The sequence below is a fragment of the Planifilum fulgidum genome (genome assembly GCF_900113175.1).
Lineage (GTDB): Bacteria > Bacillota > Bacilli > Thermoactinomycetales > DSM-44946 > Planifilum > Planifilum fulgidum.
Genome location: NZ_FOOK01000020.1, coordinates 1 through 55,954 on the forward strand (window position 1 = coordinate 1; position 55,954 = coordinate 55,954).

At 60.4% G+C, this 55,954-nt stretch carries 57 protein-coding genes, 4 tRNA genes and 2 rRNA genes (1 of these 63 cut by a window edge); 56 read left to right on the forward strand and 7 right to left on the reverse strand.

Annotated elements, in window-relative coordinates:
- Together BM063_RS11220 and rrf are read left to right on the forward strand one after the other, a co-directional pair.
- Window positions 1-169, forward strand: a 23S ribosomal RNA gene (locus BM063_RS11220); the annotation flags it as partial.
- Between the two features lie 66 nt (window positions 170-235).
- Window positions 236-352 (forward strand): 5S ribosomal RNA (rrf, locus tag BM063_RS11225).
- Window positions 353-546: 194 nt separating this feature from the next.
- On the opposite strand, the gene BM063_RS11230 is transcribed toward rrf, so the two are convergent.
- Window positions 547-604: transfer RNA gene (locus BM063_RS11230), tRNA-Glu, on the reverse strand.
- Between the two features lie 15 nt (window positions 605-619).
- A tRNA-Thr gene (locus tag BM063_RS11235) sits at window positions 620-692 on the reverse strand.
- Between the two features lie 199 nt (window positions 693-891).
- On the opposite strand from BM063_RS11235, the gene BM063_RS11240 reads away from it, so the two are divergent.
- The 9 genes from BM063_RS11240 to rsmI all read left to right on the forward strand — a co-directional run bounded on the left by BM063_RS11240 (window position 892) and on the right by rsmI (window position 7,874).
- Window positions 892-1,779, forward strand: a complete 888-nt coding sequence (locus BM063_RS11240; protein ID WP_092039032.1) for a CPBP family intramembrane glutamic endopeptidase — start codon at window positions 892-894, stop codon at window positions 1,777-1,779.
- A gap of 243 nt (window positions 1,780-2,022) precedes the next feature.
- Entirely contained in the window at window positions 2,023-2,247 is a 225-nt protein-coding gene (locus BM063_RS11245) for a sigma factor G inhibitor Gin (RefSeq protein WP_092039141.1), read from the forward strand.
- A gap of 35 nt (window positions 2,248-2,282) precedes the next feature.
- Entirely contained in the window at window positions 2,283-3,713 is a 1,431-nt protein-coding gene (locus BM063_RS11250; RefSeq protein WP_092039034.1) for an aminotransferase class I/II-fold pyridoxal phosphate-dependent enzyme, read from the forward strand.
- A gap of 51 nt (window positions 3,714-3,764) precedes the next feature.
- Window positions 3,765-4,409 (forward strand): dTMP kinase, encoded by a 645-nt coding sequence (gene tmk, locus BM063_RS11255; protein ID WP_143085329.1) that lies wholly within the window; start codon window positions 3,765-3,767, stop codon window positions 4,407-4,409.
- Complete coding sequence (locus tag BM063_RS11260; RefSeq protein WP_143085330.1) at window positions 4,406-4,729, forward strand: cyclic-di-AMP receptor; 324 nt, start codon at window positions 4,406-4,408, stop codon at window positions 4,727-4,729. Before tmk ends, BM063_RS11260 begins: the two co-directional genes overlap by 4 nt.
- A gap of 14 nt (window positions 4,730-4,743) precedes the next feature.
- A complete protein-coding gene (gene holB / locus BM063_RS11265) occupies window positions 4,744-5,769 on the forward strand; it encodes a DNA polymerase III subunit delta' (protein ID WP_092039038.1) in 1,026 nt (341 codons plus the stop codon).
- Entirely contained in the window at window positions 5,729-6,532 is an 804-nt protein-coding gene (locus BM063_RS11270) for a PSP1 domain-containing protein (RefSeq protein ID WP_092039143.1), read from the forward strand. Before holB ends, BM063_RS11270 begins: the two co-directional genes overlap by 41 nt.
- Window positions 6,533-6,557: 25 nt before the next feature.
- Window positions 6,558-6,923: a DNA replication initiation control protein YabA gene (gene yabA / locus BM063_RS11275; protein WP_143085331.1), complete on the forward strand. Its 366-nt coding sequence runs from the start codon at window positions 6,558-6,560 to the stop codon at window positions 6,921-6,923.
- Between the two features lie 54 nt (window positions 6,924-6,977).
- A complete protein-coding gene (gene rsmI / locus BM063_RS11280; RefSeq protein WP_092039040.1) occupies window positions 6,978-7,874 on the forward strand; it encodes a 16S rRNA (cytidine(1402)-2'-O)-methyltransferase in 897 nt (298 codons plus the stop codon).
- A gap of 110 nt (window positions 7,875-7,984) precedes the next feature.
- On the opposite strand, the gene BM063_RS11285 is transcribed toward rsmI, so the two are convergent.
- Window positions 7,985-8,263, reverse strand: coding sequence for an AbrB/MazE/SpoVT family DNA-binding domain-containing protein (locus BM063_RS11285; protein ID WP_092039042.1), 279 nt, complete (start codon window positions 8,261-8,263; stop codon window positions 7,985-7,987).
- A gap of 275 nt (window positions 8,264-8,538) precedes the next feature.
- Between BM063_RS11285 and BM063_RS11290 the strand changes: the two genes are divergently transcribed.
- From BM063_RS11290 to spoVT, 23 genes are all read left to right on the forward strand, one after another.
- Window positions 8,539-9,492, forward strand: a complete 954-nt coding sequence (locus BM063_RS11290; protein ID WP_092039044.1) for a DNA double-strand break repair nuclease NurA — start codon at window positions 8,539-8,541, stop codon at window positions 9,490-9,492.
- 108 nt (window positions 9,493-9,600) lie between these two features.
- Window positions 9,601-11,439 carry an ATP-binding protein gene (locus BM063_RS11295; protein WP_092039046.1) on the forward strand — a complete coding sequence of 613 codons (1,839 nt, stop codon included), beginning with the start codon at window positions 9,601-9,603 and terminating at the stop codon, window positions 11,437-11,439.
- A 14-nt stretch (window positions 11,440-11,453) separates the two neighbouring features.
- Window positions 11,454-11,966 (forward strand): HIT family protein, encoded by a 513-nt coding sequence (locus tag BM063_RS11300; RefSeq protein ID WP_245752240.1) that lies wholly within the window; start codon window positions 11,454-11,456, stop codon window positions 11,964-11,966.
- Between the two features lie 545 nt (window positions 11,967-12,511).
- Complete coding sequence (metG, locus tag BM063_RS11305) at window positions 12,512-14,518, forward strand: methionine--tRNA ligase (protein ID WP_245752241.1); 2,007 nt, start codon at window positions 12,512-12,514, stop codon at window positions 14,516-14,518.
- Between the two features lie 521 nt (window positions 14,519-15,039).
- Window positions 15,040-15,549 (forward strand): signal peptidase I, encoded by a 510-nt coding sequence (lepB, locus tag BM063_RS11315; protein WP_092039052.1) that lies wholly within the window; start codon window positions 15,040-15,042, stop codon window positions 15,547-15,549.
- Window positions 15,550-15,571: 22 nt separating this feature from the next.
- Complete coding sequence (locus tag BM063_RS11320) at window positions 15,572-16,348, forward strand: TatD family hydrolase (RefSeq protein ID WP_092039054.1); 777 nt, start codon at window positions 15,572-15,574, stop codon at window positions 16,346-16,348.
- 65 nt (window positions 16,349-16,413) lie between these two features.
- A complete protein-coding gene (gene rnmV, locus BM063_RS11325) occupies window positions 16,414-16,980 on the forward strand; it encodes a ribonuclease M5 (protein WP_092039056.1) in 567 nt (188 codons plus the stop codon).
- Window positions 16,977-17,855, forward strand: coding sequence for a 16S rRNA (adenine(1518)-N(6)/adenine(1519)-N(6))-dimethyltransferase RsmA (rsmA, locus tag BM063_RS11330; RefSeq protein WP_092039058.1), 879 nt, complete (start codon window positions 16,977-16,979; stop codon window positions 17,853-17,855). Before rnmV ends, rsmA begins: the two co-directional genes overlap by 4 nt.
- A 28-nt stretch (window positions 17,856-17,883) precedes the next feature.
- Window positions 17,884-18,381, forward strand: a complete 498-nt coding sequence (locus tag BM063_RS11335; RefSeq protein WP_245752242.1) for a ribonuclease H-like YkuK family protein — start codon at window positions 17,884-17,886, stop codon at window positions 18,379-18,381.
- Window positions 18,382-18,513: 132 nt separating this feature from the next.
- Complete coding sequence (gene veg / locus BM063_RS11340) at window positions 18,514-18,792, forward strand: biofilm formation stimulator Veg (protein ID WP_092039060.1); 279 nt, start codon at window positions 18,514-18,516, stop codon at window positions 18,790-18,792.
- A gap of 146 nt (window positions 18,793-18,938) precedes the next feature.
- Window positions 18,939-19,112, forward strand: coding sequence for a small, acid-soluble spore protein, alpha/beta type (locus BM063_RS11345; protein ID WP_092039062.1), 174 nt, complete (start codon window positions 18,939-18,941; stop codon window positions 19,110-19,112).
- Window positions 19,113-19,265: 153 nt separating this feature from the next.
- The gene (ispE, locus tag BM063_RS11350; protein ID WP_092039151.1) at window positions 19,266-20,150 is read left to right on the forward strand and encodes a 4-(cytidine 5'-diphospho)-2-C-methyl-D-erythritol kinase; all 885 of its coding nucleotides are present in this window, start codon (window positions 19,266-19,268) and stop codon (window positions 20,148-20,150) included.
- Between the two features lie 110 nt (window positions 20,151-20,260).
- Window positions 20,261-21,094: a pur operon repressor gene (gene purR / locus BM063_RS11355; protein ID WP_092039064.1), complete on the forward strand. Its 834-nt coding sequence runs from the start codon at window positions 20,261-20,263 to the stop codon at window positions 21,092-21,094.
- Window positions 21,091-21,465 carry a RidA family protein gene (locus BM063_RS11360; RefSeq protein WP_092039066.1) on the forward strand — a complete coding sequence of 125 codons (375 nt, stop codon included), beginning with the start codon at window positions 21,091-21,093 and terminating at the stop codon, window positions 21,463-21,465. The genes purR and BM063_RS11360 overlap by 4 nt, the downstream gene beginning before the upstream one ends.
- A gap of 93 nt (window positions 21,466-21,558) precedes the next feature.
- Entirely contained in the window at window positions 21,559-21,849 is a 291-nt protein-coding gene (spoVG, locus tag BM063_RS11365; protein ID WP_092039068.1) for a septation regulator SpoVG, read from the forward strand.
- 199 nt (window positions 21,850-22,048) lie between these two features.
- Entirely contained in the window at window positions 22,049-23,452 is a 1,404-nt protein-coding gene (glmU, locus tag BM063_RS11370) for a bifunctional UDP-N-acetylglucosamine diphosphorylase/glucosamine-1-phosphate N-acetyltransferase GlmU (RefSeq protein ID WP_092039070.1), read from the forward strand.
- A 224-nt stretch (window positions 23,453-23,676) separates the two neighbouring features.
- Entirely contained in the window at window positions 23,677-24,627 is a 951-nt protein-coding gene (locus BM063_RS11375; protein ID WP_092039072.1) for a ribose-phosphate diphosphokinase, read from the forward strand.
- Between the two features lie 76 nt (window positions 24,628-24,703).
- The gene (locus tag BM063_RS11380; RefSeq protein WP_092039074.1) at window positions 24,704-25,312 is read left to right on the forward strand and encodes a 50S ribosomal protein L25/general stress protein Ctc; all 609 of its coding nucleotides are present in this window, start codon (window positions 24,704-24,706) and stop codon (window positions 25,310-25,312) included.
- 195 nt (window positions 25,313-25,507) lie between these two features.
- On the forward strand, window positions 25,508-26,080 hold the full coding sequence (pth, locus tag BM063_RS11390) for an aminoacyl-tRNA hydrolase (RefSeq protein ID WP_092039079.1): 573 nt from the start codon (window positions 25,508-25,510) through the stop codon (window positions 26,078-26,080).
- Between the two features lie 64 nt (window positions 26,081-26,144).
- Window positions 26,145-26,375 (forward strand): anti-sigma-F factor Fin family protein, encoded by a 231-nt coding sequence (locus BM063_RS11395; RefSeq protein ID WP_092039080.1) that lies wholly within the window; start codon window positions 26,145-26,147, stop codon window positions 26,373-26,375.
- Between the two features lie 257 nt (window positions 26,376-26,632).
- On the forward strand, window positions 26,633-30,178 hold the full coding sequence (gene mfd / locus BM063_RS11400; RefSeq protein WP_092039082.1) for a transcription-repair coupling factor: 3,546 nt from the start codon (window positions 26,633-26,635) through the stop codon (window positions 30,176-30,178).
- Window positions 30,165-31,148 carry a peptidylprolyl isomerase gene (locus BM063_RS11405; RefSeq protein ID WP_092039084.1) on the forward strand — a complete coding sequence of 328 codons (984 nt, stop codon included), beginning with the start codon at window positions 30,165-30,167 and terminating at the stop codon, window positions 31,146-31,148. Before mfd ends, BM063_RS11405 begins: the two co-directional genes overlap by 14 nt.
- A gap of 434 nt (window positions 31,149-31,582) precedes the next feature.
- Window positions 31,583-32,125: a stage V sporulation protein T gene (gene spoVT, locus BM063_RS11415; RefSeq protein WP_092039089.1), complete on the forward strand. Its 543-nt coding sequence runs from the start codon at window positions 31,583-31,585 to the stop codon at window positions 32,123-32,125.
- 83 nt (window positions 32,126-32,208) lie between these two features.
- Here spoVT and BM063_RS11420 read toward each other — a convergent pair whose 3' ends face one another.
- A complete protein-coding gene (locus BM063_RS11420; RefSeq protein ID WP_092039091.1) occupies window positions 32,209-32,844 on the reverse strand; it encodes a hypothetical protein in 636 nt (211 codons plus the stop codon).
- A 171-nt stretch (window positions 32,845-33,015) separates the two neighbouring features.
- Here BM063_RS11420 and BM063_RS11425 point away from each other — a divergent pair, with 171 nt between their 5' ends.
- The 18 genes from BM063_RS11425 (at window position 33,016) to cysK (ending at window position 50,904) form a co-directional block, all read left to right on the forward strand.
- Entirely contained in the window at window positions 33,016-33,615 is a 600-nt protein-coding gene (locus BM063_RS11425; protein WP_177199119.1) for a TetR/AcrR family transcriptional regulator C-terminal domain-containing protein, read from the forward strand.
- A gap of 192 nt (window positions 33,616-33,807) precedes the next feature.
- Window positions 33,808-35,433: a putative polysaccharide biosynthesis protein gene (locus tag BM063_RS11430; protein WP_092039152.1), complete on the forward strand. Its 1,626-nt coding sequence runs from the start codon at window positions 33,808-33,810 to the stop codon at window positions 35,431-35,433.
- Between the two features lie 57 nt (window positions 35,434-35,490).
- Window positions 35,491-36,957 carry a bifunctional methyltransferase/pyrophosphohydrolase YabN gene (yabN, locus tag BM063_RS11435; protein ID WP_092039095.1) on the forward strand — a complete coding sequence of 489 codons (1,467 nt, stop codon included), beginning with the start codon at window positions 35,491-35,493 and terminating at the stop codon, window positions 36,955-36,957.
- Window positions 36,958-37,101: 144 nt separating this feature from the next.
- On the forward strand, window positions 37,102-37,374 hold the full coding sequence (locus tag BM063_RS11440; RefSeq protein ID WP_092039097.1) for an HU family DNA-binding protein: 273 nt from the start codon (window positions 37,102-37,104) through the stop codon (window positions 37,372-37,374).
- Window positions 37,374-37,658, forward strand: a complete 285-nt coding sequence (locus tag BM063_RS11445; RefSeq protein ID WP_092039099.1) for an RNA-binding S4 domain-containing protein — start codon at window positions 37,374-37,376, stop codon at window positions 37,656-37,658. Before BM063_RS11440 ends, BM063_RS11445 begins: the two co-directional genes overlap by 1 nt.
- 113 nt (window positions 37,659-37,771) lie before the next feature.
- On the forward strand, window positions 37,772-38,059 hold the full coding sequence (gene yabP, locus BM063_RS11450) for a sporulation protein YabP (protein WP_092039101.1): 288 nt from the start codon (window positions 37,772-37,774) through the stop codon (window positions 38,057-38,059).
- Complete coding sequence (yabQ, locus tag BM063_RS11455) at window positions 38,056-38,598, forward strand: spore cortex biosynthesis protein YabQ (RefSeq protein ID WP_092039103.1); 543 nt, start codon at window positions 38,056-38,058, stop codon at window positions 38,596-38,598. Before yabP ends, yabQ begins: the two co-directional genes overlap by 4 nt.
- A gap of 28 nt (window positions 38,599-38,626) precedes the next feature.
- Window positions 38,627-38,995 carry an FtsB family cell division protein gene (locus BM063_RS11460; protein ID WP_177199120.1) on the forward strand — a complete coding sequence of 123 codons (369 nt, stop codon included), beginning with the start codon at window positions 38,627-38,629 and terminating at the stop codon, window positions 38,993-38,995.
- A gap of 288 nt (window positions 38,996-39,283) precedes the next feature.
- Window positions 39,284-39,359: transfer RNA gene (locus tag BM063_RS11470), tRNA-Met, on the forward strand.
- Between the two features lie 59 nt (window positions 39,360-39,418).
- A tRNA-Met gene (locus BM063_RS11475) sits at window positions 39,419-39,495 on the forward strand.
- An 85-nt stretch (window positions 39,496-39,580) separates the two neighbouring features.
- The gene (locus BM063_RS11480) at window positions 39,581-40,081 is read left to right on the forward strand and encodes a ribonuclease FAU-1 family protein (protein WP_177199121.1); all 501 of its coding nucleotides are present in this window, start codon (window positions 39,581-39,583) and stop codon (window positions 40,079-40,081) included.
- 448 nt (window positions 40,082-40,529) lie between these two features.
- The gene (gene spoIIE, locus BM063_RS11485) at window positions 40,530-43,001 is read left to right on the forward strand and encodes a stage II sporulation protein E (protein ID WP_177199122.1); all 2,472 of its coding nucleotides are present in this window, start codon (window positions 40,530-40,532) and stop codon (window positions 42,999-43,001) included.
- Window positions 43,002-43,397: 396 nt separating this feature from the next.
- Window positions 43,398-44,810: a tRNA lysidine(34) synthetase TilS gene (gene tilS / locus BM063_RS11490; protein WP_177199123.1), complete on the forward strand. Its 1,413-nt coding sequence runs from the start codon at window positions 43,398-43,400 to the stop codon at window positions 44,808-44,810.
- Between the two features lie 240 nt (window positions 44,811-45,050).
- Window positions 45,051-45,587 (forward strand): hypoxanthine phosphoribosyltransferase, encoded by a 537-nt coding sequence (gene hpt / locus BM063_RS11495; RefSeq protein ID WP_092039154.1) that lies wholly within the window; start codon window positions 45,051-45,053, stop codon window positions 45,585-45,587.
- A gap of 297 nt (window positions 45,588-45,884) precedes the next feature.
- The gene (ftsH, locus tag BM063_RS11500; protein WP_092039118.1) at window positions 45,885-47,879 is read left to right on the forward strand and encodes an ATP-dependent zinc metalloprotease FtsH; all 1,995 of its coding nucleotides are present in this window, start codon (window positions 45,885-45,887) and stop codon (window positions 47,877-47,879) included.
- Window positions 47,880-48,012: 133 nt separating this feature from the next.
- Entirely contained in the window at window positions 48,013-48,777 is a 765-nt protein-coding gene (locus BM063_RS11505) for a type III pantothenate kinase (RefSeq protein WP_092039120.1), read from the forward strand.
- 209 nt (window positions 48,778-48,986) lie between these two features.
- The gene (hslO, locus tag BM063_RS11510; RefSeq protein ID WP_092039122.1) at window positions 48,987-49,865 is read left to right on the forward strand and encodes an Hsp33 family molecular chaperone HslO; all 879 of its coding nucleotides are present in this window, start codon (window positions 48,987-48,989) and stop codon (window positions 49,863-49,865) included.
- 94 nt (window positions 49,866-49,959) lie between these two features.
- The gene (gene cysK, locus BM063_RS11515; RefSeq protein WP_092039124.1) at window positions 49,960-50,904 is read left to right on the forward strand and encodes a cysteine synthase A; all 945 of its coding nucleotides are present in this window, start codon (window positions 49,960-49,962) and stop codon (window positions 50,902-50,904) included.
- Between the two features lie 87 nt (window positions 50,905-50,991).
- Here the strand turns inward: cysK and BM063_RS11520 are convergent, their stop codons facing one another.
- The 3 genes from BM063_RS11520 to BM063_RS11530 all read right to left on the reverse strand — a co-directional run bounded on the left by BM063_RS11520 (window position 50,992) and on the right by BM063_RS11530 (window position 53,398).
- Window positions 50,992-51,948, reverse strand: a complete 957-nt coding sequence (locus BM063_RS11520; protein ID WP_092039127.1) for an OmpA family protein — start codon at window positions 51,946-51,948, stop codon at window positions 50,992-50,994.
- Window positions 51,949-51,963: 15 nt separating this feature from the next.
- The gene (locus BM063_RS17675) at window positions 51,964-52,155 is read right to left on the reverse strand and encodes a hypothetical protein (RefSeq protein WP_177199124.1); all 192 of its coding nucleotides are present in this window, start codon (window positions 52,153-52,155) and stop codon (window positions 51,964-51,966) included.
- A gap of 634 nt (window positions 52,156-52,789) precedes the next feature.
- Window positions 52,790-53,398 carry a GrpB family protein gene (locus BM063_RS11530; RefSeq protein WP_245752243.1) on the reverse strand — a complete coding sequence of 203 codons (609 nt, stop codon included), beginning with the start codon at window positions 53,396-53,398 and terminating at the stop codon, window positions 52,790-52,792.
- 185 nt (window positions 53,399-53,583) lie between these two features.
- On the opposite strand from BM063_RS11530, the gene BM063_RS11535 reads away from it, so the two are divergent.
- The 4 genes in view from BM063_RS11535 to folK are tightly spaced (at most 40 nt apart) and all read left to right on the forward strand, a layout consistent with a single transcriptional unit that may run on beyond the window.
- Window positions 53,584-54,177 carry an anthranilate synthase component II gene (locus BM063_RS11535; protein ID WP_092039131.1) on the forward strand — a complete coding sequence of 198 codons (594 nt, stop codon included), beginning with the start codon at window positions 53,584-53,586 and terminating at the stop codon, window positions 54,175-54,177.
- A 23-nt stretch (window positions 54,178-54,200) separates the two neighbouring features.
- Window positions 54,201-55,070, forward strand: coding sequence for a dihydropteroate synthase (gene folP / locus BM063_RS11540; RefSeq protein ID WP_092039133.1), 870 nt, complete (start codon window positions 54,201-54,203; stop codon window positions 55,068-55,070).
- A gap of 40 nt (window positions 55,071-55,110) precedes the next feature.
- Window positions 55,111-55,476: a dihydroneopterin aldolase gene (folB, locus tag BM063_RS11545; protein WP_092039135.1), complete on the forward strand. Its 366-nt coding sequence runs from the start codon at window positions 55,111-55,113 to the stop codon at window positions 55,474-55,476.
- Window positions 55,473-55,954, forward strand: partial view of a 2-amino-4-hydroxy-6-hydroxymethyldihydropteridine diphosphokinase gene (gene folK, locus BM063_RS11550; RefSeq protein WP_092039137.1) — the 5' portion only. The gene runs 46 nt beyond the window's last position; only the first 482 of its 528 coding nucleotides appear in the window; it begins with the start codon at window positions 55,473-55,475; the stop codon falls past the right edge of the window. The genes folB and folK overlap by 4 nt, the downstream gene beginning before the upstream one ends.

Genomic DNA, 55,954 nt, shown 5'->3' on the forward strand with positions numbered 1-55,954 from the left:
TAAGCGCTGAAAGCATCTAAGCGCGAAGCCCCCCTCAAGATGAGATTTCCCACTCGCAGGCTTGCCTGCGAGGTAAGACCCCTCGGAGAAGACGAGGTGGATCGGTCCGAGGTGTAAGCGCAGCAATGCGTTCAGCTGACGGATCCGAATCGGTCGAGGGCTTCTCCTTGCACCTCCACGCACTTGATCCCGTAGCCAATTTTGAGGGTGCGGAGCATCCTCAGCCACAATGCCGTCTGGTGGCAATAGCGGAGGGGACCCACCCGTTCCCATTCCGAACACGGAAGTTAAGCCCTCCAGCGCCGATGGTACTGGGGGCGGGAGCCCCCGGGAGAGTAGGTCGCTGCCAGGCGGCCAAAAAAAGACCCGGTCTTAGTGACCGGGTCTTTGATTTTTTCGCACATCACGGAGCCTTTTGGAATGGTTCGGAAAGTGTTGGTGGTTGCCAATATCCTCTTTTGTTTTTCCTTCCCGCTGCGGATCAGGATGGCGTTTTCCGTGAAAGTGCAGAGGAAGACTGCAGAACCGAAGTCCGAAACCTCGGGATAGGGGATTCGGACCCCTGCATGCCGGCGTGAAAGGCTGGCGTGTTCACCACTTCACCGGCGGGACACGCCGGAGCTCCCAACCAGACGCGAACTGGTGACCTCTTCCTTACCATGGAAGTGCTCTACCTGCTGAGCTGTGGGAGCATGGCTCCTCCGGGTTGATGAATTTGGACGCCTTCCATGGTCGGGATGAAAGGAAAGGGGAATTGGATTCAATTCACCCACATAGTGTGGATTTTTATGCGGGAATATTTTTTCTTTTTGGTACACTATTGTCAGAGTCTTTCCATTCCCCGCATGGCTGTGCGGGTCACCTTCTCGTCGGAAGGAGGGCGTGGGATGGATGAGCCATCAAGACCCAAAGAATCAAATAGGCCCAAAGCAGATGAAAGAGCTTAAAAAAAGGGCCCTTCAAAGGGGAATCATGATCACGTTCATTTCGGTCAGTCTGCTCAGTCTGTGGTTGTTCATCGCTTATCAATTCGGCTGGTTGACCGGGGCTGTGACACGAACCGCGGCAGCGTGGATCGGCCAATTGACGCCGGCCATCTCCGCTTGGCTGATGCATCACATCGGTCAGGGGGAGGGATCGTTTTACGGTTTTCGGCGCCCAACGCTGAAGTGGATGTTTCGGGGATGGATTCTGGGAATCGGACTTCCATCTGCGGCGTTTGGGGTTACGGGGATTTTTGGATGGGGCTCATTTGCTTCTTCATGGTCTGATGTGATGGAAAACATTCGGGAACAAGGGTTTGTAAGCCTGCCGTCCGATGTGTCCGTTTTACTCCTCTATGTGCTGTTTTCTTTGTTTGTTGTTCCATTGTTGTTGACCTTTTTTGCTTTGGGAGAGGAGATCGGTTGGAGGGGGTATCTTTTATCGCAGCTGCTCGTTTTCGGCCGCCGAAAAGCATTGCTCCTCTCCGGCCTTTTCTGGTCCGTGTGGCACATTCCACTGGTTATGGTCGGTCAAGTCTATCCCGGACATCCGGCGGCCGGGTCGCTTCTCATCGTTCCATTTATCACAGGAGTGGGTGTGATCCTGGGCCATCTTCGCATGTCATCCCGAAGTATATGGATTCCCTCTCTTGCACACGGCACGTTTAACGCTCAGATGGCGGGTCCCGCAGCCGTGTTGGTTTCCGCATTCTCGCCGGTTTCCGGAGGATTTATGGGTGTGGCTGGAATCCTGGTGATCTGGTCCATCGCTTTGTGGCTGTTGTGGAAACGATAATCTTTTGAAATGAGTCCCGGGAAGGTTGCGGATTCACGCATCTGCCGAGGGATGAACTGGAGTTTTGTGCATAAAAAATGGTATACTTATACCTAACAAACCGTATTCGTATAAAAAGCGAAAAACGCCGACGGAAAGGCTTGGATTCGGGTTCTGACGCCTTTTTCCTCTTTCTGACGGTCGGAAGGACGGGAAAATCGGGTATGATCCACCGCCGACGAGGAAACAATGGTTGAAAAAACTATGAAAAGGTGGGTCGACGGATTGATAGAAAAGAGTTCCCCCGTCTGTTGCATCGTATGCGAACAGCCGCGTCACGAGGGGATATCGGTTTTGGATGAGTTCATCTGCGACGATTGTGAGCGGAGCATCGTCCGCACTCCGGTGGAGGATAAAAAATATTCCTTTTTTGTGACGCAACTAAGCCGAATCTGGCTGAACTGGCAGGGCTCAGCCCCGGGGACGTGAAAGGTTCCCTTTTTCATTTTCCGAGGTGTTGCGGCATGAAGGCGGATCGACAACGAAGGGCGCCCCTGTATGAGGCGCTTGTGCGGCATATGAAGCGAAATCCCGGCAACTTCCACGTGCCCGGCCACAAGCAGGGCCGGGTGTTCGATGAAGAAGGACTCAAGCTGTTCGGTTCGGTTTTGTCCATCGATCTGACGGAGCTTTCCCCCTTGGACGATCTGCACGATCCCGCCGGGGTGATCGCCGAGGCCCAGGCGTTGGCGGCGGAGGCCTTCGGGGCTGATGAGACCTTTTTTCTGGTCGGCGGGAGCACGGCGGGCAATCTGGCGGCGATCCTCAGCTGCTGCAATCCGGGAGACGTGCTGCTGGTGCAGCGCAGTTCCCATCAATCGGTGTTTCACGCCTGCATGTTGGCCGGGGTGCGTCCGGTGTATCTGGGAACCCGGGTGGATGAAAAGAGCGGCTTGGATCAGGGGATCGATCCGGAGATTCTGGCGGAGGCTTTGGAACGTTTTCCCGAGGCCAAGGCCGTGGTGGTGACCAGCCCCTCCTACCACGGGGTGGTTCAACCCATCGACCGGTTTGCCGACCTCTGCCACGCTCGCGGCACCCCCTTGATCGTGGACGAAGCCCATGGAGCGCATTTCGGCTTTCACCCTTCTCTTCCTCCCCCGGCAATCCGATCCGGCGCCGATCTGGCGGTCCAGTCCACCCACAAAATGCTGCCGGCGATGACCATGGCCTCCATGCTGCACCTGCGGGGAAAGCGGATACGTCGGGAGCGGTTGACCCGCTGGCTCCGGATTCTCCAGTCCAGCAGCCCCTCCTACCCCCTCATGGCTTCCCTCGACTTGGCGAGGAAGCTGGCGGCGACGGAAGGGCGAAAGCGATTGGAGGACGTCTTGTCCGGCCTTGCAGCCATCCGGGAGCGGATCGGCGGCCTCCGCCGCCTCTCGGAAGCGGTCGGCCCCCTTCCCCAGGATCCCCTCAAACTGTCCCTGCAATCCGAGACGGGAACGTCCGGTTTTCGGATGGCCGAATGGCTGGAAAGCCGGGATTGTTTCCCCGAGATGGCCGACCATCGCCGGGTGCTGTTCACCTTTTCCCTGGCGCGACCGGGACGGGCGGAGGAGCGCCTGCTGTCCCTTTTGAGCGAATTGGACGAGCATCTGGCCGAAATGCCGAAGTCCCCCCCGCTTCCCCTTCCCCCCTTTCAGCGGTGGCGGGTGGGGGAAGGGCTGACCCGCTGGATGGATGCCTCAGGCATTCCCGTTCCCCTCGAAGAAGCGGTGGGAAGGCTTTCTGCCGACATGGTGCTCCCTTATCCTCCGGGAATCCCGCTCATCCTGCCCGGCGAGCGCTGGACGGAAGAGCAGGCCCTTTTTTTGCGGCAAGTGGTGGAAGCGGGGGGCCGGGTGCGGGGACTTTCCTCGGTTTCTCCGCTCTGCGTTTCCGTGTTAGAATAAGTTGACGGTTTCATTGGTCAATCGGCCGGAAGGCCAATGGAGGATCGGAGAATGAACGGTTGGTTGATCACATTGGAAGGCCCGGAAGGCGGGGGGAAATCGACGCAGATCGCCCTGCTCCGGGATTTTTTGGAGCGGGCCGGCGTGCCTTGCACCGTGGTGAGGGAGCCGGGAGGAACGGAGATCGGCGACCGGATCCGGGGAATCCTGCTGGATCCCCGGGCCGCGGACATGACGGTGAGGACGGAGATTCTGCTGTATGCGGCCTCCCGGGCCCAGCTGGTGGAACGGGTGATTCTCCCGGCCCTGCGCCGCGGAGAGGTGGTTCTGTGCGACCGATTTGTGGATTCCAGCATGGCATATCAGGGGTTCGGAGCGTTTTGGGACCGGGAGGAGATCCGCTTGGTGAACCGGGTGGCCACGGGCGGTCTCCGGCCGGATCGGACGTACCTTTTGGACGTCCCGGTGGAAGAGAGTATCCGCCGCCTCCAAAGTCGGGGGCGGGGGGTTGACCGCATCGAACGGAAGGGAAAGGAGTATCATGAACGGGTTCGCCAGGGCTTTTTGCACCTTGCTTCAGCCGAGCCGGACCGCTTTTTGGTGGTGGATGCGAGTCGTCCCGCCGACGAGGTGTTCCGCATTCTTAGGCGGGATTTGGAAAAGCTGATTCCCATATCCCGGGAGGGAGAAGCGTGAAACTGATCATCGCGGTGGTGCAGGATCGGGACAGCAATCGCCTGTCACAGGCGCTGGTAAGGGAAAACATCCCGGTGACCAAACTGGCCAGTACCGGAGGGTTTCTGCGGGCGGGAAACACCACCTTTCTGATCGGGGTGGGCGATGACCAGGTGGAAAAGGTCCTGGATATCATCCGGGAAAACAGTCAGGTTCGAAAGGAATTTATCACCCCCCACATGGGCGGGGACACCCAGGAAGGCGGTTCCTGTCCGGTGGAAGTCCGGATCGGGGGAGCGACCGTCTTCGTCCTGGCGGTGGAGCGGTTTGAGCATTTTTGAGCGGAGGGTTGGACATGTCTTTCGATGCGGTTCTGGGGCAGGAGAAGGCGATTCGCCGGATACGTGCGGGAATTCTGCGGAATCGGGTGGCCCACGCCTACCTTTTTACCGGTCCCCCGGGCGCGGGAAAGCGCCGGGCGGCGCTGGAGCTTTCGAAGGCCCTCAACTGCCCTGCCGCTCCTCCCGATGATTCCTGCGACCGCTGCGAAACTTGCCGTCGGATCGAACACGGAAATCACCCCGACGTGGTGCGGATTGTACCGGAGGGGGCCTCGATCAAGATCGAGCAGGTGCGGCGCCTGCAGCGGGAATTCGCTTATGCCGCCGCGGAAGCGGAGCGCCGCGTGGTGATCATCGAAGAGGCGGAGACGATGACTGCGGAAGCGGCCAACAGCATGCTCAAATTTCTGGAGGAGCCGGTGACGCCGATGGTTGCGGTGCTGATTGCGGAAAAGGAGGATGCGGTGCTTCCGACGATCCGTTCCCGTTGTCAGCAGATCCGCTTTGTAAAGCCGTTGCCGGAACGCCTCGAACAGCGGCTGATCGAGGAAGGGATGGACCCGGCGCTGGCCCGGATCGCCGCCCATCTGGGCGGCGGAGAGGAAATCCGCCGTTTCGCCGAAGGGGAGGAGTTTGCCCGACTTTGTGAGCAAGTGATAAAATGGAGTGGAGAAGTGCTCGCCGGCCGGGGAGAGGCGCTGATTTCCCCGGAGGCGGAATGGATGAGAGGAAATCCGGACAAGCAAGTGCTGGAAACGGTTCTCGATCTGATGCTCCTTTGGCTTCGGGATCTGTTGAATCGGATGCTGGGGCGAGCAGGCCGGGAAATCTTCGCCCGCTGGGAGGCCGAACAAATCCGGCAGTCCGCCGGGTGGACGCCGTCCCGGCTGGTTCAGGCGATGGATTGTGTCATCCATGCGCGGCGGCAGCTGAGCGGACCGGTCCAGCCCCAGTCCGTATTCGAACAGATGGTGTTGGCCATTCAGGAGGGATCGCTCCATGTACGCAGTGACCGGAGTCCGCTTTCGACAGGCGGGTAAGATATATTATTTCGACCCCTGCGGATTGCCCGTCCGACCGGGAGATCACGTGATCGTTGAAACCGTGAGGGGAATCGAATACGGGAAAGTGGTGTCGGGAATCCGCTATGTCACGGAGGAGGAGGTTGTCCTCCCCCTGAAAAAGGTGATCCGCATCGCCGGACCGGAAGATGCCGAACAGGTGGAGCGGAACCGCAAGGCGGCCCGGAAGGCCATGGATATTTGCCGGGAAAAGATCCGGGAGCACGGATTGGAGATGAAGCTGGTCGACGCCGAATACACCTTCGACCGGAACAAGGTGATCTTCTATTTCACCGCCGACGGGCGGGTCGATTTCCGGGAGCTGGTGCGCGATTTGGCCGCGGTGTTCCGGACGCGGATCGAACTTCGGCAGATTGGCGTGCGGGACGAGGCGAAGATGCTGGGCGGAATCGGTCCATGCGGCCGGATCCTCTGCTGTTCCTCTTTTCTCGGGGACTTTGAACCGGTTTCGATCAAGATGGCCAAGGATCAAAACCTTTCCCTCAACCCAGTGAAGATTTCCGGACTGTGCGGACGATTGATGTGCTGTCTGAAATATGAAAATGAACTTTATGAGGAAGCGAAGCGCCGGATGCCCGATGTGGGGACGCGGGTTCGCACCCCGGAAGGGGAAGGAAAAGTGGTGCTCCTCAATCTGCTGGAACGGAGGGTGCAGGTCCAATTGAGCGATTCGGGGCGCACCGTGGAACATCCGGTGGAAGAGATCCATGCGAAATCCTGAACTTTTTGGGGATTGAGGTGGAGGCGTGGACAAGCAGGAAATGTTGAACCGTATGGTTCGGATGGAAGAGAGGATCGGCGAGCTTTATGAGGAGCTTAGCGCACTGAAACAGCAGGTCGTGGAACTGATCGAAGAGAACACGCGGCTGAAGATGGAAAACCAGTCCCTGCGGGAATGGAAAACCCGTTTGCAGAGCCAGGAAACGATGCCCGGAGAGGAAGCGGAAAAGAAGGTTTCTCCCCCGGAGACGGGAGCGAAAGGCGGGGTGGATCACCTGCTGCAGCTGTACCAGGAAGGCTTTCACATCTGCAACGTCCACTACGGCCAGATGCGGCCGGAGGGGGACTGCCTGTTTTGCCTCGCATTTCTCAACAAGTCGTCTGCGGATTGAAGGCGCTGGGAATACCGGCGTTCTTTTTTACTTTGGACGAAAGGGGACCGGAAGATGCAGGTGCAGCGAAGCTTTGAGGACGCGGCGGAAGGGGGGGCTCTGTACGTTGTCGGGACTCCGATCGGCCATCTCCAGGATTTGAGTCCCCGGGCGAAGGAGATTCTGGAGCAAGCGGACGTGATCGCCGCCGAAGATACCCGGCATACCCGGAAACTGCTGACACGGTTCGACATTTCCAAGAAAGAACTGGTCAGTTACCACGAACACAACCGGAAATCCCGGGGACCGCAGTTGATCGAGCGGCTTCTCGGGGGTGAGTCCGTCGCCCTGGTGAGCGATGCGGGGATGCCGGCCATCTCCGATCCCGGCGCCGAGCTGGTCCGGGAAGCCCTGGAACGGGAAATCCCGGTCATTCCCATTCCCGGGCCCAACGCGGCCGTCACCGCCCTGGTCGCTTCGGGAATTCCTCCCGTTCCCTTCGTGTTCCTCGGCTTTCTGCCCCGGATTTCCAAGGAGCGGGAGAGGGTGCTGTCCCGGTGGAAGGAGGCGGAGGCCGCCCTGGTCTGTTACGAGGCGCCCCACCGGCTGGTCCCCACCCTGGAGTCGGTGCGCAAGGTGCTGGGGGACCGCCGCATCGCCCTGGCCCGGGAGATGACCAAGGCTCACGAGGAGTGGCTCAGGGGAAAAGTGAGCGAGATCCTCGCCCATTTGGCGGAGCACCCTCCCCGCGGGGAATACACGCTGGTGATATCCGGTGCCGACCCGGTCGACCGTTCCGGACAGTCCGAAGAAAAGTGGTGGTCCCCCCTCACCGTCGAGGAACATGTGGAGTGGTATCTTCGCCGGGGGCAATCCAAGAAGGAGGCGATCCGCTCCGCCGCCCGGGACCGATCCCTGCCCAAGCGGGAAGTTTATCGGATGGTTCACCGCGAAAACAAAGAAGGAAATTAGAAAGGCCTTCCGCTGCGCGGAAGGCCTGCGCATGAGCGCGAACAGAACCGAAAAGAAAAGGAAGAATATGCAAAAACGCGCTTCTTTCCATGTAATTACAATGAAAACGATTACTCCACGGTTACTCCTTCTTTCTCCTTTTGGAGCAATTGGTACATTTCTTCAATGCACTTTTTGCTTACGACTTTGTTCCTATAGCGAATGGTGTTGTCCACTTCGCCGGTAAAAATGCAAGCTGGTTCATATTTTTTTAACACGATCCGTTCGCCGTCCACGAAAATTTCCAGCGCATCCTTTTCTCCGATCCCCAAGGTCCTGCGCAGTTCAATCGGAATCACCACGCGCCCCAGCTCGTCCACCTTCCGCACAATTCCGGTAGATTTCAGCATTTTTCACTTCTCCTCTCTTTTGCAGTCTTTTTGATCTTGGTCTCGAAGCCGTCAAATTTCGACAGAAACGGCGTCATCAACATCATACCAGCGATTCCCATTACAGTCAATAAGACAATCATTTTTCGCCGCGTATTTTTTACAACATTCACAGTAAATTGATATCCGCGTGACGTGGGGCTTTTTTTCCCCTGCGCCCGGGTGATTGCCGAGGAATTTTTTTGTAGACTGTTAGTGTACGGGATGGACCAAGGCGTGCGGAAGGAGGAGGAAGCGTGCTCCCCGTTTCCGAAGAGTTGAAGCGAAAGTTGCGGGCGCTGAATCGGGAGCTGCGCCGGATGTTTCCCCCTGCCGAATTTCGGTTGGAAAATCTGAGGCGGCGGCTGGAGGAGTCGGGAACTTTTTTTCGGGTGGACAAGTGGCCGGAGGAGGAACTGAAAGCCTGGCTCGGTGAGGGGCTGCTGGTCGGGGTGGACGGTTCGGTCAACTCGACCTCCGGAGCCCACCCCCACACCCTCTCGGTTTTTCAGGCCCTGGCCAAGGGGACGCGCGGGGAGGAACACTGGGAGGCGGAAGTGTACACTCCCTTGCTGGAGCCGGAGGAGGAGACGGGGGGAGGAGCCGCCCGGGAAGCCCGGCGGCGGGGAACCATCCTGTCCGGTCTGGAGATCCGGGCCGCTTTGGAAGCGGTGAGAAAATGGACCCCCCGGGTGGTGATGATGGACGGCTCCCTGCGCCATTTCATGATTGACGATGCGGAAGGTTGGGCCCAATTGAAGGAGGCGGCGGAGCGGGCCGGGGTGCTTCTGGTGGGGGTGTCGGAGGAGATCGGGACCAGGGGATTGGCCCGGGCGCTGTTTCCCGACCGGCCGACCTGGTCGGACCGGGACATTTTGTACGGCGTCCTGGGGCAGGGGGAGGCGTATGCCTGGGAAGGATGGAACGCTTCCGACACCGGGTTGTGGAAAGTGGTGCTTCGACCCTCCGCAAGTCCCCAGCCCGTCGGCATCGATGGGCTGATCAGCCAGTGGGAACATCGCGGCGACCTGATCCGCCTTTGTCGGACGCTGACGCCGGAGACGGGGAGAGGCATCCCCCTGTGGCTGGATATCGTCGATGCGGAAGTGCGGGTGACGGATCCGCTTATCGAGGCGATGGTGGAAGAGTATATCGACCCGGATCTGCTTCACCGCCTGCTGTTGCCGAAGCGGAGAGAGCGGAATCTTTGATGCGCCTGTCCGGAAGGCGCCTTTTCCCCCGTCGCGTTTTCGCTTCCGGAAGCAGTTTGCAAGGAGGAGCGTCCCGGAAGGGTTTCCTGGTAAAGGAGGTAGACGGCCGTGCAAGTGGTGGGAGTGACAACCCAACAGGAAGTGTACGTGGTTTCCAGGGAGCGGAAATTTCGGGTGAACGAGATCCTCATCATCGAGGATGAATCCCTTAATTATCCCCGGGGGGAAGTGGTGGAGACCCTTTCCTACAACCGGCTGATACCGATGGGAATGGACAAGTCCCTGGTGGATTCCCAGGTGATTTCCTCCCTGGAACAGATCGGCTACGATATCGGAGCCGATGAGATCAACCTGGCCAAAATCCGCCTCTTTTCGGAGGCCCCCCATCCGGTGCGGACCGGGTGCCGGGTGCGCCCTCCCAGCTTTGACGAGGTGCGGGAACTTTTGGTGAAGCAGCTCCCGGAGGAAGGAATGGTTCTCGGGGAGATCCTGGGGACGGAGTCCTTGGCGCCGACCCTTCCCCCGGAGCTGTCCGGACAGCTGTTCCGGTTGGAGGAGGGGCAGATCCTTCCCCAACAGGGAGTTCCCTTCGTCTTCGACATCCGGTCGATGCAGCAGTATCCCCACATCGGCATCTTTGGCGGCTCCGGTTCGGGCAAGTCCTTCGGCCTCCGGGTGATGTTGGAGGAACTGATGAAGCTGTCCATCCCGACGGTCGTCTTTGATCCCCACTATGAGATGGATTTCAGCGAGCGGGTGGAGGAGCTGAAGGGCCGCGGCCCCGACTTCAGAGACCGGTGGCTTTCCGTCCAGGTGGGCCGGGAGGTGGGGGTGCTCTTTTCGGCCCTCTCCACCCGGGATGTGATTCAGCTCCTGGGAGCGGCAGGAAACCTGACCGACTCGATGACCAACGTGATCGAAACCCTCCATCGGAGGGGGGATTCCTATCAGTCTTTCAGCGACCGGCTGAGCAACGTGGCCATGGCCCTGGAGGAGGGAAGCAAAGGCCTGGAACGGCGCCTCCGGGATCCTGAACTGACGCTGGAGGAGGCGGAAAAAATCCGGGATCTTATGGGCCTGCTGCAGAAATACAACAGCCTGCCCCTGGCTTCGGTCAGGGGGGTGCAGTGGCGCCTGTCGCGTCTGGAGAAGGCGGGGCTGTTTCAGCGCGATATCCAGCCCATTGAGCGCGCCCTGGAACAGCGGAAGCTGGTGGTGATCCAGGGACCTGCCTGGGTGCTCCAGGTCTTTTCCACCTATGTGACCGGCAGCCTCTACCGGAAGCGGAGGGATTACCGGGATGCCCGGATGAACGGGGAGGAAGCGGCTTTCTTCCCGCCCTTTATCGTGGTCACCGACGAGGCCCACAATTTCGCTCCGAAGGGGATGGATTCCCCGGCCAAATCCATTCTGAAGGAAATCGCCCAGGAAGGGCGGAAATACGGGGTTTTCCTGGTCTTGGCCACCCAGCGACCCACTCTGTTGGACGAGACGATCACCGCCCAGCTCAATACCAAATTTGTGTTCCGGACGGTGCGGGGCACGGACATCGCCACCCTGAGGGAGGAGACGGATCTGACGCCGGAGGAAGGGAAGCGCCTTCCCTATCTCCGGTCCGGCGACACCTTTGTATCCTCAGCGGTGTACGGGAGGACGATCTTCGTCCGGATCCGGGCGGCTTACACCCGGAGTCCTCACGTGGCGGATCCCTTCGCGGAACTTCATGCGGTGTCCGAAGAGAGGGACCAAAGGGTGCTTGAAGCGATTCAGCAGCGGCTGCCTTTGTTTGACACCGATCTGATGGACGCCGTGGCCCACATCAACCGGACCTGCGGCCTCAACTGGGAAGTGAGCCGGCTGAAGCAGGAGCTGGACCGGCTGGCCGCGGAGGGCCGGATTCTCCGGAAGGAATCCCCCTTTGCGGTCCGGTATGATGTGAAGCGGTGAAGGGAGATCAGATCGTGCTTCAGAAGACGGGATCGAAAGGGGGAGAACCTTTTGTGAAGGGGGACTGGAGAAGGGATCGGATCGGCTCCGCTCTCCGCGGCGAAAACCCGATGGTGCTGGCCAAGATGAAAAGCGGGTTCGCCGTGATCGGGGATACCCAATTTCTGCCCGGCTATTGTTTGCTGTTGGCGTATCCCCGGGTGGAGTCGCTGAACCGGCTGAGCCTGGAAAGGCGCCGGGACTTTTTGTTCGACATGAGTCTGATCGGCGACGCCGTCGAGCAGGTCTGCCGGCCGATAAGGGTCAATTATTCCATCTACGGAAACAGGGATCCCTTTCTGCACGCCCACATCTTTCCCCGGTACGATTGGGAGCCGGAGGAACTGAAGATGCATCCGGTCTGGCGATATCCCGATGAAAAATGGACGGACCGGCGATACCAATACAATGAGGAGAAACACGGCGAGTTGCGCAAAAGGCTGAAGGAAGCCCTGCTGGATGGGATGAAGCGGGCGTATCGCCGCTGAAGAAAATCGGTTCTTTAATAAGCGGATCGATGCGGGAGGCCGAATTTTTCCGGCGGCTCGATGTATAGGGAGGCGATTCTTCGGCAATCAAGGGTAATAAATTTTCGGATTCGGGTGACGGGGCGGCATTCCCTCTCCGCCGATCGGGGAGGTTTCCATGTCCTGAAGACCGCTTTAGGTGGTGGACGGTTGATTTGTCTTCTCCGGATTCGCTATAATGGTATAACACGATAACCGATATTTTCCGGAAATAGCTGTCCGTCGATGAAGGGGATGAGTAACCGCCGGCCGGCCATCGACAGAGAGCCGGGGCAGGTGAAAGCCGGCATGGCCGCCGCGGTGAACATGGCCCCCGAGATCCCGCCCTGAAGCCGGCGCCGGTGGGTAGGGGCGGGCGCACTCCGGCGTTATCGGAGCAGTGCACGGCACTGGCTGAGGGCATCCGCCGCGAGGGGATGCCGAAATTGGGTGGTACCGCGTGAGGAAACCCTCTCGCCCCATGTTCGGGCGGGAGGTTTTTTGATATTGGGAAAGGAGGAACAGGTGTGGCGGAACAAAAAACCTTCTACATCACGACGCCGATCTATTATCCCAGCGACAAACTGCACATCGGCCACGCTTATACCACGGTGGCCGGCGATGCGATGGCCCGCTACAAGCGGCTCAAGGGATATCGGGTGATGTACCTGACCGGAACCGACGAACACGGCCAGAAGATCCAGCGCAAGGCCCAGGAACAGGGGAAGACTCCCCAGCAGTTCGTCGATGAAATCGTGGCGGGCATCCGCCAGCTCTGGGATCGTCTGGACATCTCCTACGACGACTTTATCCGGACGACCGAGGAGCGGCACAAGCGGGTGGCGCAGAAGATCTTCAAGCGCTTGATGGATCAGGGGGACATCTATCTCGGCGAGTACGAAGGCTGGTACTGCACCCCCTGCGAATCCTTCTGGACGGAGCGGCAGCTGGTGGACGGGAACTGTCCCGACTGCAACCGGCCGGTGGAAAAGGTGCGGGAGAAGAGCTACTTTTTCCGGATGAGCAAGTATGTGGACCGGCTGTTGGCCCATTACGAGGCCCATCCCGACTTCATCCAGCCGGAGTCCCGGAAGAACGAGATGATCCAAAACTTCATCAAGCCGGGTCTGGAGGATTTGTGCGTATCCCGCACCACCTTCGACTGGGGCATTCCGGTGCCCGGCGATCCGAAGCACGTGATGTACGTGTGGATCGACGCTTTGACCAACTACATCACCGCCATCGGCTATCTGTCGGACGACCCCGAGGAACGGGCCAAATTTGAGACCTTCTGGCCGGCGGATGTGCACCTGGTGGGAAAGGAGATCGTCCGCTTCCACACCATCTACTGGCCGATCATGCTGATGGCCCTGGGGCTTCCCCTGCCGAAAAAGGTGTTCGGTCACGGTTTCCTGCAGTTGAAGGAAGGGAAGATGTCCAAATCGAAGGGGAACGTGGTTTATCCGATCCCCCTGATTGATCGGTACGGGTTGGACGCCCTCCGTTACTATCTGCTTAGGGAAGTCCCCTTCGGCGCGGACGGTTCCTTCACCCCGGAAGGTTTCGTGGAGCGGATCAACGGCGATCTGGCCAACGACCTGGGGAACCTCCTCCACCGGACGCTCACGATGGTGGAGAAATACTTTGGCGGCATCGTCCCGGCGGCCGTCGAAGGAGCCACTTCCCACGACGGAACTTTGAAGCGCCTGGCGGAAGAGACGGTGGACCGGGTGGAGGAAGCAATGGAGGCGCTCCAGTTCTCCGTCGCCCTGACGGCGATTTGGGACCTGATCCGCGGCACCAACAAATACATCGAACAGACGATGCCCTGGGAATTGGCCAAGGACCCGGCCAAGAAGGACGTCCTGGGCTCGGTCCTCCATCACATTTTGGAGTCGCTCCGGATTGTGAGCGTGCTCCTTCAGCCCTTCCTGACCCGCACTCCCCGCCGGATGTGGGAGCAGCTGGGCCTCTCCGAAGGGGAGCTGACTTCCTGGGAGAGCGCCTGCCGGTTCGGTTCCTTCCCCGCCGGCATCCGGGTCAAGAAGGGGGATCCCCTCTTCCCCCGTTTGGACGTGAAGGAGGAGGTGCAGGCCATCCGGCGGATGATGGGCGCTTCCCTCGCCGATTCCTCGGAATCCAAGGAATCCGGGAAGAAACCGGAAAAGGATGCGTCCAAGAAAGAAGGGAAGGGGGCGGAGGATACTCCCGGGATCATCACCATCGACGACTTCGCCAAGGTGGACCTGCGCGTGGCGGAAGTGGTGGAAGCCGACCGGGTGAAGGGGGCCGACCGGCTGCTGAAGCTGCAGTTGGATCTGGGCGGGGAGCGCCGCCAGGTGGTGGCCGGGATCGCCCAATATTATCAGCCGGAGGAGCTGACCGGCCGCAAAGTGATCTGCGTGGCCAATCTGAAACCGGCGAAGCTCCGAGGAGAGCGCTCCGAGGGAATGATCTTGGCCGCCAAGGACGGGGACCGGCTGGTGCTTGCCACCGTATCCGGCGACATTCCGAGCGGCACCCGGGTGAAATGAAACCGGCCGATCGCTCCGGAGAGGATCTCCGGGGTGGTCGGCTGTTTCCTATGTATTTCCGGCAGGGGAGCGTCGCGAAACGGCCGGGCGGAGTTTGGCGCCACCTTGGAGCCGGGCGGAGTTTTGATTCCCCTTGCATAAAGGGGGTGCGGCGGAACGTTTGGGGACGGGAAAACCTGGTGGGAGGGCCGAAATGTTGGCCTTTCACCGGGGCCGGGCTTTCGTTTCGGAAAAGCGGTGCGGAATCCGGTCCAAAGTGCTTAAAGCATCCGCATCCGGTGCGAAGCGGCCCCTCCGGCGGCACGATCCGCCCCCTTCGGGTTGAAATTTCAGGAATGATTCCCGGCATTACGGGGAAATGAATGGGTGATTGCCGTCCGTTGGCGAAATCGACTTCGATCTTTTACAATGGACAAAGGAAAAAATCTGCAGTGAAGGCAGGCCGCGGATTTTCTCCCGGCCCGACAGCGGCTGAGGCTGTGCTTGCGGCGGGAAGAGAGATCACGGGTGGAGGAAGTCGCATGTTGCATCGATCGCGATCCAGTGAGTGGTTGATCGCCGTGTTGATCGCGGTGCTGTTGGCGATGGTGATCCGGCTGTATTTTTACGCTCCCTACCGGGTGTACGGCAGCTCCATGTTTCCCACCCTGCAGGGGGATGAGCTGCTGATCGTGAACAAATGGATCTACGGTCAGCGATTTCCTTCCTACGGCGATATCATCGTGTTTCACACGGAGGAGGACCGGGATTTCATCAAGCGGGTGATCGGCCTTCCGGGCGATGAAATCGCCATTCGCGACGGTTATGTGTGGCGGAACGGGAAAAAACTGAAGGAACCTTACATAAGCAGCGAAATCCGGGGAGACTACCCGACCACGCGGGTGCCGCCCGGCCACCTGTTCGTCCTGGGGGACAACCGCAATTACAGCCGGGACAGCCGGGAGATCGGGATGGTCCACGTCGATGAGGTGGTGGGAAGGGCGGAAATCGTTCTCTATCCCCTGGACCGGTTTCAACTGCTTGTAAGATGATGGTGGGAGGAGGATCTGCGGCATGCTGTTTGACAGCCACGCCCATCTGAACGATGAACAATTCGACGATGACCGGGACGAAGTGATCCGAAGGGCGCGGGAACAAGGCGTTTCCCGGATTCTCAACATCGGCTTCAACCGCGAAACGATTCAATCCACCCTCGCTCTGGCGGAACGATACGACTTCATCTACGCGGCGGTGGGATGGCATCCCCATGACGCCGCGGCGATGACGGACGCCGATCTCAAGTGGCTCCGCTCCCTGACGGAACATCCCAAGGTGGTGGCGCTCGGGGAAATGGGCCTGGATTACTACCGCAATCATTCGCCGAGGGCGGTCCAGGAAGAGGTTTTTCGCCGCCAGATTCGCCTCGCGCGGGAGGTCGGCTTGCCGATCATCATCCACAACCGGGAGGCGGACGACGACGTTCTCCGGGTGCTTCGGGAGGAAGGGGCGGCGGAAGTGGGAGGCGTGATGCACTGCTTCGGCGGGGACTGGGAGATGGCCCAGCGGTGCCTGGAGATGAACTTCCTGATCGGTCTCGGAGGGCCCGTCACCTTCAAGAACGCTCGCCTGCCGAAGGAAATCGCGGTCCGAATCCCCTTGGACCGGTTGTTGATCGAGACGGATGCCCCCTATCTGGCGCCGCATCCCCATCGCGGCAAGCGAAACGAGAGCGGCTATGTGCGCCTGGTCGCCGAGGCGATCGCCGGTTTGCGGGGAATCCCCTTTGAAGAGGTGGCGCGTCAGACCGACGCCAACGCCCGCCGCCTGTTCCGGATCGGAGAGGCGGCGTAGGCCGTTTCCGGGATTTTGTTTTTTGGTAAAATAAGAAAGAACATGGAAAACCGACGGGAGAGGGCATGCGGCACGTGGTGAAGAAGATCAAGGAAGTGATCGTCGTCGAAGGAAAGAAGGATACCGCCGCCGTCCAAAGGGCCGTGGCGGCGGACACCCTGGAGACCGGGGGCTCCGCCGTCGGATCGGACCTGATAAGCGCCATCCGGCGGGCCCGGGACAAAAGAGGCGTCATCATCCTGACGGACCCGGACGGGCCCGGGGAGCGGATCCGGCGGATCATCTCCGAACAGGTGTCCGGATGCAAACACGCGTTCATCCCCCGGGAAGAGGCCACCGGCCGGGACGGGGTGGGCGTCGAACATGCCTCCCCGGAGGCGATCCGCCGCGCCCTGGAACGCGTCCGGACGGAGGAGGAACCGGAGGGGGAGACGATCACCTGGGAGGAATACCTTCAGGCCGGTCTTGTCGGGGGGGAACAGGCCCGCCGGCGCCGGGAGGCCGTCGGAAAGGCGATGGGGATCGGGTACGGCAACGGACGGCGTTTTTTTCGCAAATTGCAGTTGTTCCGCATCACCCGGGAAGAATTGGCCCGGGCTCTCGACCGAATCGAAGGGAAGAATGAAGGATGAAACAGTCCCCCATTGTGGCGCGCACCCGCCAGCTGTTGGCCGATCACAACCTTTCCCTGAAGAAGAGTCTGGGACAGCACTTTCTGGTGGATCAGCGGGTGTTGGAGAGAATCATTGAGGCCGCGGAGCTGGATTCGTCCACCGGCGTGCTGGAAATCGGGCCGGGGATGGGCGCGCTGACGGAGCGGCTGGCGGACCGGGCGGGCGCGGTGCTGGCGGTGGAGATCGATGACCGGCTGATCCCGATCCTCCGGGAGCTGTTTTCCGATCGACCCCATGTGACGGTGGTGCACGGGGATGCCCTCAAGGTGGATTTGCGGGAGCTGATCAAGCGGCATCTGGGATCGGCCAGGCGGTTTTCCGTCGTCGCCAATCTCCCCTACTACGTCACCTCGCCCATTCTGATGCGCCTTCTCGAAGAGCGGCTTCCCCTGGACCGGATCGTGGTCATGATTCAGAAGGAAGTGGCCGAACGGATCCTGGCCGGGCCGGGGACCAAGGAATACGGATCCCTTTCCGTGGCCGTCCGGTACTTCGCCGAGGTGTCCTGGATCTGCGGCGTTCCCCGGAACTGCTTTGTTCCCCGTCCCCAGGTGGATTCGGCGGTCATCCGTCTCCGGCTTCGGCGGGAGCCCGCGGTTTCCGTCCGAAACGAGGCCCTCTTCTTCCGGGCGGTGCGGGCGGCCTTTGCCCAGAGGCGGAAGACCTTGGCGAACGCCCTGTCCGCAGCCTTTTTCGGGGGAAAGCGGAAAGAGGAGCTGGGAAACCTGCTGACGGATATCGGCATCGATCCGGGCCGCCGGGGAGAAACGCTGACCCTGGAGGAATTCGGGCGCCTGGCCGATGCGCTGGACCGGATGATTGAGACGCGGTGATGTTTCCATTTAAGCCGGGAGAAGCGAGGTGATATCGCCCGTGGAGGGATCCCCCCTTTTTATCCATCCCCGTAAGGGACCCATGAGCCTGAAGCAGGTCGTGGCCGACATTCGCTCCTACATCGAAAAGGACAGAAATTCCCGGTACAAGATCGTCCTGGGGACGGACTCCCAGACGTCGCACCGGGAAACGATGTTTGTGACGGCCATTATCGTCCACCGCGTCGGAAAAGGGGCCCTGTTCTACTATGCCCGCAACCGGTCCAAACCGCTCCTTGATCTGCGCTACCGGATCTACCGGGAGACGGAGCTTTCCCTTTCCTGCATGGAACGGCTGAAGGAGATGGGGCTTGTCGGATTGTCGGCCGACCTGCCGGTGGAGATTCATCTCGACGTGGGGCGTCGGGGAGAGACTCGAAAGCTGATTCAGGAAGTGGTGGGATGGGTGACCTCCGTGGGTTACACAGCCAAAATCAAGCCCGAGGCGTACGCGGCCAGCGCGGTGGCGGACCGTTTTACCAAATGACCCAAAAAAGTTCCCGATTTTATTTGCGAAACCTGTTGACATAGTCTTTGTCTCATTGCTATAATACTGTGTTCGTTTGACAAATCCACCTCCTCGTGTTATAATCGTTTCGAGTGAGGTGGTCGAACAGCCATGGGCAAAAACGCGCTTTCGGAGATCAAGCGTACCCTCGACGGTTACATCGGGCAGAGGATTCGTCTGAAAGCCAACAGCGGACGGCGTAAAACCATTGAACGAACCGGCATCCTGGAGGAGACGTATCCATCTGTCTTCATCGTCAAACTGGACGAGGATCAGCACGCTTTCAAGCGGGTTTCCTACAGCTATGCCGATATTTTGACGGAGACGGTGGAGCTCACCGTTTTTCAGGAAAGCGGCCCGGTTCAAGTCAAGTACGTGAAGAAACAATAAATACACTGCGGGACATTGACGGTTCGAATGCTGACCCGGCGAACTTCCGCCGGGTTTTGTGCTGAAGGGGGAACGGATTGCCAGCAACGGAACCGGCCTTTTAAGCCATACTAAACCTGTCCCGCGCGGAAAAGGGGGTTCTCGGAGTGGCACGACGCCGTGGTGTCATGTCGGAGGACTTGAAGATCGAATTGGCGAAGGATCTCGGCTTTTACGATGTGGTGAAGCGCGAGGGCTGGGGCGGAATCAAGGCCCGGGACGCCGGTAACATGGTGAAACGCGCGATCCAAATGGCTGAGGAACGCTTGAAGGACCGATAAATGTCCGACTGCGCGGGACAGCCGGGGGCGATCCCCCCGGCTTTTTGTTTCTTCAGGGTGTAAGACGTGTTAAAATTGGAGAGAAACCCGCAGAAGACGGCATTTGGAAAGTGTTTGATCGGCAGGGACAGGATTGGGGGGCAGCAGCGATTGATGATCTTTTCGGAAAAAGCGCCTGCGAAAATCAACCTGACTTTGGACGTATTACATAAACGGGAAGACGGCTATCATGAACTGGAAATGGTGATGACCTCCATCGATCTGGCCGACCGGATCGATCTGATGGAGACGGATGACGGACAGATTCACATGGACAGCACCTCGGGGCTGGTTCCCCTGGATGAGCGAAATCTGGCCTTTCGGGCGGCTTCCCTGATCCGGGAGCGGTTCGGCATCCGGCAAGGGGTCCGCATCTTTATCCACAAGAAGATACCCGTCGCCGCGGGGCTTGCCGGAGGAAGCAGCGATGCGGCGGCCACCCTCCGCGGACTCAACCGGATGTGGAAATTGGGGCTTAAGCCGGAGGAGCTGGTGGAGCTCGGGGCGGAACTGGGGTCGGACGTGCCCTATTGCGTTCGGATGGGGACGGCCTTGGCCAAGGGGAGGGGGGAGATACTCCGGCCCCTTCCCCCGCCCCCGCCCTGTTGGGTGGTGTTGGCCAAGCCCCCCCACGGCGTTTCCACCGCCGACATCTTTCGGCGGTTGGACATCGGGCGCATCTCCTCCCGTCCGGATACGGAGGGAATGATTGACGCCCTTTCCCGTTCCGATTATCCGGCGGTATGCCGCCTTTTGGGCAACGTGCTGGAAGAGGTGACGCTCGAAATGTTCCCGGAAGTGAGGCGGCTGAAGGAGCGGATCCGCCGCTACGGCGCCGACGGGGTGCTGATGTCGGGAAGCGGCCCCACCGTTTTCGGACTGGTCGACCGCGAATCGAGGGCGCGCCGGATCGTCAACGCCCTGCGCGGATTTTGCCGGCAGGTGTTCGCGGTTCGGATGCTGGGCGTGCCGGAAGGTGCGACGGCGCACGGCGGGTGAGCGCCCGCCCGCGGGGAAAGAATCCGTTCCCGCCGGTCCCGGTCTCTTGAACGTCCCCGGTTTGCGTGTTATATTTCGTTTGACACACGGCTGGTTGCGGAGGGCGATCCATGAAGAAGTGGAGACGGAGCGCACGGTTGGTGGACATGACTCGCTTATTGATCCAGGAGCCGCACAAGCTGATTCCTCTCGGGACCTTTGCCGAGCGGTACGGGACGGCCAAGTCCTCCATCAGCGAGGACCTGGACATCATTCACGAAGTGCTCGAGGCGCAGGGGGCGGGAGCGCTGGAAACCGTCTCCGGGGCAGCCGGGGGCGTTCGGTTCATCCCTCGAATGAGCCGGGCTCAGACCGAAGGGGTGCTCAGGGATTTGTGCGGGCGGCTGGCTGATCCGGACCGCATTTTGCCCGGAGGATACCTGTACCTGTCGGACCTCCTCGGCGATCCGGCGCTGATCCGGGAGATCGGCCGCATCTTCGCAACCCTGTTTGCTGAGGAGCGGATCGACGCGGTGGTGACCGTCGAAACCAAGGGAATTCCCCTCGCTTATGCCACGGCCACCCATCTGGGCACCTCCGTGGCGATCGTTCGCCGGGACAGCCGGGTGACCGAGGGGTCGGTGGTGACGATCAACGCCGTTTCCGGTTCCAGCCGGCGCATCCGGACCTTTTCCCTTGCCCGACGCAGTCTGAAGGAAGGTTCCCGCGTTCTGATCGTCGACGATTTCATGAAGGCGGGAGGAACCGTGCGGGGGATGGTGGACCTGCTGGCGGAATTCCGGGCGGAAGTGGCCGGCGTGTGCGTCATGGTGGAATCCCCCGCCCGGGAGCGGTTGGTGGACGATTATTTTTCACTGGCGAAAGTGGACGAGATCGACGTGAAGAGCAGGACGATCGCCGTGTCCTTCGGCAATCTCTTCGCAAAAGGGGTGGGATTTCAATGAAACCGATCCATACCGATCGGGCGCCGGCGGCCATCGGCCCCTACGCCCAGGCGATGCGGGTGGGGAATTTCCTGTTCACCTCGGGACAGATTCCCCTGAAGCCGACGGGGGAACTGGTGACGGGGGACATCGTGGAACAGACCCATCAGGTTTTTGCCAACCTGCGCGCCATCCTGCAGGCGGCTGGAACCGATCTGAACCGGGTGGTCAAGACGACGGTCTACCTGGCCGACATGAACGATTTTTCCAAGGTGAACGAAGTGTACGCCACCTACTTTCCGGAGCACCGGCCGGCCCGGTCCTGCGTGGAGGTTTCCCGCCTGCCCAAGGATGTCGGCATCGAAATTGAAGTGATCGCCACCATCGACTAAATTTCACAAAAATCGAATTGACTGGAAGGATTTTCACCACCCGCGTGGAATAGTTCATTGACGACATCTTTGGAAATGGGTGGTGAAATCGACTTGGAAGTGACAGAAGTGCGGCTGCGGCGGGTGTATCCGGAAGGGCGCATGCGCGCCATCGTTTCCATCACCATCGACGGTGAATTCGTCGTCCATGACCTCCGGGTGATCGACGGGAAAAAGGGCATGTTCGTTGCGATGCCCAGCAAACGGACGCCGGAGGGGGAATTTCGCGACATCGCCCACCCGATTTCACCGACGATGAGGGAAAAGATCGAGGCCGCGGTGTTGGAAGCGTACCGCCGGGCCAGCGAGAATCTGGTCAAGGAATCGGCCGAAGGGGTCCTGTAGTTCCGGCTCTCTGACAAATCCCGCGGCGGAAGCGGATGGCGCATACATATATCGCGAACGGGTCCGGAGGTTCGGGCCCCTTTTTTTGGGCGTACCAATTGGAAAGAACCAGCATGGACGCGCTTATTGAAATCATAGGGGCTTTGGGATATAGTCAGGTATGAAGTTTATCAGGAGAAACAGGGGGCTTAATCCGAACATGGAGAAACTGTATGCGGTCATCCTGGCCGCCGGGCAGGGGACTCGGATGAAATCGGGGAAACACAAGGTGTTGCACCCGGTCTGCGGCAAACCGATCATCGATCACATCCTGGACGCCCTTTGCCGGATAGGAGTGGATGAGACGGTCGTCGTGGTGGGGCACCACGCCGATCAGGTCCGGTCTCATGTGGGAGAGCGGGCCCGCTTCGTGGAGCAGAGGGAACAGCTGGGGACGGCCCATGCGGTGATGCAGGCGGCTTCCCTCCTTCAGGGGCGGGACGGAACCACCCTGATTCTCTACGGCGATCATCCCTTGTATACGGAGGAGACCTTCTCCAGTCTGGTGGAGACGCACCGCCGATCAGGGGCGGCCGCTACCCTGCTTTCGGCGGTTTTGCCCGATCCGACGGGATATGGCAGGGTGATGCGCGGGAAAGGCGACGAGGTTCTCCGGATCGTGGAACACAAGGATGCCACGCCGGAGGAGCGGAAAGTGCGCGAAGTGTTCACCGGAACGATCTGCGTCGACAATCGCCTGCTGTTTGATGCCCTCGCTGAGGTGAAAAACGAAAATGATCAAGGCGAATACTACCTTCCGGACGTGATTCCCGTCCTGCGGCAAAAGGGAAAGCGCATCGCGGCGGTGAGCGTCGGCGATCCGGAAGAGGCCATGGGCGTGAACAACCGCGTCCAGCTGGCCGAGGCGGAGGCCGCCATGACCCGGCGGCTTCTGAGGGAACACATGTTGAACGGCGTGACCGTCATCGACCCCGGGAACACCTACATTGAGGCGGATGTGGTCATCGGCCGTGATACGGTGATTTATCCGGGAAGTTACCTGAAGAGGGGAACCGTGATCGGCGAGGGTTGCACCATCGGTCCCCAGGCGGACCTGACCGGAGTGACGGTGGGGAACGGATCGACCATCCGCTATTCGGTGCTTCAGGATTGCACGGTGGGAGAGCGCTCCCAGGTGGGCCCCTTCGCCTACATCCGTCCGGGAAGCCGGTTGGAGGCGGAGACGAAAGTGGGCTGTTTCGTCGACGTCAAAAACGCCCGGCTGGGACGGGGTTCCAAAGTGTCCCATCTCGGTTACGTGGGGGACGCCGACGTGGGCGAAGGCGTCAACATCGGTTGCGGGGCGGTCACCGTCAATTACGACGGCGTGAAGAAGCACCGGACCGTGATCGGCGACGGGGCCTTCATCGGGTGCAATGTCAACCTGGTCGCTCCCGTGACCGTGGAGAAGGGAGCGTATGTGGCCGCCGGTTCCACCATCACCGACGATGTGCCGGAGGACGCTCTGGCCATCGCCCGCGAGCGGCAGGTGAACAAACCGGGTTACGCCAAACGTCTGAGACAGAAAAAAGGTTCCGACGGAAACAAGGGCACGCCGGGCTGATCATCACCCCGCCGTGCCGTTTCCACGTCCGGGAGAGGTTCGATCTTTGGACAAGTTTTGAAAACAGCGGCAAAATGGAAGCGCTTCGGCGCGGAAGCGGCTGACAAGCTGAAAACGGAAGGAGGGGCCGTTTTTCAGCCGAGGCGGCAAGCCCCCGATCCGTTGGTCAACAGCCTGATGCGCCCGGCGCTGCCGGCAGCGAAAATGATGGAGGGTACAGCAACATGTCACATTTTCGGGAATCCCGTTTGCAAATTTTCACTTGCAATTCCAATCCGGATCTGGCCCGGGAAATCGCGGATCACATCGGCGTTCCCCTCGGGGATGCCGAAGTCGGCCGATTCAGCGACGGGGAAATTTACGTCCGGTTGAATGAAAGCGTGCGGGGATCGGATGTATATGTGATCCAATCCACCTGCCATCCCGTCAACCAGCACCTGATGGAGCTGTTGGTGATGGTTGACGCGCTGAAACGGGCTTCCGCCCGAACGATCAACGTGGTGATCCCCTATTACGGCTATGCCCGTCAGGATCGCAAGACGAGGGCGAGGGATCCGATCACCGCCAAATTGGTGGCCAATCTGATCGAGACGGCGGGCGCCGACCGGATTATCACGATGGATCTGCATGCCACCCAGATCCAGGGGTTCTTCGACATCCCCGTGGATCATCTGCTCGGCGTTCCCATTTTGAGCAAGTATTTCATCGAAAAACAGCTGGAGGACGTGGTGGTGGTCTCCCCCGATCACGGGGGGGTGATCCGCGCCCGCAAGATGGCGGAACGCCTGGGGGCTCCGATCGCCATCATCGACAAGCGGCGCCCGGAACCCAACGTGGCGGAAGTGATGAACATCGTCGGGGATGTCAGGGGCCGGACGGCCATCATCATCGACGACATCATCGATACGGCGGGCACGGTCATGCTGGCGGCCGACGCCCTCATCGAGCAGGGGGCCAGGGAGGTTTATGCCTGCTGCACTCATCCCGTCTTTTCCGGCCCCGCCATCGAGCGGATCAAAAAGGCCAACATCAAGGAAATGGTGGTGACGAACACCATTCCCCTGACGCCGGAGAAACAACTGGAAAAAATCCGCGTTCTTTCGGTGTCGCCCCTGATCGGGGAGGCGATTATCCGCATCCACAAGGAGCTTTCTGTCAGCAAGCTCTTTGACTGAGAATGTTTGAAATCCTCCCGGTTGGGATATATTCCTTAAATGGGTTTGTATCCCACTTCGAGGAGGATGATGAAAGGTGCTCACACTTACCGCCGAGAAGAGGGAAGCCCGACCGCGGTCCACGGTCACCCGCCTGCGGCGCCAGGGACGCATTCCCGGTGTGCTGTACGGGAAAAACCGGGACAACCGGCTGCTGCACGTGGATCAGGGTGAGCTTGTCCGCCTGTTGCAGCAGGAAGGAAGTTCCGCCGTCCTGCAGCTTCAGCTGGAGGGGGAAACCCAAGCGGTCATCATTCAGGAATTGCAGAGGGATCCGGTGAAGGGTCAGATTCTGCACGTGGATTTCAAGGCCATCCGCATGGACGAGCCCGTCGAGAAGGAAGTCCCCCTCAAGCTCGAAGGCGAAGCCCCGGGAGAGAGGGCCGGCGGCGTCTTGCAGCAACAGCTGCGTTATGTGGAGATCCGCTGTCTTCCCAGTCAGCTTCCCGGCGAAATTTCCGTTGACGTGAGCAACCTGGAAATCGGCGACGTCCTCACCCTGGCGGAAGTTCCCCTTCCCGAAGGGGTTGAGCTTTTGTCCGATCCGGATCAGGTGGTTGTCAGCGTCGTGGAGCCGCAATTGGGTGCAGAGGAAGCGGCGGGCGAAGGAACGGATGAAACCACCGGTGCGGAAGAGGGAGAATGAAAAGGCTCTCCGGGCGGTGCAGTCTCCGCCCGGAGTCTCGTTCTTGATCGGACGCGGGCGCAACTTTGGTTGCGCTTTGCTCTTTTTCATGGGAGTGGAGATGGACGGCGGGGAGGCTTTGCCGCCTGACTTACGGGCGACGCGAAAACGGGGAGGAAGGAGGAAGGGCCGGGCCTTTAGGGCCGCCCGTCTTTGATGAAACTGATCGTCGGATTGGGAAATCCCGGGGAAAAGTATGCGGCGACGCGGCACAATGTGGGCTTTTGGGTGATCGACCGCCTGGCGGAGCGGTGGCAGATTCCCGTGAGGCAGAACCGGTGGAAGGGACTGGCCGGAAGCGGTCTGGTGATGGGGGAGCGGGTCGTTCTCCTGAAACCGATGACCTACATGAACCTTTCGGGGGAATCGGTGCGGCCCGCCCTCGACTGGCTGAAGTGCGACATCGAGGATTTGGCGGTCGTCTGTGACGACCTGGATCTGCCCCCGGGAACGCTGCGCCTCCGCAAAAAGGGCAGTTCCGGCGGCCACCGGGGATTGCAGTCATTGATCGATCATCTCGGCACCAACGAGTTCAAACGGGTCCGAATCGGCATCGGACACCCTGCCGGTCGAATGCCGGTGGTGGATTACGTGCTTTCCCCCTTTACCCGGGAGGAGCGCCCATCGATCGAGGAAGCGGTGGAGAGGGCGGCGGAAGCCATCCACCAGTGGGTGGTTTCCGACTTCGACCAGGCGATGAACCGGTTTAACCGGAGAGGGGCGGGATGACTGAAAAGCGGCCGACAGGGTCATAATAGGAAGGGAAATCACGGACGTCGGGAGGCTGTCTTCCATGGCGATCCAGTATGTCTGTCGCTACTGCCGGACCCCGATCGGCCGCATCGAGGATGATCATGTCACCGAAATGCAGCTGGGGTTCCACTGGTTGACCCCGGAAGAGCGGAAAGATATAATATCCTATGAACTGGATGGGGAGATTCGCGTTCAAGTGATTTGCGACACCTGCCAGGAAATGCTCCAGTACAATCCGGAACTGTCGCTCCTGCCGAATCCTTTTCAATAGGGAAACAGGGAGTGTTTCTTTTTTGGCGACGGGTATGGTTCCCTTTGGCATAATCCTTGGAGGGCCGTTTTTCCATCCTTCCGGAAGGATGAGGGAAGGTTCTCGGAGGGATCGCTTATGCGGATCCCCAAGCCGCCTCGTTTTCGAAGAGGCCGGAAGGTGCGGCAAAGCGGTGGATCACAGCCTTGGCTGTCCCCAGCCAAGGCTTCTTTGCATGGAGACGAAAACGAAAACCCGCGGAGGGGAGGGATCACGGGATGGAGCCGCTCATTCAGATGTTTAGGCAGGATACCGATTTCCAGGCGACCGTGGAAGGGCTTAACCGGCGTCTCAAGGAGCAGATGGTCGCGGGGTTGTCCGGAACCGCCCGCATGGTGTATGTGGCGGCCCTCCATCGGGAGACGGAGCGGCCGATTCTCCTGGTCACCCACAATCTGAACCAGGCGCAAAAGGCGGTGGAGGACCTGTATGAGCTGCTCCCCAGGGAACAGGTGCTGCTGTATCCGGCCAACGAACTGGTGGTGACGGAGGTGGCCCTGGCCGGGCAGGAGACCCTGGGTGAGCGGATGGAGGTCTTGTCCCGCCTGTCCCGGGGCTTTACGGGCGTCCTGGTGGTTCCCTATTCGGGACTTCGCCGCCGCTTTCCCCCGCGTTCCGCCGTGAGGGCCGCCCACATCCGCCTGGCGGTGGGGGAAGAGCACCCGATGGAACCCGTGGTGAACCGCTTGACGGAGATCGGGTACGAACGGGTGGAAATGGTGGAGAAAGCCGGCGAATTCAGCGTGCGGGGCGGGATCTTGGACGTGTATCCCGTCACCTTCGACGATCCGGTTCGCATCGAGTGGTTTGACGACGAGGTGGATTCCATCCGTCCCTTTTCCGTTGCCGATCAACGATCCTATGACAAGCGACAGGAGGTGCTGATTCCACCTGCCCGGGAGCTGTTCGCCCCCCCGGAGCGATTGTTTCAGGCCGGTGACCGGGTGGCGGGCCTTTTGGAGGAACGGCTCAGGACGGTGAAGGATCCGGCCCTGAAAAAAAAGCTGACCGAGTCGATCGGCTGGGAGATCGAGCAGCTGAAGACGGGCCAATTTTTCACCGGCATCTACAAATATATCGAACCCATTTACCCTGATTGTCAAAGTATTCTGTCATATATGCCCAAGGATGCGGTGCTCATCATGGATGAGCCGACCCGCATCCGGGAGACCGCCCGGCAGATGGAGCGGGAAGAGGCGGAATGGCAGACGGCGCTTTTGGGGCAGGGGGAATATCTGCCCGGGCTGAAGGTTTCCTTTACCTATGAGGAACTGTTCCAGCAAAATCCCCTCGATGTGATCTACCTGTCCCTGTTCATGCGCCAGACGCCGGGCATCCAGCCCCAGAACATCGTCCAGATCCTGTGCCGGGGAATGCAGCAGTTCCACGGCCAGATGCACGCCTTGAAGACGGAATGGGAGCGGTGGATCAAGGGGCGTTACCGGGTCATCTTCACCGCCGGCACGGAGGAGCGCGCCGAGCGCTTGATCCGGGTGCTGGCCGATTACGGCATGGAGGTGACGAAGGACACGTCGGAGAATCCCCCCGTTCCGGGGCATCCCGTGGTCCGGATCGGCACCCTTTTGGGCGGGTTTGAGATGAGCGCCACCCGGCTGGCGGTGATCACCGAGGGGGAAGTGTTCACCCAGCGGCGCCGGCGGGCCCGCCGCATCGCCAAGATGGACTATGCGGAGAAGATCAAGGATTACCAGGATCTGAAGCCGGGCGATTACGTGGTGCACGTCAATCACGGTATCGGCCGCTATGCGGGCATCGAGACGCTGGAGGTGGACGGCCGGCACAAGGATTATCTGCTGATCCAGTACGCCGGGAACGACAAGCTGTATGTCCCGGTGGAACAGATCGAGCAGGTTCAGAAGTACATCGGCAGCGAGGAAAAGAAGCCCAAGGTGTACAGCCTGGGAGGCAGCGAATGGAGCAAGGTGAAAAACCGCGTCCGCTCCTCGGTGCAGGACATCGCCGCCGAACTGATCCAGCTCTACGCCAAGCGGCAGGCGGCCAAGGGATACGCCTTCTCCAAGGACACCCCCTTCCAGCGGGAATTCGACGCCATGTTCCCCTATGAGGAAACCCCCGACCAGCTGCGCTCCATCGAGGAGATCAAGCGGGATATGGAGCGGGACCGGCCGATGGACCGCCTGCTGTGCGGCGATGTGGGGTACGGAAAAACGGAGGTGGCCATCCGGGCGGCCTTCAAGGCGGTGATGGACGGCAAGCAGGTGGCCGTCCTGGTGCCGACCACCATCCTGGCCCAGCAGCATTACGAGACTTTCCGGGAGCGGTTTGCCGATTTCCCCGTGGAGATTCGGGTGCTCTCCCGGTTCCGCACCCGCAAGGAACAGCGGGAAACGATCAAGGGGCTCAAGGATCACACCGTGGACATTGTGATCGGCACCCACCGCCTCCTGTCCAAGGATGTGGAGTTTCGGGATCTGGGTCTTCTGATCATCGACGAGGAACAGCGGTTCGGCGTGAAACACAAGGAAAAGATCAAGCAGATGAAGCACAACGTGGATGTGCTGACCCTCACCGCCACGCCGATTCCCCGCACCCTCCACATGGCGATGATCGGTGTGCGGGATCTGTCCGTCATCGAGACGCCGCCGGAAAACCGCTTTCCGGTCCAAACCTATGTGCTGGAATACTCCGCCGCCTTGGTGCGGGAGGCGATCGAGCGGGAGCTGGCCCGCGGCGGGCAGGTCTATTTCCTGTACAACCAGGTGCACAACATCGACCAGATGGCCGATCAGGTGCGGCAGCTGGTTCCCGAGGCGCGGGTGGCCGTCGCCCACGGCCAGATGCCCGAGACGGAACTGGAGAAGGTGATGCTCGACTTCCTGGACGGGGAGTACGACGTGCTCGTCAGCACCACCATCATCGAAACCGGCGTGGACATTCCCAACGTCAACACCCTGATCATCTACGACGCCGACAAGATGGGGCTATCCCAGCTGTACCAGCTCCGGGGCCGGGTGGGGCGCTCCAACCGCATCGCCTACGCCTATTTCACCTATCAACGGGACAAGGTGCTGTCGGAGGCGGCGGAAAAGCGCCTGCAGGCGATCAAGGAATTCACCGAGCTGGGTTCCGGATTCAAGATCGCCATGCGGGACCTGGCCATCCGCGGCGCCGGAAACCTTTTGGGGGCGGAACAGCACGGGCACATCGCCTCGGTGGGCTTCGAGCTGTACAGCCAGATGCTGAAGGAGGCCATCGAGGAGCTCCAGGGGAAGGAAGAGAAAGAAAAGAGCGTGGAACCGGAGATCGAGCTGAAGGTGGACGCCTACCTTCCCGCCGAATACATCCGGGACGAGAAGCAAAAAATCGAGATTTACAAGAAGATCCGCTCCGTCCGCACCCTGGAGGAGGCCCGGGACCTGGAGGAGGAGATCGAGGATCGCTTCGGCGACTTGCCGGAGCCGGTGATCAACCTGCTCCGGGTGGCGCGGATTCGCGCCTATGCGGTCCGATACGGCATCGAGCAGGTGGTGCAGGAGAAGGGAGAGATCGTTATCCGGTTTTCTCCGGATCAGAACGGACGGATCGACGCCGGCCGGCTCATCCGCCTCACCCACGAGGTTCCGGATCGGCGCGTCCGCCTGTCCTCCGGCCGGCGGGTCGGGATCGCCTTCAAGGTGCAGGGGATGTCATCGGGGGATGCCCTCTCGATGATCGAAAGGTTTTTGGAAAAGTTTGAGACGGTCCTCAAAAAGAAAGGAGAAATGCGACATGCGGCACAATAAGCGGCGATGGACGGCCCTGTTGGCGATTATGCTGGCGTTTTCCGTCTTCATCGCCGGATGCGGGAAGGATGAGCCGGAGGAGGCGACCGGTGAGCAGGATCCGACGCTTCAACTGGGCCAACCCTTGGACACCACCAGCAAGAAGGTGGTGGCGGAGTATGAGGGCGGGAAAGTGACGGAAGGGGAGCTGAATCTGTATCTCAACATCCTGCAGTTTATGCAGCCCAACGTCTCCCTCTTCCTGAACGACGCCGAAGCGAAAAAGCAGCTGGTGAAACAGCTGATCGGCGAGCGGATGATCGCCGCGAAGGTGAAGGAGGATGAGTCCTACGCCAAGCAGGCCGACAAAGTGATGAAGGAGATCGAGAACTATCTGAAGTCCCAGTCGAAGGAAAAATCCTTCGAGGAAAGCCTGAAGGAGCGGGGGTTCAACAAGGAGCAGCTCCGGGAATTCCTCATCAACGGCAGCAAGGTTTCCTCTTACTTTGAGAAACAGGTGAAGGAAGAGGATCTGAAGAAGGAATACAACAAGCCCGATCAGTTTGTCAGCGTCAAGGTGCAGCACATCCTGATTTCCACCGAGAACCGCTCCGATGCCGAGGCGAAAAAGCGGGCGGAGGAAGTGAAGAAGAAGCTGGATAAGGGCGGCGACTTCAGCAAGCTGGCCAAGGAATACTCCGACGATCCCGGCTCGAAGGAACAAGGGGGTCTCGTCGAGGGGCTGTCGGATGAGTTTGTCCCGGAGTTCGCCAAGGCGGCCCGCACCCTTCCCCTCAACAAACTGAGCGATCCGATCAAAACCGATTACGGGTACCACGTGATGAAGGTGTCGGAACGCAAAAAACTGCCCTACAAGGAAGTGAAGGATCAGCTCAAGCAGGATCAGGTTCAGAAGCTGTATCAATCCTTTGTGGAGAAGAACGTGAAGCTGAAGAAGCTGAACCTGCCGGAGGCAAACGAAAAGCAGTGAAAAAAGCGCCGGTCCGCCGTCGGGCCGGCGCTTTTTTTTGCGCGATCCGGGAGAAACATCCGTCGGCTGCGGGCCTCTGCGCTGTGCGGGATTCGGGCCTTTTTCTCCGCCTGCGCTTCAAGCGCAGGTGGCGCGGATCCCCGAGAGCCGGCCGGACCTTTGGGCGGAGGTTTTTGTTTGGGTGATCTAAAAGCGCGGATGTTCCGCGGAGATGGCCGGCCGGAAACCTTGGGCGAAGGGCGAAAGCCATCCCTTTCCTCCGGGAGGACGGGGCGGCCCGGACCGCGAGGGGCAAGGAAGGCGGTCCCGTTTCCGCCCCGGCTTTCCCTGTTCCCTCCACTCGCATAAAGATTTGGCAGCGGATGAATACTATGGTCGACACCACAGCCAGTCAACCGGTCTGATTCCAGAAAGAAAGCGAGGCATCATGACATATGAAAGCAACGGGTATCGTCCGTCGCATCGACGATTTGGGACGGGTGGTGATTCCGAAGGAAATCCGTCGGACGCTTCGGATCCGTGAAGGGGATCCGCTGGAGATCTTCGTGGATCGGGACGGAGAAGTGATTCTGAAGAAATACTCCCCCATCGGGGAGCTGGGGGATTTCGCCACGGAATACGCCGAAGCCCTGTTTGAAAACACCCAGCACGTCACCCTGATCTGCGACCGCGACATGGTGATCGCCGTCGCCGGCGCGTCCAAAAAGGAGTATCTGAACAAACCGGTGGGCAGTTTGGTGGAATCCTGCATGGACCAGCGCCGCACCCATCTCGAGACGGAACCCGGCGAACCGGAACTCTTCCGGGATACGTCGGACCGGGTGGAGTCCTTCGTTGTCGCCCCGATCATCGCCGGGGGAGATCCCATCGGGGCGGTGATTCTCCTCACGAAAAAAAAAGGAGTGCGCATGGGGGATCTCGAAGTGAAGATGGCCGGAACGGCCGCCGCCTTTCTGGGCAAGCAGATGGAGCAGTAAAGGAGAAAAGACCGAATCCCGGTGCCTTTGGGCTCATTGCGCAGGTGGTTTCCACCTGCCTTTTTTGGTACCGATGATTCCCTTTAGACGGAAGGTGCGGTTTCCCGACCGGCAGAGGATTTCCTGCTCCTTCTGTATTTCTTCCTTTTTCCCCAGGGCTTAAGATATGAGATCACCACCAGGAAGGTCAGGAGGAACAAGCTGACCAGGGTTCCCATGACCAGCAGCCGACGGTTTTCCAGATAAACCGGGTTCTGCAAAGGATTCATGCCGTCGGCAAAAAGGATCGGGAATGAATCGTGAATCCAGACGCGCATGCACATGGCTCCGAAAAGGATGGCCAAACTGTTCCCGACCCATTTCGCGATGACCCAATAATGGCGGGTGATGCCCCACGTTCCGACGGCAAGCCCGAATCCCGTGATCAGGCTGCCGAAAGCCCCGGGAATGATGAGGAACCAGTCGAAAAATTGTATGAAGAGGTGTGCCGCATAAATCAATCCGGAACGGTCGACAAAGGCCGTTGAAAGGGATAGAAGGAGGGTTCCCAACAGCCCGCTGAAATAGAGGACGACAAAGAAGATGTGCGCGATGAGCCACCATGTTTTCCGTCCCGGTCTGGACCTTTTGGGGAATTTCTTTTCAACGAGGAAAGAGGCTAAGATCACTGCGAGGATCGAGCACAATGTACCGAGGAACACGCTGATGGAGAAATTCATGAATCGACTCCTTTCATTCGACGAGACTAACAGTGTTAGATTAATCTAACACTGTTAGGGTAACGGAGAATGATACAATTGTCAAGAGCAAAGGAGGTGAGCATCCCCAAGATGCCCAGAAGGTCACCGCCGGGGCAGACCGGGAGTTTTCGCAAACCGGAGCCCGGCCCATTGACTCGGGAAGGGATCATCGATGCCGCATTGAGTTTGTTGAATCAGGAGGGTCTGAATCGGTTGAGCATGAGAAGGCTTGCCGACTCGCTCGGGGTTCAGGCCGCCTCCCTGTACTGGCACATTAAAAACAAATCGGAACTGCTTCAGCTGATGGCAGATAAAATTTGCGAGAAGATGGACTGGCCGGATGGCGCCGGGATGCCTTGGCGGGAAAAGGTTCGTCGCGGGATGGTCAGTTATCGGGAAGCGCTGCTTCAGTACCGCGATTCAGCCGAAATCTTTGCCGATACGCCTCCGCTTACGCCCAACCGCTTGCGTCTGATCGAGTCTTTGTACAAAGCGCTCGGTCAAGCGGGTCTCAGCCATGAAGAGGTCGTTTTGACGGCGGATCTGTTGAACAACTACGTCATCGGCTTCGTGATGGAGGAGGTTCGCTTTGCGGAACGGTCCGGGCAACAAGGGGAAGAGAATGAAGCCCGGCCGGATTCGCACCCGGTTTTGCCGGATATGGAAAAAAGGTTTCATTACGGTCTCGAAATCATATTGGACGGGATCCATTTCAGGTTGAACAGGGGCGCTTCATCCCTGGGGGAGTAGTTCCGTGAAGTTCGGATCCCGGAGGCAGTTGGGGTCGGACGGGGACTTCACTCGGCGAGTGTCGCCCGCCGATCCGGTCGCCGGGGATTTAGATCCTTTAAAACGGCGTGTTGCGGCCTCCGTCCGGTCAATTTTTTCGCCGGGACAAAAATGTGTATAATGGGATTCAGCGCGGCGGGAAAGGGGAAAAAGATGACATCGGGAAGACAGTCCTTTGTCCAAGGGGCGGCGATACTGGGTGCTGCCGCCTTTTTTACGAAGCTGCTGGGGGCCGTGTACCGGGTCCCCTATCAAAACATCACCGGCAACGAAGGGATGTTCGTATATCAGCAGGTATACCCCCTGTACAGCACGCTGCTGATCCTGGCCACCGCCGGTTTTCCCCTGGCCATTTCCAAATTGGTGTCGGAACGGCTGGCCGAAGGGGATGAGGCGGGAGCCCGCCGGGTTTTCATCGTTTCGTCGGTTACGCTCACTTTGACCGGCTTTCTCTTTTTTCTTCTCCTGTTTGCCGGGGCCCCCTGGATCGCCGGGTGGATGGGGAACCGGGAGTGGCTCACCCTGCCGATCCGGGCCGTCTCCTTCGCCCTGCTGGTGGTGCCGCTGATGTCGGCCATCCGGGGATATTTTCAGGGACATCAAAACATGATCCCCACGGCCCTGTCCCAGTCGGTGGAACAGGTGGTCCGGGTCGCCACCATCCTCTTCGCCGCCTGGTGGTTCATGTCCCGGGAGGGGGACGTGGTCTCCGCCGGGGCGGGGGCGGTGTTCGGCGCTTTCACCGGGGCGGTGGGGGCGCTGCTGGTCCTGTTGATGTTCCTGCGCGGAAGCGGTCTGCTGCGGCAGGTTCCGCAGGCCGGGCCGGGCGCCTTTGCGGGCCGGGACTCCGTCCGGTATGTCGCCCGGGAGATCTGGCGCCTCTCCCTGCCCATCTGCCTCGGCTCCTTGGTGCTTCCCCTTTTTTCGCTGGTGGACTCCTTCACGGTGGCCAACCTCCTCAAGTGGTCCGGCTGGAGCGTTGCCTCCTCGGTTGAAGCCAAGGGAATCTTCGACCGGGGGCAACCGCTGATCCAGTTTGCCTCCTTTTTCGCCACGGCAATCGCCCTCTCCATCGTTCCGGCGGTCGCCGAGGCCAAGGCGCGGGGGGAATCCGGGAAAATGGAGGAACGGTCCTCCCTCGCCTTCCGGCTGACGCTCCTTCTGGGCCTTCCCGCCTCCGTGGGGCTGGCCGTGGTGGTCCGGTCCGCCAATGTGATGCTGTTTGAAGACGCCTCCGGATCCGACGCTCTGGCCATCCTCGCCCTCACCACCCTCTTTTACACCCTGGGGGTGACCTCTGCGGGGATTCTGCAGGGGATGGGGAACGTGATATTGCCGGCGCGCAATCTGCTGGCGGGCGTCGCCGTCAAACTGGTTCTCAACCTCCTTCTGATCCCCTGGTGGGACATCCGTGGTGCGGCGGCGGCCACGCTGATCGCCTACGCCGCGGCCACCTTCCTCAATCTGGCCGCCTTCCGGGGCCAGCTCGGCCGGATGTTCCGCCTGCGGGAAACGGGATGGGCCCTGGCTACCGCCACGCTTTTGATGGCCGGCGCGGCGGCGGGGGCCCAGGCGCTCCTGACGGCGGTCACCGCCGATTGGGCTTCCCATCGCCTGGCCATGACCCTCACTTCCCTCGGTTCGGTGGCGGCCGGCGCGGCGGTGTACGGAATCGTCCTGCTGGGGCTCGGGGGCGTGCGCCGGGAGGAGCTCCGTGTCGTCCCCAAGTGGGGACCGCGCCTGGTTTCCCTGCTGGAAAGCCGGGGGCTGATCCGATAGTTTTCCGAAGGAGAGGTCTCCCCGCTTTGCGGAGTCTGGAAAAGGGAGTGGAGGCAAATGGCAGGAACGATTACTGTGGTGGGATTGGGGCCGGGGGATGAGACCGGAATCCCCCTCGGAACGCTCCGCCTCCTGCGCGGGGCGGACAAAATCCGTCTCCGCACGGAAAAGCACCCTGTGGTCTCTTGGCTGCGCCGGGAGGGGATTTCCTTTGCGACCTTCGATCACCTATACGAAGCCCACGACGATTTTGAATCCGTCTACAGGGCGATCGCCGAATCGCTGCTTCGGGAGGCGGCTTCGGGCGTTTCCCTGGTTTATGCGGTTCCCGGTCACCCCATGGTGGCGGAGCGGTCCGTGCGGCTGCTTCTCGCCGAGGGCCCGGACCGGGGGGTGCGGATCGATGTGAAGGGAGGCGGCAGCTTCCTCGACACGGCCTTTGCCCGCCTGGGCATCGATCCGGTGGAGGGTTTCGCCCTGCTGGACGGGACCGCCCTGGAGGCTTCCCGGATCGATCCGCGCCTTCATTTGATTGTGGGACAAGTGTACGATCGGATGGTGGCCTCCGATGTGAAGCTGGCGCTGATGGAGGTGTTTCCCGACGAATACCCCGTCACCGTCGCTTCCTGCCTGGGGATGGAAGGGAGGGAACGGGTGAGCCGGATGCCCCTTTACGCCCTGGACCGGGATGACCGGTTCGACGACTGGACGCTGGTCTATGTTCCCCCCTCCAAGGATCCCGGGATTCTCCGGCGCCGGTTTGACACGCTGACGGAGGTCATCGCCTACCTGAGGGGGCCGGAGGGCTGCCCCTGGGACCGGAAACAGACCCACCGGAGCCTGCGGAAATATCTGCTGGAGGAAGCCTATGAATTTCTGGAGGCGGTCGGGCAGGAAGATTTCGACGCGATGGCCGAGGAACTGGGGGATGTCCTGCTTCAGGTGGTCCTTCACGCCCAGATCGCCCGGGAGGAAGGGTACTTCGACATCCGGGACGTCATCGGCCGGCTGACAGAGAAACTGATTCGCCGCCATCCCCACGTGTTCGGCGATGAGGAGGCTTCCGACGCTGAGCACGTCAAAGAGAAATGGGAGGCGATCAAAGAGCGGGAGCGGGCCGAAAAGGGCCTGAAAAAAGCGGAGTCCCTCTTGGACGGCGTCCCGCGGTTTCCGGCCCTCATCTTGGCGACGGAACTGCAGAAGCGGGCCGCCAAGGTGGGGTTTGACTGGGCGCGCAAGGAGGATGTCCGCGTCAAGTTGCTGGAGGAGCTGGAGGAGCTGTTTCAGGCCGATTCCTCCGAGAAAAGGGAGGAGGAGCTGGGGGATCTGCTGTTTGTCGCCGTCGCCCTGGCCCGCTTTTTCGGGACGGATGCGGAGCAGGCGCTCCTTGGGGCCTGCCGCAAATTTGACCGCCGCTTCCGCTTTGTGGAGCGGCGGGCGGCGGAGACGGGCAAGGGATTGGAGGAGTTTTCCCTGGCGCAGCTGGACAAGTGGTGGGACGAGGCCAAAATCCGGGGATTTTGAAAAAAGTTCCGGGGTCATAAGACGATTTTTTCCACTGAAAGCAGGATTTTCTCTCTTTTCCCCGAACAATATCCCTAGATCACCGATCAAGGAGGTGAAAGGCCCGCTGAAAAAGCCGGCATTCTCCGGAGGCGGGCCGTTGGGATGAACAAACAGGAATTGATCAGTCGGATCGCCAAAAAGAGCGGAATGACCAAAAAGGACGTGGAGACGGTGATCAACGGTTTTCTGGACGAAGTCTCCGCGGCGCTGAGCGCGGGCGAAAAGGTGCAGCTGATCGGTTTCGGCACCTTTGAGGCCCGGAAGCGCTCCAGCCGGAAGGGGCGGAATCCCCAGACCGGCGACGTGATGCACATCCCCGAATCGACGGTTCCCACCTTCCGGGCGGGAAGCCGGCTGAAGCAAGCGGTGAAATGATGCGTCTGGACAAATTTCTGAAGGTGTCCCGACTGATCAAGCGGCGCACACTGGCCAAGGAAGTTTGCGACCAGGGAAGGGTTTTGATCAACGGACGCACGGCCAAAGCCGGATCGGCGGTGGCCGTCGGCGATCAGATCACCATCCGTTTCGGCCACAAGCAGGTGACGGTCCGGGTCGATTCCCTGGCCGAGTCCCCCCGGAAGCAGGAAGCGGGTTCGATGTACACCCTGCTGGAGGAAAAGGTCCTGGAAGATTCCGAGGAGGCGGGCACCCCGCTCTGAGGCCTTCGCCTCCTTTTCCGTCCGATGTCCCGCCGGGTTCCGGCCCCTCCGCCCCGGGAAGGTTCTATTTCCCCCCCTTCGTCCATATCATGTACCGAAAGGGGGTACATGCCATGGTGGAGGAGACGTACGGAACCCGGCACGATCTGGTGATGTCCAACCGGAAGGCCCTGGAGGTCACCGGGGTGATCAGCGTGGAGAGCTTCGACAGCGAGGAGTTCCTGCTGAACACCGATTGCGGCTTCCTCGGGATTCGCGGGCAGGACCTGCACATCAAGAGCTTGGATCTGGAAAAGGGGCGGGTGGCCATCGAGGGCACGATCCACGAGATGAGTTATCTGGATGACGGTTCCCCCCGCGCCGACAAAGTGAAAGGCTTCTTCGGAAGGTTGTTCCGGTGAGCCTGCAGACCCAGTGGATCACGATGGCGACGATGGTGGGCTCCGGCCTGATCCTCGGCGTGGCGCTGGACGCCTACCGGGTGTTGAAGGAGCGCTTTCATCTGCGCGGGTGGGTGGTTTCCCTCGTCGATCTGCTCTATTGGGTTGCCGCCGCCAGCCTCGTCTTCCACCTGTTGGTATGGAGCAATTGGGGAGAACTCCGTTTTTACGTGTTCGTGGCGGTCCTGGCCGGTTTCTGGATCTACTTTTCCTGGTTCAGCGACGGGGTTTTCCGCTTTCTCCGCTGGCTGCTTCAGGGGCTGGAGCGGTTGGGAAGGGCTGTCATCCGGGTGGTGACGGTTCTCGTCTGGTTTCCCCTCGCCTATCTGTGGGCCCTTTTCCGCAGGGCGGGCCTGCTCTTGTGGCGCCTGGCGAGAGGGGCATTCCGGCTGATTGCGGCGCCCTTCTTTCCTCTCGTTCGGTTTCTTTCCCCCCTGGGAAAGGCCCCCAAGGCGCTTTGCCGCCGCCTTCTCCGCTTGATTCGCGGGACGAAGAAATGAGATGAAACAGAAAAAAGGAATGATGGGTATGGCATTCGTGCGGAAAGGAAATGTGGTCTCCCTCAGTTCCTCCCGTCCTTCCGGGACTTCGGAAAAACGCCCCAGCCGCCTTCCGCGGAACGTCCGTCGCCGCCGCCTGATCTGGCTGATCGTCATGATCACCTTTTTTGGGTGGTTTCTCTCCGAATTCGTGACCCAGTCCGGCCGGATCGCCGCGCGGGAAGCGGAATTGAAGGCGAAAAGGGAGGAGCTGGCCGCTCTCAAGAAGGAGCAGAAAGCCCTGCGCGAGGAGATCAAGCGGTTGCATGACGAGGAATACCTGAAGGAATTGGCCCGCAAGTACGGTTACCAGGAGCCGGGAGAGGAGATTTACACGTTGCCGGAGGGAACGAATTGAGGGCAAGCCGCCTGTCCGGACCGTGCAGGCGGTTTTGAACCCCCGCGCGTGTCCGGCGTTTCGAAGTGACCATCGGGGGCTCCCCGTCGCCGCCGCTGAACCGGAGACGGCGCGGACCGCGGATGAGGGAAGGGACGGAACATGCGCGGGGGAGGGCACCTTTCGGGAGGGCTGCCAGGGGCTTCGGGGGAGCCGGGAAGCGGCGCAAAATGACTTGTTCATTTTCCATTTCAATATCCCTTGACATCGCCGGAAGGCTTTTGTATAATTAAAGCCGTTGATGATCGACGCGGGGTGGAGCAGTCGGTAGCTCGTCGGGCTCATAACCCGAAGGTCGCAGGTTCGAATCCTGCCCCCGCAACCAATCCATACGAAATACAAGAGGTCGGGTTTCGGAAAACCCGCTCCGGCCTCTTTTTTCTTGGCGGCGTAGCTCAGCTGGCTAGAGCGTACGGTTCATACCCGTAAGGTCGGGGGTTCGAGGCCCTCCGCCGCTACCATACAGGAGAGGGGAAGGCGAGGCATAAGCCCCGATGGGGCGACTGAATCGCCTTTTTTTATTTGCTCGGTTGCGGATGTGATACCGTGGATGTCACCATCAAGAAGATCAAGTTCACCACCATAAACAAAACGTATACGGAAAAGGTGCGGGACTGGCGGGGCCGCTACTGTTTTGCGACGCAGTACCCCAATCCGGACGGAAAACGGATTTTTTTGACCTATTATTTTGTGCGCAAGGGATACACCATCTCCAAGGTGTTCAACCGTTCCGGGGAATTCCTCTATTATTACTGCGACATCATGGAGATGCGCCAGACGGGACGCCTTCGCTATGTGATGGTGGATCTGCTCCTGGACATGATCATTTATCCCGATGGCCGTTACCACCTGCTGGATATCGACGAATTTGCCACCGCCATCGAAAAGGGCCAGCTGAAACGGCGGCAACAGGTGCACGCCCTGCGAACGCTGGACAAGATGATCCGCAAGCAGACCGAGCGCACCTTCATCCCGCCTTATCTGCACAAGGTTTCCATGCACCCCCTTTCGGGGGAGGAAAAGAAGCGTCCCGGCACGGCCACCTAGGAATCTCGTCTTTCGCCGCGCTTCCCCCTTTCTATCGGAACATTCCGCCGAAGGAAGGGCTTCGAGGGGCTCTTTCCCGGCGGATGCGAAGGGAATTCCCGCTTCTTTCGCAAGGTCCCCCGCGGCGGATGGAAGCGGAGTCCTCCTGGGGCCGGCCTTTCGACGCCGTTTTGCGAGGATTTCGGAAGTTTTGTCGAAAGGGGGCGGGAGGCGGGGCGGTTCGACGAGATCGTGCCGAAATGTGCATCCATTCCCCGGGTGCTGAAGGGGAATGCCGATCCCTTTTCCGGGAATGCCCCGTTCGGACCTTTCTCAAGCCATAAGCGGCCCCGCCGGATTGAAAAATTGTCGGAAAAAAATTTGGCTTCCCCTACCGATTGTGACAAACTTTCCCTTCCGGCCCCGCTATAATGGGTGGCACATGAAGCGCAAAGGAGCGTGGGACGCAATGCCATCCACTTATTTGAGCGATTTCAAAAGGGCTTGGAGGGAACGGATCGACGATTGGCGCCTGCGGGGCGGGTCGTGGAAGACGCAGCTCCGCCAGCCGTTTCGCGCGTGGAATTTTCCCGTCCTTTTCATGGGTTTTCTGTTGGGGAGAGCGATGATCCTGGACGCGATCGCCCCCTTCGCCGTCGCCTATCTGGCCGTCGTTTTCCATTTATGCAGGCGACAATGGCCCCTCGCCTTCCTTTCTTTGATCCTGGGGGCGATTTCCCGCGACATGATCCACGCCGTGCAGGTGGCCGGCTTCCTGATGCTGTATCTGTTGGTGCAGAAAGTGTTTGATTGGATGGGAAAGGGGCAGCTCAACTACGTCCCTTTCGCGGTGCTGATCACGGAGGCCGGGGGCCACCTGGGAAAAATCGGATGGGAAGGCTGGTCGCCCTACCAGGGAATCATGGCCGGCGTCGAGATCCTTCTCAGCTTCATTCTCACCTTCATTTTTGTCCAGTCCCTTCCCATCTTTACCGTCCGCCGCAAGCGGTACGCCCTCCGCCCCGAGGAAGTGATCTGCCTGATCATCCTGGTGGGATCGGTCATCACCGGAACCATCGGCTGGAACCTGTCGGGAATGGAACTGGTCAACGTCGTCTCCCGCTATCTGATCATGGTGATGGCGTTGGCCGGCGGCGGGATGCTGGGCGCTTCCGTCGGGGTGGTGATGGGGATGATCATGAGCCTCTCCGAACCCCGCACCATCGCCCAGGTGGGCCTGCTGGCCTTCTCCGGTCTCCTCGCCGGCTTGTTCCGGGAGGGGAAGCGGTGGGGCGTGGCCATCGGCTTTCTGCTGGGGACCTCCATCTTCGCCCTCTACGGCGCCAGTTCCGAGGAGGTGTGGGCTTCCCTCCGCGAATCCGTCGTGGCCATGCTTCTTTTCCTGGTCACCCCGGAGACCTTTTACCGGGCGGTCGCCCGGTACATTCCGGGAACGGCGGAGCACGAATCCTCCCGCCAGGAATACATTCGGCGGCTCCGCGACGTCACCGCGGCCAAGGTGGAGCAATTCGCCGAACTGTTCAACGAGCTCTCCCGCAGTTTTCGGGAGGATGACCGGCTCGGCCGGCGGGAGGAGGAGGCTCAGCTCAACTATTTCCTCTCCGAAGTGATGGAAGGCTCCTGCAAGATGTGCCGCCGGTATCAGCAGTGCTGGGAAAAGGAGTTTGTGAAGACCTACCAGGGGATGACCGATCTCATGGCCAGGGTGGAATTGAACGGGGAGGGGAAACCCCTCCGTGTCCCCCGCTCCTGGGCGGAGCACTGCATCCGGCCGCAGGAGGTTCTGGAGCTGATTCAGCAGGGATACAGCTCCTATGAGAAAGATCTGTATTGGCGGGAGAAGCTCCGGGAGACGCGCCGGCTGGTGTCGGATCAGCTGAGCGGCGTTGCCGAGGTGATGAGCAATCTCGCCGGGGACATCCGCCGGGAGGCCCAAGCGATGACCGCCCAGGAGGAGCAGATCCATCAGGCCTTGGAGGAGCTGGGCCTGTCCATTCAGCGGGTGGAGGTGATCAATCTCGAAGAGGGGAAGGTGGAGATCGAGATCACCTTGCCCCACGCCGACGCCCTGGACGAGTGCCGCAAGCTGATCGCCCCGCTGCTCACGGAGATCGTCGGCGAACCGATCACCGTTCACCGGAAAATGGTCCGGGGCCAGGCCTCCGGCGCCGTCGTCACATTGGGCTCCGCCCAGCGCTATGAAGTGAAGACCGGGGTGGCGGGAACGGCCAAGGGAGGCCATTGGCTGTCCGGTGACAGCTACTGCTACATGAATCTGGGGACCGGCAAATACGCCGTCGCCGTGAGCGACGGGATGGGCAACGGCGAGCGGGCCCAGCAGGAAAGCCAGGCGGCGCTTCAGCTCCTCCGACACCTCCTTCAGTCGGGAATCCGGGAGGACAAGGCGGTGGAGACGGTGAATGCCATTTTGAGCCTCCGTTCCACCGACGAGATGTTCGCCACCATCGATTTGGCGATGGTGGATCTGAACACGGCGCACGCCCGCTTTCTCAAGATCGGATCCACTCCCGGATTCATCAAGCGGGGAAAGGAGGTGATAACCGTCTCCGCGGCCAACCCGCCCATCGGCATCCTGCGTGAGATCGATGTGGAACCGGTGGAGGAGCAGCTTCGGCCCGGCGACCTGCTCATCATGGTGACCGACGGCATCTACGATGCTCCCCGCCACACCGCCGACAAGGAGCGGTGGATGAAACGGCTCATCGCCGAGATCGACACCCGCGATCCCCAGGGCTTTGCCGACTGTCTCCTGGAGAAGGTGATTCGCTATCACGACGGGGAAATCGCCGACGACATGACCGTCGTGGTGGCCAAAGTGGAGAAACACAACCCGGAATGGGCCACGATCCGCCTGCCGGGCATGGAACGGATCAGAAGATCGGAGGTGGCCGGATTCTGAGCCCCCTCGTTGATTCGTGCCCCGGATGGGGATAAAATAGAGAATAACCATGTTGGACGGTCTTTTGCCGATCCCCGGGCGTCCGGCCGAGGATGCAGGCCCCTCCCCCCTGCAATCCCCCCGGACCGGGGAACGGCACGCGGCTGGCTGAAAGCCATCCCAGCCTCTTCCCTCCCGGACCGCGTGCAACCTCTTCCGCCGGTGGTGCGGCATCCCTGCCCTCCCCGATGCCGTTTGCGGACGGCCGCGCGACCGGAAGGTTTCGGCGCCGGGAGAACGTGCGGCGCACCTTCTCCAGGGCGGGCCGCGGCGAAGGGGGCGAGCGAACACCCGGGCAAAGCCCGGGTGTTTCCCGCTGGAAGGGCTTTTTTCCACACATCTCCGGAGGGGATGAACATGGCCTTTCGGGATCGATTGAAGGAATCCATCCGGCGGATGGGTCTGTTGGAGCGGGGCGACACGGTGTTGGTGGGCGTGTCGGGCGGGCCGGATTCGATGGCCCTCCTGCACGCCTTGTGGCGTTTGTCCGACGAAGAGGATTGGCGTATCGTCGCGGTGCATGTGAACCATCAGCTGCGGGGGGAGGCGAGCGAGGCGGATCAGGCCTATGTGGAGGCCCGCTGCCGGGAGTGGGGCATTCCCTGCGATGTCCGCCGGGTGGACGTGTCCGCCCGGCTCCGGGAGCGGGGCGGAAACCTTCAGGATGTGGCCCGCCGCCTCCGCTACGACGCTTTCCGGGAGGCGGCGGAGGAGGCGGACGCCGACAAACTGGCGCTGGCCCACCAGGCGGACGACCAGGTGGAGACGGTCCTGATGCGGTTCTTGCGGGGCACCGGCGTCGGCGGCTTGGCCGGCATTCCCCCGTCCCGCCCCTGGCACGGAAGGCGGCTGGTGCGCCCCCTGCTTCCCTTTTTCCGGGAGGAGATCGAGGCGTATTGCCGGGAAGAGGGGCTTCAGCCCCGCCGGGATGAGAGCAACGATTCCCTCGCCTACACCCGCAACCGGCTCCGTCACCGCCTGATTCCGCAATTGGCCGAATTCAACCCCCGGGTGAAGGAGGCCATCCTGAAATTGAGCCTGCTTGCGGCGGAGGAAGAGAAGGTTTGGGAGCGCCTGGAGGCGGAAGCCGCGGAAAAGGTGACGGTCCGGCGGGAGGAAGGGGAGATTTCCCTGGACGTTTCGGCCCTCAGGCGTCAACCCCTTGCTTTACAAAGGAGATTGATTAAACTACACTTAAATTGTCTTGTAAAGGACGGAACGGTTGAGATTCCCATGAATGCCGTGGACCGGGTCCTTTCCCTGGCGGAGGGCGGCACGGGAAGCCGGCTGCACCTTCCGGGAAATCTGGAGGCGGAGCGGGAATACGGCCGTCTCCGCCTCAAAAGGGCGGAAGCGGATGAGACGAATTCCGAGGGGGGCGTTTTCCCCCTGGCCGTGCCCGGCGTGACCCCCCTGCCGGGAATGGGCGGGGTGATCGAGGCCCGGGTGGCGGATCGATCCCTGGCGGCGGAGGAGCTTAGGGGAAGGTGGGCCGTGTTCGATGCGGATCGGTTGGAACATCCCCTCTGCGTCCGGCCGCGCCGCCCCGGGGACCGCATGCGCCTTCTCGGGCTGGCGGGTTCCAAAAAGGTGAAGGACATCATGATTGACGCCAAGATTCCCAGGCGGATGCGGAATCGCTTGCCGTTGGTGATTCACGGGGAGGAAATCATCTGGATTCCGGGTCTGCGCCGCTCCGACTGGGCGCCGGTGACGAAAAAGACCCGGCGTTTCCTGTATTTGATGTGGCAGCCGTCCGAAGAGGAGTGAAGGGGGCGGCGCGCGTGCGCCTTGAGGGACCGGGAAAGGTTTGACGGGGTTTTCGGCAAACGGGCGCGATGAGATCCAGTGGGCGGCAGGTGAGGGGCTCCTTTTGCGGATGGGCGTCTTGCCCGCTTTATGCATAACCGCTCTTCAGCGGGCCATTCTGTTTGAAAGGAGGCGAACCCCTGGTTGGAAGCCGGTCTGCTTGAATCCAGCATTCAGGCGGATGGTATGAACCGGGTATCCATGCACGAGGACATTCGGGAAATCTTGATCACAGAGGAAGCGATTCGGAACAAGGTGCGGGAATTGGGTCGGCAATTGACGGAGGATTATCGCGGGAAGAACCCCCTCTGCATCTGCGTGTTGAAGGGGGCCGCCCTGTTCATGACGGATCTCGTCCGCCAGATGGACATCCCGTTGGAGATGGACTTCATGGCCGTTTCCAGCTACGGCGCGTCGACGGTTTCTTCCGGCGTGGTGCGGATCATCAAGGATCTGGACACTTCGGTGGAGGGCCGGCACGTGTTGGTGGTGGAGGACATCATCGACAGCGGCCTGACCCTGAGCTATCTGCTGGACCTGTTGCGGCAGCGCAACGCCGCTTCGATCAAGGTGGTCACCCTCCTGGACAAACCCCACCGCCGGACGGTGAACCTGACCCCGGATTATTGCGGTTTCACCGTGCCCGATGCCTTTGTGGTCGGCTATGGATTGGACTACGCGGAGAAGTATCGCAACCTCCCCTACATCGGCATTCTGAAGGAAGAGGTCTACCGGTAGAATTCGGTTGTGGGAGGCCTGCGGCTGTGGTAAAATGGTGAAAGGGTCAATATGGGAGTCGTGACAATGGGTTCCGTCGATATCGATCCGTCACAGCCAAGCGAAATATCGGAGGGAAAAGGGCTTTTCACCTCGCGGGGAGCAAGGTGACCAAGCCCATTCTTGCACTTTTCGGATGAAATCGGTTTTTGTCGAGACGCACTCCTTCATTCGAGCACCCTGACCTGTTTAAAAGAAAGGAGGCAAAGGCGGCTTTCCCCCGGGAATCGAGGGGGTCTCCGCTGCCCACAATCTCTTATGAAAAACGTCTTCCGGATTCCCGGATTATATATTATTCTCATCTTCGTGGCCGTCGGGATTGGCAACGTGTACCTGCAGCAGCAGTCCGAGACGGAGACACTTACATACACCAAATTCAAGGAAAAACTGAACGCGGGACAAATTGCCGAAGTGCTGGTCCGCCCCGAGGGCGAGACGTTCCGCGTCGAGGGAAAATACAAGAACGTTTCCCCGGGACAGGTGACCAATTTTGTCACCCATGTTCCGATGGACACCCGGGAGATCAATGACCTGGATAAGCACAAGGTGCACATCAATATCGAAAAGGCCAAGGGGGATTCCTTTCTACTCACGCTCCTGACGTCGATCGTCCCCCTCGTGCTCCTGCTCCTTTTCTTCTTCTGGGTGCTGAACCAGGCCCAGGGCGGGGGAAACCGGGTCATGAATTTCGGCAAGTCCCGGGCCAAGCTGTACAATGAGGAGAAAAAGCGGATCACCTTCGATGACGTCGCCGGGGCCGACGAGGAAAAGGCGGAGCTGGTGGAGATCGTCGATTTTCTCAAAAACAGCCGGAAGTTCGCCTCCATCGGGGCGCGGATTCCCAAAGGGGTGCTCCTGGTGGGCCCCCCGGGAACCGGAAAGACTCTGCTGGCGCGGGCGGTGGCCGGGGAGGCCCAGGTGCCCTTTTTCAGTATCAGCGGTTCCGACTTCGTGGAAATGTTCGTCGGCGTGGGCGCCTCCCGGGTCCGTGACCTGTTTGAGCAGGCGAAGAAGAATCATCCCTGCATCATCTTCATCGACGAGATCGATGCCGTCGGACGCCAGCGGGGCGCCGGACTGGGCGGCGGTCACGATGAGCGGGAGCAGACGCTCAACCAGCTGTTGGTGGAGATGGACGGCTTCGACGCCAACGACGGGATCATCGTGATGGCCGCCACCAACCGGCCGGACATCCTGGATCCCGCCCTGCTCCGGCCCGGCCGCTTCGACCGGCAGATCACCGTGAACCGCCCCGATGTGAAGGGGCGCGAAGCCATCCTGAAGGTGCACGCCCGGAACAAGCCCCTCGAGGAGAATGTGAAGCTGGAAGTGATCGCCCAGCGCACCATCGGGTTTACCGGGGCGGACCTGGAAAACCTGCTCAACGAGGCGGCTCTGCTGGCGGTGCGGAGGAACAAGGACAAGATCGGCATGGACGAGATTGACGAGGCGATCGACCGGGTGATCGCCGGTCCCCAGAAGAAAAGCCGGGTCATCAGCGAAAAGGAGAAGCGGACCATCGCCTATCACGAAGCGGGGCACACCATCGTCGGCTATTATCTGGAACATGCGGAGACGGTGCACAAGGTGACCGTCGTCCCCCGCGGCCAGGCCGGGGGCTATGTGGTGATGCTGCCCAAGGAAGACCGCTTCCTGCTGACGAAAAGCGAGCTGCTGGACCGGGTCACCGGCTTGCTCGCCGGGCGCGTGGCGGAAGAGATCGTCTTCGGGGAAATCAGCACGGGGGCCCACAACGATTTCGAGAAGGCGACCAACATCGTCCGCCGCATGATCACCGAATTCGGCATGAGCGACAAGCTGGCCCCGATGCAGTTCGGCCGTCCCCAGGGGCATGTGTTCCTGGGTCGGGATCTCGGGCACGAGCAGAACTACAGCGACGCCATCGCCTACGAGATCGACCAGGAGATGCAGCAGCTGATCCGGACCTGTTACGAGCGGGCGAAAAATCTGCTTCTGGAGCACCGGGACCAGCTGGAGCTGATTGCCCAAACCCTGCTGGTGAAGGAAACCCTGGACGCCGAAGAGATCAAGCAGCTGCTTGAGACCGGAAAGCTGGATGATCCCGAGCTGAACGAAAAGATCAAGGTGAACATTCAGGGGAGCAAAAACCTGAACGGATCCGCCCAATGGAACGGGGAAGAGAAGAGCACGGGCGGAGAAAAGGCGGATGAAGCGAAGGACGAAGGGGAAAAAGAGCGCAAAACCGAGGGCGACAGCCCGCAGGGAAATTGAGGGGGCTTTTCCAAGGCCGTGCTTGGCCTGGGAGGATGCCAAGGGCATCCTCCATTTTTGATGCCTCGTTGAAGCCGGATTTCCCCTTCTGTTAAGATGAAGTTGGACTTTTGGGACAAAGCGGGTGGAATCGATGCTGTTGGTGATGGATGTCGGCAATACCCACATCGTGTTGGGGCTTTTTCAGGGGGACGAGCTGCTTCACCACTGGCGGATCCAGACCGATCGCAACGCGACGGAAGATGAATATGCGATGTTGTTGAAGAGTTTGTTTGAACACGTAGGGATCCGGATGGAGGAGATCGACGGGGTGAGCATCTCATCGGTGGTTCCGCCCCTCAAACGGGTGTTGCACCTGCTCGTCCGCAAGTATTTCGGTTTACAGCCCCTGGTGATCGGTCCCGGGGTGAAAACCGGACTCAACATCCAGTACGAAAATCCCCGGGAAGTGGGGGCGGACCGGATCGTGAACGCGGTGGCGGCGATCGAAACCTACGGTCCGCCGCTGATCATCGTCGATTTCGGGACGGCGACCACCTTCTGCTTTATCAACGAGCAGGGGCATTACGTCGGAGGAGCGATCGTTCCCGGCGTGCATGTTTCCGCGGAAGCTCTCCACCAGCGGGCCGCCCAGCTGACCCGGGTGGAGGTGGTCAAGCCGGAAAGCGTCGTGGGGCGGAACACCGTAAAGGCCATTCAGTCCGGTCTTTTTTACGGTTATGTGGGCGTGGTGGACGGAATCGTGAACCGGATGAAGCGGCTTCTGACCAAGCGGCCCACGGTGGTGGCCACCGGAGGGCTGGCGGAGATGATTTCAAAGGAAGCGGAGACCATCGACGTGTATGATCCGCTGCTGACGCTGCGGGGGCTCAAGATCATTTACGAGCGGAATCAATAGAAAAGCGGCAGCCTGAGCGGAGGAAGGGGACGGGCTGCTTTGCGCCGCCTTCGGCGAAGGGAGCAGCCCGTCTTTTTGTTCCCGAAAAGCCGCCCGGCGGGCGAAAACGGTTCCGGATGGTCCGCGGCTCCTTGTGGAATCCTGTAGGCGACGGGCCGGACGGCGGGGTTGCGGGATCGACAGGCGCGCAATGACCGGGAGGTGTCACGATGAGGGAGGACTACGCGGTCCGGGCGACGGCCCACGGCGGGACGCTGCGGGCCTTCGCCGCCCGGACGACCGAATTGGTGAAGGAGCTTCAACGGCGTCACCACACCTGGCCGGTGGCCACGGCCGCCCTGGGGCGGGCCGTCACGGTGGGGGCGATGATGGGGCTGATGCTCAAAGGGGAGAGGGACCGCCTCACCATCCAGATCAAGGGGAACGGCCCCCTCGGCCAGATCGTGGTGGATGCGGATTCCCGGGGACACGTTCGGGGGTACGTGGACAACCCGGCGGTGGATCTCCCCTTGAACGACCGGGGCAAACTGGATGTGGCCGGAGCCGTCGGCGAGGGGATGCTCTACGTGGTCAAGGATCTCGGCCTGAAGGAACCCTACCGGGGGAGCGTGCCCCTCGTTTCCGGAGAGTTGGGGGAGGATTTCACCTATTATTTCACCGTATCGGAGCAAATTCCGTCGGCGGTGGGCGTCGGCGTCCTGGTGGACCGGGACGGTTCGGTGCTGGCGTCCGGAGGGTTTATCCTCCAGGTGCTGCCGGAAGCCGAGGAGGAGACGATCGCGCGCCTGGAGGAGCGGATTGCCGCCATGACCTCCGTCACCGACCGGATTCAGGCCGGCGCCGCCCCCGAGGATCTGCTCCGGGAAGTGATCGGCGAGGATGTCCAGGTGCTGCAGCGGCAGCCCGTCTCCTTTGACTGTTCCTGCTCCCCGGACCGGATCCGTTCCCTTTTGAAGAGCATGGGGAAGGAGGAGATTTCGGCCCTCTTGCAAAAACAGGGGAAGGCGGAAGTGATCTGCCATTTCTGCAGCGAGCGCTACGTGGTGGAGAGAGAGGAACTGGAAAAGTGGCTGGGGGAAATGAAGTAGACGCCCCCGGCTTTTTTATTGACAATGCCGGGGAAATGGGGATAAGATAAAGGAAAGTAACCCTAGTTACATGATGGGAATAGGAGGCCTTCAAATGCGGGTTGCCAACAATATTCTGGAGCTGATCGGCCAGACGCCGGTGGTCAAGCTGAACCGGATCATCGGAAAAACGGACGCGGACGTGTATTTGAAGCTGGAATTTTTCAATCCGGGGGGAAGCGTGAAGGATCGGATCGCCCTCAGCATGATCGAGGAAGCGGAGAAGCAAGGGCTTTTGAAACCCGGAGACACCATCGTGGAACCCACCAGCGGCAACACGGGAATCGGCCTGGCGATGGTGGCGGCGGCCAAAGGGTATCGCGCCCTCTTGGTGATGCCGGACACGATGAGCCTGGAGCGTCGCAACCTCCTCCGGGCCTATGGTGCGGAACTGGTGCTGACGCCCGGCGCCGAGGGAATGCGCGGCGCGGTGAAAAAGGCGGAGGAAATCGTGCGGGAGCGGCCGAACCATTTCATGCCCCAGCAGTTCAAGAACCCGGCCAACGTGAAAATCCACCGGGAAACGACCGCCCGGGAGCTGCTGGAGCAGATGGACGGCCATTTTGACGCCTTTGTCGCCGGCGTCGGCACCGGGGGAACGATCACCGGAGTCGGACAAGTGATCAAGGAGAAGATCCCCGGGGTGCACCTGGTCGCCGTCGAACCGAGCGCTTCGCCGGTCCTTTCCGGAGGAAAGCCCGGACCCCACAAGATCCAGGGAATCGGGGCCGGTTTCGTGCCGGACATTCTGGACACGGAGATCTATGACGAAGTGATCACCGTCGACAACGAGGAAGCCTTCCAGTGGGCCCGCCGGATGGCCCGGGAGGAAGGAATTCTCGGCGGCATTTCCTCCGGCGCGGCGGTGGCCGCCGCGGCCAAAGTGGCCCGCCGCCTGGGCCAAGGGAAAAAGGTGGTGGCGGTGGTTCCCAGCAACGGGGAGCGCTACCTGTCGACGCCCCTGTACCAGTTTGAAGAAGAGGAATCCACCGCGCGGTAAGCGGCAAAGGGGAAGAAGCCGCCGGATGAATCCGGCGGCTTCCGTTTTTTCCGGAAAACCGGGGAAGAAGGAGGAGGCAGGCGCGAATTACTGCTCCGGCGTGACGATGATCTCGACGCGCCGGTTTTTTTGCCGCCCTTCAACGGTGTCATTGGAGGCGATGGGTTTTGTTTCTCCCCAGCCTTTGGTTTGGAATCGGATTTCCTGCTGGGTCAATTTCTCAAGGTGTTCTTTGACCACTTCGGCCCGCTCTTCAGACAGCTTCTGGTTATACGCCGCAGAGCCGATGCTGTCGGTATGGCCTTCGATTTGCACCTTCGAATTGGGGAAGTGGTTTAGGAACCGCGCGACCTCGTTCAGTGTCGTTTTGGCTTCATCCGTCAGCGAGCTTTTGCCGAATTCGAAGAGGATGGGTTCAGGGACGTTCAGCTTAATCCAGTTCTCCCTTAGCGTAATTCCGACGGAGCCGGGCAATTCGATGTCCTTCAGCCGATTCGACTTGGAAAGTCCGTCCACCACATGGAAGGTGCCGACGCCGATCAACGTCAGGTCCTTATAGATCCGCACCTTGTATTCCCCGGGTTCCAATTTGCCATCAATGGCCGGGCGGTAAAATTCCTTGGTGTACCATACGTAATCCGGGCTGAGGTATACCTCATACCGCCTGATCACCTTCTTCACTTCTCCCTTTAATTGAAGGAGATTGACGGTGAGTTTGTTGGTTCCGAAGGGCGAAGGGCTGGTCAGTTTAAAGCTGATGTTCTCATCGGTGTCAAAGGCTTCGCGGGGATTGGCCAAAGAACCTTTCACATTGGGGTCGAAATCGCCGAACTGCAATTTTTGCGCGTTCTCTTCCTGTTCGTTGACGTATTTTTTCCATTTTTTCTTTTCCTGTCGGATGGCTTCCTCCTCTTTTTTCTTTTTCTCCTCCTCCTTTTGCGTTTCGGTCTGCTTGTTCACCGCCTGAAGGGAGGACAGCCAATCCGCTTGGCATCCCGTGAGAAGCACGCAAAGAAGAAAGAGCCAGAATATCCGGTGTCGCATGGAATGTTCTCCTTTCTAAGGAATCACTTCAAAGGTCCCTTTCGACATAAGGGTTTGATCCCGGTCCCGGTAAACCTCCACCCGGTATTTGCCGGGCTGAAGCCAGGGAAGACCGTCGTGGAAAGTGTAGATGCTGCCGAATGAGAGGGCGTCGACGTTGACTTTCTGCTCTTTGATCACCTCGCCCGTTTCACGGACGACTCGCACCCGGACCTCATGGGTAAACATCGGTTTATGGTCCTCAAAACAATATGTAATCGATTCATTCGGGCGAAATTGCGAACGCGGATTGTCGACCGCGAACTTGGTTTCGTCTTCCGGCCAATCCCCGAACGTCATCGGTCTCGGATAGGAAGCGGAGGGTTGGGCTGGTTTGGAGGCGGGCTCGGATTTGGGCTTGGACTCGGCTTGGGGGGCGGGGGGATCTGCCTTGGGCAGGGCGAGTTGACAGCCGGAGAAGAGAAAAACAACAAAAAATAATATAAAAATTTTTAATAAATTTTTCACCAGATCATCTCCTTAAAAAATTGTTATATGCATATTATATAAAATAATGGCACTTTGGCAACGATTATTTTTCCCGATTGCCGATGGAATTAGGTTGGAATAAGAATTTTATGCGGCCGGAGCCGCAAAGCGAAAGGCCCAGGAGGCGGTCAAAGCCTCCGGGACGGGCGAACCATGGGAGATGACGCGGGGGTTTTGCTCCGCGCCGAAAGAGGCGGGTTGCGCCAAGGCGGATGCCGGTCGGAAAAGGGGGGGCTGGGAGCCGAAGGTTCCCGCAATCAAGGGAGGAAGATCCGGTGCCGGATCTGCAGCGGGCGGGGAGCTCGCCCTCGGGCTATCGGTTTTTGCATGCCCTGTCCAGGATTTCCCGGACGACATCGCCCTTGGCGTCCGCGTAGTCCTGCACGTGTCGCCAACTGCGCCGGGCCAATTCGCGCTTGACGCGGGCGTATTTTTCCCGATCTTCCTCGTAGGTGCGAAGCCAGTCGCGAAAGCACAGCATCCGCTCGATTTCCGACGCGCCCTCGCTGAAGACATGCAGGTTGATGTCGGTGTCGGGCCCCTTGAACAGGCGGTGTTCGAACCATTCGGGCTCCCGGATCCGGAGCTTGTAGCCCGCAGCCTCCAGGGCCGGGACATAGGAGGCTTCGTCGGAGGAGTCCGGCACGACCAGCAGGATGTCGATGACGGGCTTGGCACAGAGTCCCGGCACCGAGGTGGAGCCCACGTGTTCCACCCGGAGCGCCCGGTCGCCGAGGGCGGAGCGGATCCGATCGGCCTCCCGCTCGAAAAGCCCGGGCCAGCGCGGGTCGTACTCGACCAGGGCGATGGGCGCGTTGTGGGGCTTCAGCTCGCCCACCGTCACTTTTTTCAGGTATTCTTCCGCATCCCGGGCCGGTTTGGCATCATCCATCGGGGAATCGATCCACCTTCCTTTATCCATTTTTTTCATGAACCCTGTTTCATTATAGCAGAGGCGGACGCCCATCATGGGCATTTTTTGATCCTGCGGGTTTTGCCGGCGGGTGCCATTACTTGGCCTTTTATCGGGGGACGATTTGTTGTAAACTGATAAGGATAGCGGGAGTTTGCGGAGACGAGACCGAGATGAGAGGAGAGGAGCCGAGGATGATTCTGGTGATCGACAATTACGATTCCTTTACCTATAATCTGGTGCAGTATCTGGGAGAGCTGGGGGAATCCCCGGAGGTGCACCGGAACGACCGGATCACTCCGGAGGAGATCGAAGGGATGGCTCCAGAGGCCATCATTCTTTCTCCGGGACCGGGCAAGCCGGAGGAGGCGGGGGTGTGTCCGGAGCTGGTCCGCCGCTTTGCCGGCCGCTTTCCCATCCTGGGCGTCTGCCTGGGTCACCAGGTCATCGCCCACGTCTTTGGCGGGAAGGTGGTCCGGGCCGGCCGGCTGATGCACGGGAAAACCTCCCCGATCCTGCACGACGGGAAAACCCTGTTTCGGGGGATGCCTTCCCCCTTCGAGGCGATGCGCTACCACTCCCTGATTGTCGACCGGGAGAGCCTGCCGGCGGAACTTTTGGTCAGTGCCGTAACGCCGGAAGGGGAAGTGATGGCCCTGCGCCACCGGGACTACCCCCTGGAGGGCGTCCAGTTCCATCCGGAATCGGTGGGGACTCCGGAGGGCAAAAGGCTGCTCACCAACTTTTTGGATGCGCATTTGCCCGGCCGTCCGGCCCGGGCCGTGTGACTTTCGGCAAAGGGGCGAAGGGAATGAGCGGCACCACTTCCATGATCCATCCGCCCAGGGAACCCTTGAAAGCCGGTTCCCACCTCCTTCCCATCCACCGGCGCACCCTGGTGATGGGCATCCTGAACGTGACCCCGGACTCCTTCTCCGACGGGGGCCGGTACAACCGGCTGGACCGGGCCGTATCCCATGCCCGCCGGATGGTGGAGGAGGGGGCGGACCTGATTGACGTGGGGGGCGAATCGACCCGTCCCGGGCATGAACCGGTTCCCCTGGAGGAGGAGCTGGAGCGGGTGATTCCCGTGATTGAGGCCCTCGTCCGGGAGGTGGACGTCCCCCTCTCCGTCGACACCTACAAGGCGGAGGTGGCCCGGCAGGCCCTGGAGGCGGGCGCCCACATCATCAACGACGTGTGGGGCTGCAGGCGGGATCCGGAGATGGCCCGGGTGGCGGCCCGCTTCGATGTGCCGATCGTCCTGATGCACAACCGGGAACTGCCGACGGCCTATGATTCCCTTTTGGACGACATCTGCGCCGATCTGTTGGAAAGCGTGCGGATCGCCCGGGAGGCGGGCGTCAAGGAGGAGCGGATCATCCTCGACCCGGGGATCGGCTTCGGCAAAACCTATGAGGAGAACCTCGAGGTGATGCGCCGGCTGGAGCGGATCGTCGAGCTCGGCTATCCGGTGCTGCTCGGCACATCCCGGAAGTCGATGATCGGCAAGACCCTCGACCTGCCCACGGACCAGCGCGTCGAGGGGACCGCGGCCACCGTCGCCCTGGGCATCGCCAAGGGGTGCCGGATCGTCCGGGTGCACGACGTGCGGGAAATGGTCCGGGTCGCCCGCATGACCGATGCGATCCTGTACGGCCCCGAAGCGGTCAGGGATTGACGAACTTGCGGCACGGAGGAAGAGGGAGGCCGGGGAGACGATGGACAAGGATACGATCTTTTTCAGGGGCATGACCTTCTACGGATATCACGGGGTATACCCCGAGGAGACACGGCTGGGACAGCGGTTTGTCGTCGATCTGGAGCTGGGACTGGACCTGGCCCCCGCCGCCCGCACCGACGATCTGAATCAGACCGTGGACTACGGCCGGGTGTATCAGGTGGTCAAGGAATTGGTGGAGGGGAAACCCTGCCGGCTGGTGGAGACCCTGGCGGAGCGGATCGCCGGCGCGCTCCTCACCGGCTTTCCGGTGGAGGAGGTGCGGGTCCGGGTGACCAAGCCGAATCCGCCCATCCCCGGACATTACGATTCCGTCGGCGTGGAAATCCGCAGGAGGCGGCCATGAGGCAGCCGGTGACCGCCTACCTGGGGCTGGGCTCCAATCTGGGCGACCGGCTGGACCACCTGCGCCAGGGGGTGGAGCTGCTCCAGTCCCATCCGGCCATCCGCATCACCCGGATCTCCTCCGTCTATGAGACGGCCCCCGTCGGTCCGGTGGAGCAACCGGATTTTCTCAACCTGGTCGTCGCCGCCGACACCACCCTTTCTCCGGAGGAGCTTCTTTCGGTCGCCCAGGAGATCGAGAGGCGGCTTCACCGGGTGCGGACCATCCGCTGGGGACCCCGCACCCTGGACATCGACATCCTGCTGTACGGGGACCGGATTCTTCACAGGGAGGAATTGACCATTCCCCATCCCCGGATGGAGGAGCGGGCCTTCGTCCTGATTCCCCTCCTGGAAGTGGCGGGCAATCTGCGGATTCCCGGGAGCGGGGCGACGGTCCGGGAGCGGATCGAAAAGGCCCCGGACCGGCCGGGCGTGCG

What these genes read in the sequence shown, in the direction of transcription:
- BM063_RS11240 (WP_092039032.1), top strand. Translation starts at nt 892, where the DNA reads ATGAGCCATCAAGACCCAAAGAATCAAATAGGCCCAAAGCAGATGAAA.
- BM063_RS11245 (WP_092039141.1), top strand. Translation starts at nt 2,023, where the DNA reads ATGAAAAGGTGGGTCGACGGATTGATAGAAAAGAGTTCCCCCGTCTGT.
- BM063_RS11250 (WP_092039034.1), top strand. Translation starts at nt 2,283, where the DNA reads ATGAAGGCGGATCGACAACGAAGGGCGCCCCTGTATGAGGCGCTTGTG.
- tmk (WP_143085329.1), top strand. Translation starts at nt 3,765, where the DNA reads ATGAACGGTTGGTTGATCACATTGGAAGGCCCGGAAGGCGGGGGGAAA.
- holB (WP_092039038.1), top strand. Translation starts at nt 4,744, where the DNA reads ATGTCTTTCGATGCGGTTCTGGGGCAGGAGAAGGCGATTCGCCGGATA.
- BM063_RS11270 (WP_092039143.1), top strand. Translation starts at nt 5,729, where the DNA reads ATGTACGCAGTGACCGGAGTCCGCTTTCGACAGGCGGGTAAGATATAT.
- rsmI (WP_092039040.1), top strand. Translation starts at nt 6,978, where the DNA reads ATGCAGGTGCAGCGAAGCTTTGAGGACGCGGCGGAAGGGGGGGCTCTG.
- BM063_RS11285 (WP_092039042.1), bottom strand. Translation starts at nt 8,263, where the DNA reads ATGCTGAAATCTACCGGAATTGTGCGGAAGGTGGACGAGCTGGGGCGC.
- lepB (WP_092039052.1), top strand. Translation starts at nt 15,040, where the DNA reads ATGTTGCATCGATCGCGATCCAGTGAGTGGTTGATCGCCGTGTTGATC.
- BM063_RS11320 (WP_092039054.1), top strand. Translation starts at nt 15,572, where the DNA reads ATGCTGTTTGACAGCCACGCCCATCTGAACGATGAACAATTCGACGAT.
- rnmV (WP_092039056.1), top strand. Translation starts at nt 16,414, where the DNA reads ATGCGGCACGTGGTGAAGAAGATCAAGGAAGTGATCGTCGTCGAAGGA.
- rsmA (WP_092039058.1), top strand. Translation starts at nt 16,977, where the DNA reads ATGAAACAGTCCCCCATTGTGGCGCGCACCCGCCAGCTGTTGGCCGAT.
- veg (WP_092039060.1), top strand. Translation starts at nt 18,514, where the DNA reads ATGGGCAAAAACGCGCTTTCGGAGATCAAGCGTACCCTCGACGGTTAC.
- ispE (WP_092039151.1), top strand. Translation starts at nt 19,266, where the DNA reads ATGATCTTTTCGGAAAAAGCGCCTGCGAAAATCAACCTGACTTTGGAC.
- purR (WP_092039064.1), top strand. Translation starts at nt 20,261, where the DNA reads ATGAAGAAGTGGAGACGGAGCGCACGGTTGGTGGACATGACTCGCTTA.
- BM063_RS11360 (WP_092039066.1), top strand. Translation starts at nt 21,091, where the DNA reads ATGAAACCGATCCATACCGATCGGGCGCCGGCGGCCATCGGCCCCTAC.
- glmU (WP_092039070.1), top strand. Translation starts at nt 22,049, where the DNA reads ATGGAGAAACTGTATGCGGTCATCCTGGCCGCCGGGCAGGGGACTCGG.
- BM063_RS11375 (WP_092039072.1), top strand. Translation starts at nt 23,677, where the DNA reads ATGTCACATTTTCGGGAATCCCGTTTGCAAATTTTCACTTGCAATTCC.
- pth (WP_092039079.1), top strand. Translation starts at nt 25,508, where the DNA reads ATGAAACTGATCGTCGGATTGGGAAATCCCGGGGAAAAGTATGCGGCG.
- BM063_RS11395 (WP_092039080.1), top strand. Translation starts at nt 26,145, where the DNA reads ATGGCGATCCAGTATGTCTGTCGCTACTGCCGGACCCCGATCGGCCGC.
- mfd (WP_092039082.1), top strand. Translation starts at nt 26,633, where the DNA reads ATGGAGCCGCTCATTCAGATGTTTAGGCAGGATACCGATTTCCAGGCG.
- BM063_RS11405 (WP_092039084.1), top strand. Translation starts at nt 30,165, where the DNA reads ATGCGGCACAATAAGCGGCGATGGACGGCCCTGTTGGCGATTATGCTG.
- spoVT (WP_092039089.1), top strand. Translation starts at nt 31,583, where the DNA reads ATGAAAGCAACGGGTATCGTCCGTCGCATCGACGATTTGGGACGGGTG.
- BM063_RS11420 (WP_092039091.1), bottom strand. Translation starts at nt 32,844, where the DNA reads ATGAATTTCTCCATCAGCGTGTTCCTCGGTACATTGTGCTCGATCCTC.
- BM063_RS11430 (WP_092039152.1), top strand. Translation starts at nt 33,808, where the DNA reads ATGACATCGGGAAGACAGTCCTTTGTCCAAGGGGCGGCGATACTGGGT.
- yabN (WP_092039095.1), top strand. Translation starts at nt 35,491, where the DNA reads ATGGCAGGAACGATTACTGTGGTGGGATTGGGGCCGGGGGATGAGACC.
- BM063_RS11440 (WP_092039097.1), top strand. Translation starts at nt 37,102, where the DNA reads ATGAACAAACAGGAATTGATCAGTCGGATCGCCAAAAAGAGCGGAATG.
- BM063_RS11445 (WP_092039099.1), top strand. Translation starts at nt 37,374, where the DNA reads ATGCGTCTGGACAAATTTCTGAAGGTGTCCCGACTGATCAAGCGGCGC.
- yabP (WP_092039101.1), top strand. Translation starts at nt 37,772, where the DNA reads ATGGTGGAGGAGACGTACGGAACCCGGCACGATCTGGTGATGTCCAAC.
- BM063_RS11460 (WP_177199120.1), top strand. Translation starts at nt 38,627, where the DNA reads ATGGCATTCGTGCGGAAAGGAAATGTGGTCTCCCTCAGTTCCTCCCGT.
- spoIIE (WP_177199122.1), top strand. Translation starts at nt 40,530, where the DNA reads ATGCCATCCACTTATTTGAGCGATTTCAAAAGGGCTTGGAGGGAACGG.
- tilS (WP_177199123.1), top strand. Translation starts at nt 43,398, where the DNA reads ATGGCCTTTCGGGATCGATTGAAGGAATCCATCCGGCGGATGGGTCTG.
- hpt (WP_092039154.1), top strand. Translation starts at nt 45,051, where the DNA reads ATGCACGAGGACATTCGGGAAATCTTGATCACAGAGGAAGCGATTCGG.
- ftsH (WP_092039118.1), top strand. Translation starts at nt 45,885, where the DNA reads ATGAAAAACGTCTTCCGGATTCCCGGATTATATATTATTCTCATCTTC.
- BM063_RS11505 (WP_092039120.1), top strand. Translation starts at nt 48,013, where the DNA reads ATGCTGTTGGTGATGGATGTCGGCAATACCCACATCGTGTTGGGGCTT.
- hslO (WP_092039122.1), top strand. Translation starts at nt 48,987, where the DNA reads ATGAGGGAGGACTACGCGGTCCGGGCGACGGCCCACGGCGGGACGCTG.
- cysK (WP_092039124.1), top strand. Translation starts at nt 49,960, where the DNA reads ATGCGGGTTGCCAACAATATTCTGGAGCTGATCGGCCAGACGCCGGTG.
- BM063_RS11520 (WP_092039127.1), bottom strand. Translation starts at nt 51,948, where the DNA reads ATGCGACACCGGATATTCTGGCTCTTTCTTCTTTGCGTGCTTCTCACG.
- BM063_RS11530 (WP_245752243.1), bottom strand. Translation starts at nt 53,398, where the DNA reads ATGGATAAAGGAAGGTGGATCGATTCCCCGATGGATGATGCCAAACCG.
- BM063_RS11535 (WP_092039131.1), top strand. Translation starts at nt 53,584, where the DNA reads ATGATTCTGGTGATCGACAATTACGATTCCTTTACCTATAATCTGGTG.
- folP (WP_092039133.1), top strand. Translation starts at nt 54,201, where the DNA reads ATGAGCGGCACCACTTCCATGATCCATCCGCCCAGGGAACCCTTGAAA.
- folB (WP_092039135.1), top strand. Translation starts at nt 55,111, where the DNA reads ATGGACAAGGATACGATCTTTTTCAGGGGCATGACCTTCTACGGATAT.